Origin of the sequence: Acinetobacter sp. ANC 4910, assembly GCF_004331035.1 — a bacterium.
In the GTDB taxonomy this organism is placed as follows: domain Bacteria; phylum Pseudomonadota; class Gammaproteobacteria; order Pseudomonadales; family Moraxellaceae; genus Acinetobacter.
In genome coordinates this window covers 1-47,065 of the sequence record NZ_SJNT01000019.1, presented here as the reverse complement: position 1 = coordinate 47,065, position 47,065 = coordinate 1, and the positions used below count along the sequence as shown (strand labels likewise).

Here is a 47,065-nt window from a genome sequence, read left to right as displayed (position 1 = left end):
ATGATCAAACTCTTCAGTTTAAAATCAGTAGCACCTATAAGGGTGCCAATCTTGGCTCATCAATTTTCTGACAAATATTTCTCAAATAAACTTCGAGTAATTTCTACCATCAATCAATGAAAATAATTTCGATCAATCAATCAGTAAAAATCCACACAAGTTGTTCTTCATAATCTCTTAATGATCTTTCCAACACCTCGTCAGTGCTAGAAGCTGGACTTCGATAAACTTAACAACTCAGCGCTTCGCGCTTCGTTCGTTTCCGTCTATCTCGTCGGTATGGGGTGCATTCTATACGGTTTTATTACGAGTGCAAGCACTTTTAACTGGCTGTTTTATCGGGTGTTGTATTTTTATGCACTGTTTTGGTTCGTTGTTGCACAGAATGCAAGGTAAACTATTCATTATAAAGCAGAAATATGAATAAAATATTTCTGCTACTTTTTTTAATGATTTAGTAACGCTTGCTTACTTAATGTTCACGCTGAGAATTTTCACTGGTTGTTTCGGTACATCTTGGTGCATACCGTAGCTGGCAGTCGGTACTTTGATAATTTTATCAACCACATCCATCCCCTTCGTCACCTTACCAAAAACCGCATAGCCTGCATTCATAGATCCTTTATTTAAAAAGTCATTGTCCACGACATTAATAAAGAATTGGCTGGTGGCTGAGTTTGGGTTATTCGTGCGTGCCATTGCCAGAGTGCCACGCGTATTCTTTAAACCATTTGAAGATTCGTTCTTAATAGGTGCTTTGGTTTGCTTTTCGACCATGTTGGCATCCATTCCTCCACCCTGAATCATGAAACCTGGAATGACACGGTGAAAAATAGTTCCGTTATAGAAATTTGCTTTTGCGTAGTCTTCAAAGTTTTTGGCTGAAACTGGTGCTTTATCATTAAAGAGCTCAATTTCAATATTTCCCATTGATGTTTTCATTTCCACCAGTGTATTGGCTGCATAGGTACACACACTGAATGTAGCAGCAGTCAATAACGCGAGGCTCTGTTTTAACATGTTGGGGGTTCCTGTAATGCTGTTTTATGGTTGGTTATATTTAGCACAACTCTTTAGATTCAGATACTTTTAAACCTTTTATTTACAGTATTTGGACTATGGCCTTAGATTTATATATTGATATTCAATAATTTATAAAACTTAAATTTTGTTTAGGGCTTTAACTGTGTTTATCCCAAAATTTTCGGAATTTCTTACTCATTTCGATATAGTTCTTCTTTGCAGTACGCGATAAGCCTGCCATGTTAATGAAACCATGGGTCATGCTTGGAAAATCGTGATATGCCACGGTAACACCATGATGCCGTAACTTATGTGCATAAATCTGTGCCTCATCATGTAGTACATCATGACCTGCCGTGACAACAAAGGCGGACGCCAATTTTCTTAAACTGCCATAAGTTGGGGAAATAATTGGATCATCCAAAGCGACTTGATGTTGCGTCGCATAATGTGCGGTCACACGATCTACATCCTCCCCGGTTAATACCAGACCATCTTTATAAGCAAAAAATGAAGGATGACGGCTTTTAAAGTCTAATGCTGGATAAATTAGAAACTGGACTTGCGGTGCATAGGCTTTACCTATACTGCGCTGTGCAACCACTGCACTTAAATTGCCACCGGCACTGTCACCTGCAACCGCTATGCGATTTTTTAAAATTTTGAGTTGTTTTCGATTTTGATACACCCAAGCCAAGGCATCTTCGCAGCTCTGTACAATTTGATAAGGCGAGGCTTCTGGTGCCAAAGGATAATCAATACTGAGTACTTGGACATTGGCATGTACAGCCAATAGTCGACACACTTCATCATAACTATCGATACTGCCAACGACAAAACCTCCTCCATGATAGAACACCAACATCGGGAGTTTTTTATTTGGTGCAGGATGATAGTGACGCGCAAAAATAGTTCCACTTTGCAAAGGTAAACGTAAATCTTCGACCTGTTTAATGGCTGTCGATTTTGCTGTAATAAGCTGACTTTGTAATTCAAAGGCTTTACGGGAGTGTTGTGCATCGGCCGAAATAAAGCCTGTTTTGTTCTGTTTGTATTGAACTGCCACTAGACATTTAATAAAGGAGTCTAATTCTGGGTAGTGATAAGGATAGGCTAAGGCCTTGACGATATTTTCCTGTACAAAATTAGGCAACTTATCCAGTAGTCGCGCTGCTATAGCTTGATTTTGTTCCATCACTTTTTGTATTGATACGCCCATAAACGACTTATTCCTTGTTGTTTTATCTTTCGGTCAAACTTTACTGAACAAGTTCAACCTTAAATTATGGCTTTTGCAACAAAGCTAATCTGCTTTAAGCATATTGTCATTAACACTATGACTGCAAGTTTAAGTCAAAATCATCAATACAAAAGTTGAGTGCTTTAACACATACTTAATTAATAAGAACATCAATTGATTCAGACAGTACACCTCATTCAAGTACTGTCTTTACTCTATATGCCGTTTTCAACTCAACAACATGATGCGTTATTGTTGAATAGATTGCGGTTGATTTTGTATTTGCTCGCTTGATGCCTGAGGGGCATTCGAGTTTACAGATCCATCGACTTGTGTCGCAATTGCGTCTTGTCCTTGTACTGCAACCTCTGCTCCTGTCGAGATTTGAGCTGTTTCAGTCGCTTGTACAGGGTCTTTAGATGCACAACCCACTGCAAGCACTGAAATAGCTAACATAGAAATCGTCAATAGTCCGACTTTTTTCATACTTTGTTCCTTTTCAAATAAAAAATACAAAACCAATCTTTAGTTTTGCAAGGGCCATCATTCATGTTTTTTCAATGCCTTGCACACATGTATGGTGAGCGTTTTTTATTTGTTGGTTGCATTCTGCAATCTTTTATTAAGCTTATTTTGAAGCATCATTTTTTCTATATAGAGTAAAAAAGTGAATTAAGTGATTATTTTTAATCGTATAAATTACATCGTTGCAGCTCAACATACCTCAGAAAGCAGGTTTTCTTAAAAAAATATCGAAATAAAACTGCTTACTGTTGTTGCCAAGTCTCTACAGAACCTTCAACTCATCACGTTTCTGCTGTGCTCAACCTATACAATGTAGCAATTCTGAGCAATTTTATTCAAAAAAAGCTTATTCGGCAGTTAAATAAGCTTTAAAAACAGATTTTTAAAATATCTATAAACCACGATGAGCATGATGCTGGTGATCCATGCTCAAAACATTTGCCCAAATCGTGAAAGATTGAATTCTGCTCATCATGATCATTTCTATGCAAATGATCATTAAGGCCACTTCATCTCGCCCTTGACCACTTTGGCTCCCAACTCCAAGCTGCTTGACTCGCCTAAAGTAGGATACTGTGTTTGCATGATTCCGATTAGCTCGGCTGAGTTTTTGCTGGCTTTCGCCGCTTTCTCATATTGCTTTAAATAGTCTATCGAGAAATTCACGGCATCGAGACCTTCAGCCGCGCCAGCTTTCATATGTGCAGGAACCACAACAGCAGGGTTTAATGCCTGAATACTTTCCAGCGTCCGTACAACAGCTGCACGATCTTTAGATGTTGGGGTGTCTGCCATCCACAAATGTATACCCGATGAAACAGGAATTCCACCGACTACCGCTTTAGCACTTGGAATCCATAAATAGGTCAGTTCTTTTTGACCTTTAATGTCAATCTCTTCATTTTCAAGCTTTAAAACTTGAGCCGTATATGCTTGCGGAACAATAATTTTGCTTGGTGCGTTGGCTCCCATTTTGGGTCCCCAATACTGAACTTTCAATGCTTGGGTATCTTGAATATGTTTGACCGTTTCAGGAGTAGCAATGATTTTAACCTTCGGAAAATAGTGCTGAAAAACATCTAAACCAAAATAAAAATCTGGATCTCCATAACTCACAAAAATAGTCGTTAAGGTTTTACCGCGATCTAAAATATCTGCGGCGATTCGTAATGCCTCAGATTTAGAAAATTGTGCATTTACCAACATGACGTCTTGATCTCCTTCAATAAGGGTAGATGTCACGCCGAAATGTTCAGGTTTAGCTAAATAAGTGTGAATTTTTAGGTCTTGTGCATAGGCAGTAGAGCTAAGCGCTAAAGCAGTTAAGGCAAAGGCATAAAACTTGGTTTGCATGGTATTCATCTCTTATTTGATTTTGAATACTTTAAATTTCAGTTTCTGACAAATAAACAGCTTAACTTAAGATAAACTGTTGCAATATACGCAACAATAAACATAAATATGGATACCTTAAAAGCCATTCAAGTCTTTGTCTGTATTGCCCAACAAGGCAGTTTGACCAAAGCCGCAGACCAGCTTAATGTTTCACGCGCCATGGTATCTCGCTACCTTGAACATCTGGAAAATCATTTTTCGACCCGATTGTTTCATCGCAATACCCGTAAAATTTCTCTGACATCGACAGGAGAACACGCTCTGCATTATTGCGAGAATATTTTGCAACAACAGCAACTCCTTTTAGAAATGACTCATGATCAACAACAGATTGGTACCATTCGACTGACGACAGGGCTTTTTTTACTGCAAAATGGCTTGGCAGAATGCATTAAGCAATTTAGACAGCAGTTTCCATTTGTACAATTCGATATTGTGATTACAGAAGACACTCTCGATTTAATTGATGCTCAAATCGATTTAGCCTTTCGGATTAGTCCTAAAATAGCTGAAGGTTTAATTGCCCGCCCGCTCTTTCCGATTAACTCTGTTTTATGTGCACATCCCGATTATTTGGCACAAGCACCCGAGATTCAACATCCTGAACAGTTGTTACAACATACGTGCCTGACCCATCACAGCATGCATTCGGTTTGGACGCTGAACGCACCCAATCAACACCCTCAAAACTATAGCTTACATAGTGTGATCCAAAGCAATGATGCCTATGCGTTATTAGAAATGTGCAAACAGGCACAGGGCATTGCCATGCTCCCCTACGCACTGGTACAAGCCGAATTGAAGCAACGCACCTTATACCCCATTCTTGCAGACTATGACTTACCTAACATGCAACTGTCTGTGGTGTACTCCTCGCGGCGACATTTAAGTAAAAAAACACAAGAATTTATTGCATTTGTAATTCAGCACTTCAATTTGTCTTAAAAAAACAGAAATAGTGCAAATTTAATCAAGCATGCAACTTGAATTTTGCGTTCCTGCCCCGACCTCTTTTACTAATCATGAATTTCATAACTCATGACAGTTCAGAATTAACCAGTGAACACTGACGCCAAAGGACTGTACATGTTTAAGAACCCTTTTAAACGGAGTAAATCAATGACAACTGAGCAAAACGAACAGGCTCAAGACCTTCAACAAGAGCAAGCTGAGTCACAAACAGCGCAAACTCAAGCTGAAACCGAGCAAACAAACGTTTCAGTTGAAGATTTACAAGCGCAAATCGGCAAACTTGAAGAAAGCTTGAAATTAGAAAAAGCCCGTACAGCAAATGCCGTTTATGAAGCACAAAAAAGTGTTGAGCGCATTCAACGTGAATCTGAAAAACACAAAGAGACGGTTTTGGAAAAGTTCGCTAAAGAACTCCTCGATGTTGTGGACAATTTAGAACGTGCCATTCAAGCCGCAGGTGAAGAAGAAAGCCCTGTACTTGAAGGTGTAAGACTGACTTTGAAATCTTTACTGACCACCCTCGAGAAATTTGGTGTGGTTGAGGCAGATACAAAAAATGGCTTCAATGCAGATTTACACCAAGCGGTTGGGATTGATCCAAATGCCAAAACTAACGAAATTGGTACCGTTTTACAGAAAGGTTACACCTTAAATGGTCGTTTACTTCGCCCTGCTATGGTGATGGTAGGCGCATAAACCCTATAAATACGAGAGTTTGTGAAAAATTTTCAGAAAAATAACTTGAAAAATTTTGAACGGCTCTCATATCGGATAACAAGCAAAAACATTGCACAAGAATTTTTGAGGAATAGATCTAATGGCTAAAATCATTGGTATTGACTTAGGTACAACCAACTCATGCGTTGCTGTACTTGAAGGCGACAAAGTTAAAGTAATCGAGAACGCTGAAGGCGCTCGTACAACTCCATCGATCATTGCATATAAAGATGGCGAGATCTTGGTGGGTCAATCTGCTAAGCGTCAGGCAGTAACGAATCCTAAAAATACATTATTCGCTATTAAGCGTTTAATTGGTCGTCGTTATGAAGACCAAGCGGTACAAAAAGACATCGGTCTTGTACCTTACAAAATCATCAAAGCAGACAACGGTGATGCTTGGGTTGAAGTAAACGACAAGAAATTAGCACCTCAACAAATCTCTGCTGAAATCTTGAAAAAGATGAAGAAAACTGCAGAAGACTATTTAGGTGAAACAGTAACTGAAGCCGTGATTACGGTGCCTGCTTACTTTAACGATGCCCAACGTCAAGCAACTAAAGATGCGGGTAAAATCGCTGGCTTAGACGTTAAACGTATCATTAACGAACCAACTGCTGCTGCACTTGCGTTCGGTATGGACAAGAAAGAAGGCGATCGTAAAATTGCGGTTTACGACTTAGGTGGTGGTACTTTTGACGTATCAATCATTGAAATCGCAGACCTTGATGGCGACCAACAAATCGAAGTGTTATCAACCAATGGTGATACTTTCCTAGGTGGTGAAGACTTTGATAACGCGTTAATTGAATTCTTGGTTGAAGAATTTAAGAAAGAACAAAGTGTGAACTTGAAAAATGATCCACTTGCGTTACAACGTTTGAAAGAAGCTGCTGAGAAAGCGAAAATCGAGCTTTCTTCATCAAATGCAACTGAAATTAACCTTCCATACATCACTGCTGATGCGACTGGTCCTAAACACTTAGTGATCAACGTAACACGTGCAAAACTTGAAGGTTTAGTGGCTGATTTAGTAGCGCGTACCATTGAGCCTTGCCGTATTGCGCTTAAAGATGCGGGTCTTTCGACTTCTGACATCTCTGACGTAATCTTGGTGGGTGGTCAATCACGTATGCCAATGGTTCAACAAAAAGTTCAAGAGTTCTTTGGCAAAGAGCCACGTAAAGACGTGAATCCTGACGAAGCTGTTGCAATTGGTGCTGCGATTCAAGGTGCAGTATTGTCTGGTGACAAAACTGACGTACTTCTTCTTGACGTTACTCCGCTTACACTTGGTATCGAAACCATGGGTGGCGTGTTAACCGCAATTATTGAGAAAAACACCACGATTCCTGCGAAGAAATCACAAGTGTTCTCTACTGCTGCGGACAACCAACCTGCTGTAGACATTTCTGTTTACCAAGGTGAACGTAAGATGGCTCAACAAAACAAATTGTTGGGTAACTTCCAATTAGGTGACATTCCTCCTGCTCCACGCGGTGTGCCACAAATTGAAGTATCTTTCGACATCAATGCGGATGGTATCTTGAAAGTATCTGCGAAAGATAAGAGCACGGGTAAAGAGCAATCGATCCAGATTAAAGCAAACTCAGGTTTGTCTGATGCTGAAATCGAAGCAATGATTAAAGATGCTGAAGCGAATGCTGAAGAAGATCGTAAGTTTGAAGAGCTTGCAAAAGCGCGTAACGAAGCTGATGCATTAATTTCAAGCTCGAACAAAGCAGTTAAAGATCTTGGTGATAAAGTTACTGAAGATGAAAAAACAGCTGTAAGTACTGCGGTTTCTGAACTTGAAGCTTCGACTAAAGAAAATGATGTTGAAGATATCAAAGCGAAAACTGAAGCTTTACAAAACATCTTAATGCCAATCACCCAACGTGCTTATGAACAAGCGCAAGGTGCTGGCGGCGCAGAAGGTTTTGATCCAAATGCATTCCAAGGTGGCGATGCGGGTCAACAACAAAAAGCGGACGATGGCGTTGTAGATGCTGAGTTCACAGAAGTAAAAGATGACAAAAAATAATTTGTCTGATTAAAAAAACCGCGCGTAAGCGCGGTTTTTTTTTGCTTGAACCATATTTCCATAACACTCACTTTTCGCTACATTAAGCACAAATGAAAAAGAAAAATGATTTATGCATCGACTTGGGTTAATTCTGTTCTTCTTGACTATCCTTTGGCTCAGCTACCAAAGCCATGCACACTATCAATTACGTTATAACACTTGGTCTGATCGAGTATTCCATCCTTTTGACCAACGGTTACGCTTTAGAATTGGTAATATTGATCCGCGTTTTGGTCTCACTCAAGCTCAGGTCATACAACTGAGTCAGGAAGCCCTAGAAATCTGGCACCAAGGTACACAACAAACGCTGTTTGTTTATGATCCAAATGCCAAACTCAGTATAGAGTTAATCTATGATCAACGTCAGCAAGATGCAGATGCCTTAAAGCAAACCCAACAAAAACTAGATCATGGCAAGAATCAAAACAATCGCTCTTCAGATAATATTGAACGGGCCAGAACTCAGCTAGATTTAACCCAACATCGTTTAGAACAACAAAAACAACAATTGGAAGCTGAATATCGCTATTTACAGAGCCAACAAGCTCAGGTGCAGTCCGCACAACAGCAACAAAATTTACGTGACCAACTCATCCAACTACAATACAGAATTGCACAGTTCGAACAAGAAGCGGCTTATTTTCAGCAACAGAATCATTCATTTAATCAACAAGTCGATCAACACAATATGGGTATCGCACAACTGAATCAACAAATTTTACAAGCCCAACAACGCTTCCCTGCACGCGAATTCCATAAAGGCGTGTTTATGGGAAATAAAATTGAAATCTACCAATTTGATGGAAATGATGATCTTAGACTGACCATCGCACATGAATTAGGCCATGCGCTAGGATTGGCGCATCATAATGACCCACAAGCCCTGATGTATCCTATTTTAGGCGAACAAGAATTACAGCATTTTAAACTCAAAGCGGCGGATTTACAGTTGTTGGCTTCTCGAGAATAACTTCCAAGAAATTCCTTAAATTTTATAAGGCTTTTACTTCGATTTGCTCAACACGAAATCGAATTTCATGTTATTGTGATAGAACCATCCACACAGCAAACTGAGCGGAGAACAATGTGAGTTACTATCATATTCTCATTGAAGTGAATGATCATATCAGCACACTTGAACAGACACGTGATCTGGAATTGTTTGATATTATTGAAATTCAGCCTTATCTCCACTCTATTATTCTGCCGTATTTCAATGAGCAAGAAATTGAACTGGAAGATGAAAATATTGAATATCAGGATATTTTGCATTTAGAAATCAAGCAGACATTACTGCCAATTGAGCACTTGATTGAAGAAGAACAACGACTTTTACCAAGTGATACAGATGTCACCATCACTGCACATGAAATTTTTAATAATCGAGATTTAAGTCAGGATGTGACCACTGTTATTTTTGATATTCTAGACGCGGTAAAATTAGATCCGATCGAAGTCGAATAAAACACCTGAAATGCGATGACGGTCCACCTGCACCGTCATCTTTCTATGTTTTACTTCATCATCAATTTGGCATTTTCGTTACGAAATACAGCTAAAGTTTGTTGTCCTGCACGCCCAGTTGCATTTAAACCAAGACGAATTTGTTCATCACGAATGGCTTGTCGGGTTTTATCACCAATCAAACCATCCACTTGACCAATGTCATAACCACGGTTCAGTAAATATTGCTGAATTTCACGACGCTCTGCACGCGACGTGCCTGCATCGTTAGTGGGCCAACTTTGTTGAAAATGACCCTTACCCTGTAAACGATCTGATAAATGCACAATCGCTAAAGCATAACTTTCAGCTGCGTTATAACTATAAATAGCATCAAAGTTCTTAAAAACTAGGAATTTAGGTCCGTTTTCTCCGGCTGGAGCCATTAATCCTGCGGGAGTGCTTTCAGATAAATTGCCTTGAATTAAAGTACCACCATCTGCACGCGTCACCCCTTGATTGATCCAATAAGATAAACTTTTCTTATTACGACGTCCTTCACCAGAAATAGAAAGATTTGCGGGTATCATGACCTCAAAGCCCCACGGCATACCTGTTTGCCAACCACGCTTGGTCAAAAAATTGGCAGTCGAGGCCAAGGCATCGGAAGTGCTTGATACCAAATCGCGACGACCATCACCATCAAAATCTACCGCCAACTCTTCATAGGTCGAAGGCATAAACTGGGTATGACCGAATGCCCCAGCCCACGAACCGCGTAATTGTTCTTCCTTTAAATCACCACGCTGTAAAATACGCATAGTGGCAAAAAACTCACCCCGGAAATAACTTTGACGGCGACCTTCACAACTTAAGGTCCCTAAAGCTTGTAATAAAGGATAACTGCCCGAAATATTGCCAAAATTACTCTCAACACCCCAAACTGCCACGACCGTTTCGACAGGCACACCATAAGTTTGGGCAACGCGATTCAGAACCTCTCGATGCTGGGCTAATTTTTGTCGCCCCATTTCAACCCGTTCGTTATCGACCAGACCCGACAAATAATCCCAAATTGGAGTCGAAAATTCAGGTTGATAATTTAACTTATCAATCACGCTATAATCTGGCGTTAAATTTTGGGTATAACGATCATAAGTTGAAGCGCTGACACCAGCATTCAGGGCTTGACTACGTAAATTTGACAAACAACCCTGGAAATTATTCTCGGCGCTGTAACCATTTTGGTTTGTTAAGTTATTGTTATAAGTCGAAACAGCGGTTGGTTGACCATTAATAATCAGTTCCGCATGGGATGGTGCCGCAACCCAAAAAATGGATCCAAAAATAAAATAATTAATTCGTTTCATCATCACTTTCGTTTTAAATTCAAATTATGTGCTTACCTTAACACTCCAGTACAAAATTGACAGACAAGAAACGTAAAATTTGAATTCATTTTCTTGGTTTTAAATTCATATTTCATGTTTAAATTTAAAAATAGTTATCCACACCCACATCAAACCTCAATTTAAATTCAAATCCCATGTTTTAAATTTAAAACTCGAGTTTTGAATTTAAAACAGTTATCCATAATGGCATTTTTTAAATTCAAAGCCCACAAACCACTGTTCAAAGCAACTTAACGCGAATCATTAAACCCAATACAGTGTTTTGAATTCAAAAGTCCCTATTTAAATTCATATACACATGCTTTTAAATTTTAAAAAATGAATTTAAAAACTCAACTGACTTTTAAATTCATATTATTTGTCCTCAATCGACTATTTAAATTCAAAAACAAATTCTAAAAATTGAATTTAAAACCCAAAATCCGTTTTAAATTCAAATAATTTATCCACAGTTGATGCTTTATTCTTTATTTAAATTCAAACTTTTCACAAAACCCAAGTTTTAAATTCAAAATATTTTTCTATTTTCTTATTCTTCAACAATCCAAATGCACCATTTAGAGCTTATTTTTCATTCATTCAATACACAACAAAAAGCTAAAATTTACGATAAAAGGCACTGCCTAAATGCAAGGTCGCGTAGCATGCCTGAGTTCTAGACATAAAAAAAGCGATCCACAGAGTGATCGCTTTTTTGCTAAACAGTTTAGGATTTAAATGGTCATATCTTCGCTTAATGCTAAAGGTACAGGCAAAATTTTCGCCAATTGACGGCATAAACTGGTCAATTGACTGCTGTCATTCGGCATTAAAGTGATGTGACCGATCTTACGACCCGCACGTTCTGTTTTGTTATACAAATGCAGATGTGCGCCATTTAACGCCAAAACCTGCTCAGATTTTGGATATTGACCAATGATATTGATCATCACAGTAGGGCGTACCACTTCGGTTGAACCCAAAGGTAAGCCTGCAACCGCACGAATATGATTTTCAAATTGCGAACAAACCGCACCTTCAATTGACCAATGACCTGAGTTGTGCACGCGCGGTGCCATCTCATTGGCAAATAGACCTTGCTCCGTCACGAACAATTCCAGTGTTAACACACCGACATAATTCAAGTGATTCAACAAACGCGTAATGTAATCTTGTGCCGCTGGCTGTAAATCCGCGCTGTTTGGTGCAGGAACAATCGAATGCGATAAAATCCCGTGATGATGATGATTTTCAGCCAAAGGCCAAGTTTTTACTTCACCATCCTGACCACGTACCGCAATAATCGAAACTTCACGCGAGAACGTCACAAAACTTTCTGCAATCAAGCTTTTTGCTGGACCCAATTCAGACCAAGCCTGCTCAATTTGATCTTCGCTACGCAATACAAACTGACCTTTACCATCATAACCGCCAGTGGCTGTTTTCAGTACCAATGGTAAGCCCAGTGTCGTAACGGCTTGCTGTAAACTCGCTAAAGAATCAACCGCTTGATACGGCGCGACAGGAATCTGCAATTGATCGAATAAGGCTTTTTCCATTAAACGGTTTTGTGCAGTCGCTAATGCTTGGCGTGGCGGGTGAAGGGCTTTGCTTTGCGTCAAAAGATCGACATCAGCCAGTGGCGTATTTTCAAATTCCAGACTAAAAACGTCTGCGCTTTGAATAAACTGTTGCAGACCTTGTTCAGTCTGACTTGAAATCACCTGACCTAAAGCTGCGGAAGGGCAGTCTGTATCTGCTTCATAGAAGGTACATTGAATATTGAGTGGCAAAGCAGCTTGCGCCATCATACGACCCAATTGACCACCACCAAAAATACCGATGGTTTTGTTCATAACCTGTGTCCCGTTTTAAGCTTGACCCGGAATATTGTTGCTTGCCACTTTTTCTGTTTGAGCAGCACGGAAGTTTGCGACATTTTCGGCAATCTCTGGACGTGTCAAACCAAGAATTTGCGCCGCCATAATGGCCGCATTGGTTGCACCTGCTGGACCAATTGCCAAAGTACCTACCGCAATACCTGCTGGCATTTGTACAATTGAAAGTAGGGAATCAACACCATTTAAAATAGAAGATTTTACAGGTACACCCAAGACTGGTAAGTCAGTTTTTGCCGCGCACATACCTGGTAAATGTGCTGCGCCGCCTGCGCCTGCAATAATCACTTGAATACCACGATCACGCGCAGTTTCAGCATATTCAAATAAACGATCTGGAGTACGGTGTGCAGAAACCACTTCAGCTTCAAATGGGACACCAAGTTGCTTAAGCATATTGGCAGTGTGTTCGAGAGTCGCCCAATCAGATTGAGAACCCATGATAATTCCTACGAGGGGTTGAGCGTCTTGTGCTGCGGCCGCATTCATTGCTAATGTTCCAGAGACTAGAGTGAAAGAGGATAAATCTCGACGAGAGCCAAGCTTTAAATGGTTCAGAAGCCCCATATTATAGACTGATTTTTCATCTCTCCAAAATTTAAGCAGGGCTAGAGCGAGATATTTTTAGTTTTTTTTCGATAAAAATAAGGAAATGATTCCATTGATGAAAAAATAAGCCGTTATAAGTGTTATTTTGGCCGTTTTACAATGAACAGGTTGCAGCAAGCTTTTTCTCATCTCAAAAATCCAGTCACCACAACCATATTCTTATTAAAACTGTTATTGACTTCTAAATACGAAATACACACAACCCAATAAACAACATCCAGCCCAGAGATAGTCTAATTTAAAGGGCTGTTTAAACAGATAAATCATAAATGGCACAAAAACCAATAAAGTCATGACTTCTTGGGTAATTTTCATTTGCCCTACAGACCAACCATCCTGTGCCAAGAGGCGTGTGGCAGGAATCATAAAGGCATATTCTAATAGCGCAATTAACCAGCCAAATAATATCGCTTGCCACAAGGGTGCGCCATGTAAAAATTTTAGATGTCCGTACCAAGCTAAAGTCATAAAACAATTGGATATTACTAACAATGCAAACGGGATCAGCATGGGATTCATCATTACACTACATTCACAATTAAGACCTAAAATAGGCTCAAAAGTATAAGCCAAAGTGCTCTTTTTAGGGAATTTTATCGACTTTAATCTGGGCTCAATCTGTTGTAAATGAACTGTCTAAATTGATACAAGAAAAACTATCTTTTCGCTAAGAGCCTTGATATCGTTGCTGTCAAATCGAATCAATTCTGACAACAACACCAATTACGAAGTGCTGTGTCAAAAAGCAGTGGAGTTAAAGATCAATGCATCTGCATATTTTGGGTATTTGCGGCACCTTTATGGGTTCATTGGCGTTATTAGCGCGAGATTTAGGACATAAGGTGACAGGTTCAGATCTGAACGTTTATCCGCCCATGTCCACCCAACTGGAAAATGCAGGCATTACTTTAATGCAAGGCTATGATCGTAGCCATTTACAACCACATCCCGATTTAGTCATTGTCGGCAATGCCATGAAACGCGGAATTGACGCAGTTGAATATATGCTCAATGAGGGTTTACCTTACATTTCAGGACCACAATTCCTTGCAGATCACGTCTTACAAGGTAAACATGTCCTCGGCGTTGCTGGGACTCATGGTAAAACCACCACCACCACCATGTTGGCATGGGTACTGGATCAGGCAGGCTTAGAACCTGGGTTTTTAATTGGCGGTGTGCCTTTAGGTTTCTCTGAAAGTGCACGTTTAGGTGGCGGAAAATATTTCTGTGTTGAAGCGGATGAATACGATTCAGCATTTTTCGACAAACGTTCCAAGTTTGTGCATTACCATCCAAAAACTGCAATTTTAAACAACCTTGAATTTGACCATGCCGACATTTTTGATGATTTGGCTGCCATTCAAAAACAATTTCATCATTTAGTTCGTACCATTCCAAGTGAAGGTCGCATTATTGCCCCAATTACTGAAAGCAATATTGATGAAGTATTAGAAATGGGCTGTTGGACACCTGTAGTGCGTACTTCTTTAGATACACATCCTGAAGCGGAATTGTATGCAGAACAACTTTCGGCAGATGGCTCGCACTTTAAAGTATTGCAGCACGGCGTAGTCAAAGGCGAAGTGAAATGGAACATGACTGGGCAGCATTCTGTAGCAAATGCCTTAGCCACCATTGCTGCGGCTGAACACGTGGGTGTAAGCATTGAAACTGCCTGTGAAGCACTGTCTAACTTTGGTGGTGTAAAGCGTCGTATGGAGTTATTGGGTACCGTTCGTGGCGTCGAAGTCTATGATGACTTTGCCCATCACCCAACAGCAATTGACACCACACTTGAAGGTGCACGTAAGCGTTTAGGTGAGCGTAAACTGTGGGCGATTATTGAACCGCGTTCAAACACCATGCGTATGGGCAGCCATAAAGATGGACTGGCATATTCAGCACGTTTGGCAGATGAAGTGATTTGGTATCAACCTGAAGGGTTAGACTGGGATTTACAACCTGTGATTGATGCAGCATCCAACAAAGCGATTGTAGCGCGTTCCCTTGAAGATATTATTCAAACTGTGGTGAACGAAGCAGGTGAGGGCGACGCGGTGGTGATTATGTCCAACGGTGGGTTTGGTGGTTTACATCAAAAATTGATCAGCGCTTTAAACGCCTAAATTTGTGCATTTAAAAGCCCGCTACGGCGGGCTTTTTTATACACTGACCCAATTAAAAAGCGGACATCGTGCCCGTATATTCAAAGTCTTTTAGTTTTGTCCAACCTTGCACTGCGTCACCCAAACGCTTGCTCATATACATGATCGAAACCCATTGTTCTTTGCCATCATCATACGTGCTATACGCGGTAATAAAGTCATTTTTAAGAATGAACAGATCCTTGATTTTACAGGTATCACTTGGTGCAGAATGAAAATAGACACGTGATGGGGCAATCACTTTCATGCCCCAACGGGGAATCATATGGACTTCTCTTTGTTCTGCCTTTTCCTCAAGTTTTGCACAGTCTTCAGCAAATACTAAAGGGGAGAGCAAACTACATAGGGCAAGAGATAAAAGCTTCTTCATTTACCTCAATTTAACCATCTTAAACACTGCTCAGGCAAAACAGCTGTATTGTTCTCATTAGATTGTACTCTTTAGAACGAAACAAAATGCTATGACTGTATTAAGCCGCCACATCCAACAAACTTTGATCTCGTTTAAACATCACATCGACATAAGCGCAGACAGGTACAATTTTTAACTGTTGTTCGCGTGCGTATTCGACCAAGACATCCAACAACTGACGTGCCACACCTTGACCACGTAAACAATCATCTACCCAAGTATGGTCGGCCACAATGGTAGATGCATCACGCCAAACATAGGTGATTTCAGCAATACGTTGCCCCGCCACATCATTCAGAAAAAACTCACCTTTTTCAGCATTATTATGGTGTTGGAATTGCATACTCGGTTTTCCTCTATACAGATGAACTACAGTTAACATGCCATAAGCCCTGTAGAAAAAACACCCACTTGTTAAACCGCATCGACCAAAGTTTAAAATCTGGTTACACCTTATGCAGGAAATCCCTAGTTCAAGGGATGAAGCTCATGCCCATTTATTTCTATGCTAAACAGATAGCACACACAGGAGTGGCGGCATGTTAATTTATTTTGTATTAATGCTCTGTGGCTCATTATTGGCAAAAATTTTAATGCAATACGACAGCGTAGTTCCATTTAAGCCTTAAAATTTACGTCTTCGTTATTCGGCATTGATTAAACGCATAGATCAACAGGTTTGGTTTAGGTTGATCATATTTGCTTTATATTTGCACTTTTGTAGAAAATATGCGATTCTTGCCGCATCATTTGGACTCAGTCCAATACAGAATTTGAACAAGGGGAGTAGCCTCCTCCAGACGTCATCCACAACTTATTGGGATGACGTGTCAGAATATCGTCATTACACTTTGCAAAAAGTCGGTATCTGAGCATTACCTAGGGTAATGTAGGCAAGACCTTGATCATGTTGACACAGATGTTTATTTCATCTGGCAACAGGTCAAGGTTTTTTTGTGGCCAATTGCCAGATGTGGAGGATTTTTATGGAATCTATCGGCAATTTATGGCTGTATTTGGTCTTCTTCGGCATTGTCATTATCATGCTGTTGATCGACTTTCTCGGATTTAAACAAAAACAAGGGCAACCCGTTGCCATTAAAACTGCTGCTTACTGGAGCGTTGCTTGGGTCAGTGTCGCGATGTTATTCGCAGGTGGCCTCTGGTTGTATTTACAACAAACCGTGGGGGTTGCAATTGCCAACCAAAAAACCATGGAATATATCGCGGGTTATTTACTGGAAAAATCCCTCGCAATTGATAATGTCTTTGTTTGGCTCATGATTTTTGCAGCCTTTGCGATTCCACCTGCATTACAACGTAAAATTTTGCTTTACGGCGTACTTGGTGCAATTGTACTGCGGACCATCTTTATTTTTATTGGTGCATGGTTTGTTCAAGAGTTCTCTTGGATTTTATATCTGTTCGGCGCGTTCTTGGTTTACACAGGCTTCAAGTTCCTGAAAGGACAAGATGATGATCCCGACATCGAGGATATGGCTATATTGAAATGGTTGCGTAAACATTTGCGTATCACGCCACAACTGCAAGGGGACAAGTTCTTTGTTCGTCAGAATGGCGTATTGTGGTTTACACCGTTATTTTTAGTCCTGATTCTGGTTGAAGCTTCAGATGTGATTTTTGCAGTAGATTCAATTCCTGCGATCTTTGCTGTCACCAGTGATCCGTTTATTGTGTTAACAGCAAACCTGATGGCCATTTTAGGTCTGCGTGCCATGTTCTTCTTGCTCTCTGGCGCTGCGTCGAAGATGCATTACCTGCCGTATGGTCTCGGGATCATCCTGTTGTTTATTGGTTTTAAAATGTTGATGCTAGATGTATTCCACATGCCAATTTGGATTTCATTAGGCTTTATTGTAGTTGTGTTAGCGATTACAGCTTGGCTCTCCATTCGCCATAATAAAAAGCAAGAAAATCCATCGGCTTAAACTTGATGAATTGATCTTAGGAAGACAGATTGAGTCCGCTTAATCTGTCTTTTCTACTTCTGTAGCACTCAAAATTGAAACTGATCGTTAACCGAAGGTCATTTGGAGCACTGCGGCAAAAAGGCGTAATCCTGCATACAGGGTAAAAGCTCTCTCGACTGACCAATCCACAATTCCAACAGAACCTTAACCTAAATTCCGCATATAAGCATCTGTATCTAACTCAGGTCAGATCCATCACACCGCTGTTCTTTATAGTGTTTGGCAAAGATTTTGCTTGATCAGAATGAAAGATCAATAAGAGCATAACACATGAATAGCATTCCAACTTTTAATCCGATTGCCATGCCATACCACAGTCAATTTGACGCACAGGACTGGGAAATTTTGGCGCAATATTGGTATCCCGTGGCACGTGTCGAGGATGTGAGTACACAACCGCAACGAGTCACCTTATTAGATGTAAACATGGCACTTTACCAAACGGCATCAGGGGAAATTCATCTGGTTCGTGATGTATGCCCACATCGCGGTGTACCCTTATCTAAAGGCTGGGTAGAAGGGGAGGAAATTATTTGTCCTTATCATGGTTTACACTACAACAGCGCAGGCAAATGTACCAAAATTCCGGCACAACCCGATCTGAAAAAAATTTCAGACCGTTTTACCCTGACACAGTTCCCTGTAATTATACGCTATGGCTTAATTTGGACCAGCCTACATGCACGAGATGTCACACAAACCAATATTCCTGTTCTGGATACATGGGACACAGCCGAACATCAATCCATCTTACCGCCTTATGTTGATATTGCAGGTTCTAGCGGTCGACAACTGGAAGGTTTTATTGATGTCGCCCATTTTGCTTGGGTGCATCACCATGCTTTTGCCGACCGAGATAATCCTGTGGTACCAAAGTATCATACGCAACGTACCGATTACGGCTTAAAAACCATCTATATTAGTAATGTCAGCAACTATCCGCATGGTCTGCAACACCTTGCACCTGCTGATTTTTTATGGACCCGTACCTTTGACGTTTACCCACCATTTTCAGCCATTCTCAGCATTGATTTCCCCAACGACGGTGTCTTAAAAATTCTCAATGCCTGCTGTCCAGTGTCCCATAATCAAACTCGGCTGTTTGCACCCTTAACCCGCAATTTTGACCAAACAGGTGACTTAGCCTCGGTTTATGCCTTTAATGCCCAAATTTTTGCGGAAGATCAAGACATGGTCGAATCCCAAAAGCCAGAGGAGCTCCCGTTGGATTTAATGATGGAAGCCCATTTTGAAGCAGACCGTTCATCTACAACATATCGCCGTATTTTAGCCGAATGGGGACTTAGTCAACGTTATACAGTCTAGCCAATCATTTTCAGGTACAATCAACCGAAAAAAGTAAAAGTTGTAGGGTTTTCCATGTCTTCATTGTTGCAGACCACTGTCGTTCGCGGTCGTTTTTTAGATATTCAAAATTTAGTTGCTCAAGCTGCGGACATCGCAGAGCAGGTCCGTTATCTAGCAGATGGCGTGCTGATCAGTGAAGCAGGAAAAATTAAATGGTTTGGCCCTTGGCAAGATGCAGCCGAACATCTACCAGAAGGCGTTGCAATTCAACATTATCCTGAAAAGTTCATTGTGCCTGGTTTTATTGACACCCATATTCATTTCCCGCAAACGGAAATGGTCGGTGCTTATGGTGAACAACTGTTGGAATGGCTGAATACCTATACTTTTCCAACCGAAATGCAGTTTCAAGACCCTGCATATGCCGCAAAAATTGCCGAATTCTTTGTGCAAGAACTGTTAAAAAATGGCACCACCACCGCCTTAGTATTCTGTACCGTCCATCCAGAATCAGTGGATGCTTTATTTGAAGCTGCTCAACGCCACCAGATGCGTCTGATTGCAGGTAAAGTGATGATGGACCGTCATGCACCTGATGCCTTATGTGACACGCCTGAACGTGCTTATACAGAATCAAAGGCCCTCATTGAAAAATGGCACGGGCAGGGGCGTGCACTGTATGCCATCACGCCACGTTTTGCCCCCACTTCGACACCTGAACAATTACAACTGGCAGGGCAACTCAAGGCCGAATATCCAGATGTCTACGTACATACCCATTTAAGTGAAAATAAAAATGAAATTGCATGGGTCAAAGAATTATTCCCTACACAACAAGGTTATCTCGATGTTTATCATCATTATGGTCTCACAGGATCGCGTTCGGTCTTTGCCCACTGTGTGCATTTAGAAGACCATGAATGGGATTGTATGCATACCACTGATTCTGCGATTGCATTCTGTCCAACCTCAAACCTGTTCCTCGGTAGTGGCTTGTTTCCATTGAAAAAGACGTGGGAAAAACAAGTCAAAGTCGGTTTAGGCACAGACATTGGTGCAGGAACTTCCTTCAACCAACTACAGACGCTAAATGAAGCCTATAAGGTACAGCAATTACAAGGCGATAAACTGTCTGCTTTTGAATCGCTTTATCATGCTACCCTAGGAGGTGCCAAAGCATTGAGCCTTGAACAGCAATTAGGTAACTTTAATGTGGGTAAAGAAGCCGATTTTATTGTGCTCGACCTGCAAGCCACAGCCTTACAAGCATTGCGTCAGCAACGGGCCAAAAGTATTGAAGATGCCTTGTTTGCCCTGATGACCATGGGTGATGACCGTAATATCCATGCGACCTATATTTATGGTCAGCTGGCCTATGCACAATCCCAATAAGCCTATCGTTACTCCCATCTCCAAACGGAAACTGTGCTTCTTCTTGCTCGGTTGCACAGTTTTACTACGGCGTGATAGTCATGCTGCGAACAAAAAACAAGCAACAAAAGATGCATCTCGATAGAAGATGTATTAAAATAAACGCATATTTTGAGGTGTTGCAGGTCAACGCCTTTTTTATTTTTGATTTTTAGGTATCTGCCCATGACCGTTCAAATGAGCGTAATGATTTCAGCTGAAGAGATCCAAGCGAAAGTACAAGCGCTTGGTGCTAAAATTAATGCCCACTATGCCCAAAGTGATAAAGAACTTGTCTTAATTGGCTTATTACGTGGTTCCGTTATTTTTATGGCTGATTTATGCCGAACAATTGAAAAACCTCACGAACTCGACTTTATGACGGTTTCAAGCTATGGCAAATCAACTGTTTCGAGCCGTGATGTACGCATTCTAAAAGACTTAGACGGCGAAATTCGTGGTAAAGATGTCCTTGTTGTTGAAGATATTATTGACTCTGGGCATACCTTAAGCAAAGTGCTTGAAATTTTAGAAACACGTGAACCCAACTCAATTGAATTGTGTACGCTCGTGAGCAAACCATCACGCCGTGAAATTGATTTAGACGTAAAATTCTTGGGCTTTGAAGTCGAAGATAAGTTTATTGTCGGCTATGGTCTCGACTACGATCAAAAGTATCGTCATATTCCTTTTATTGGTGAAATTGGTCTCTAAGCTTAGCGTCTAAATCCACTGTATATAGCCTTCTATTCCCCGTGTTGTATTGGTTTTAGAAGGCTTTTTTATGTCTTTTTTACGGTAAATCTCTCACACAAAAACACCACAGTTCTTTGCAGATCTGCTGTTTAATTCAAGTCTTTTTTCTCCAAAATAATAAACATAAGCAAAATCATTGATTCAAAATAAGAACAAGGAGAATACTCATGTGGTCACTCATTGTTGCAATTGTTGTTGGTTTTATTGCAGGTCTGATTGCCCGTGCACTACATCCTGGCGATGACAAGGCAGGCTTTTTGGTCACAACACTATTAGGGATTGCAGGTTCTTTACTGGCAACTTATGGTGGACGCATGCTCGGTCTGTATGCCGATAATGTAGCAGCAGGCTTTATTGCCTCTGTGATTGGCGCAATTATTGTTTTGTTTATCTATAATCTTATTATGAAAAAATCCCGCACTTAATTTTTTACACAAAAAAGCCTTTTCACGTGAACCATGAAAAGGCTTTTTTAAAATTAATTTCTATCTCATTACAAACCTAACTCTTTCCAGATGAGTTCAATTTGTTCAGCAGGGAAGCCACCCGCCGCTTTAAAGCCATTCGAGAAAATTAGCGTAGGTGTACCATTTACGCCAAGAGATTGACCTAATTTCAAATTACGTTCAATTGGATTGGCACAGCTTTTATTACCCGCAGGAGCAATCCCTTTAGCAATCAGGTTTTCCCAAGCATAACTCTGATCTTTTTCACAATATACCGCTTTAGACGGCGCAACAGATTGCGGTTTAATTGGATAAATAAAGGTATAAATGGTCACGTTGTCCAGTTTTTTTAATTCAGCCTCAAGTTGCTTGCAATACGGGCAATTTGGGTCAGAAAAGATCGCCAGTTGGCGTTTGCCATTACCTCGCACGGTTTTCACCGCATCTTGTAGTGGCAATTTTTTCCAATCAATCGAGTTCTGTTTTAAAATCAAATCTTTGGTCAAGTTGTGCTGATCTTTCAATCGAATCATCGATCCCACTAAAATATGTTGTGCATTTTCTCCAACATAAACCACTTGACCGTCCATAGAGCCACTATAGATACCTGACATTTCAGTACTTTGAATATTCTCAATTTTCAAATCTGGATGTTGTTTGGCTAGATTGGTTTTTACAGTCTCGACACTCGCAAAACTAGACCAAGAAATGAAACTCGCCAGCATCGCAACCATTGTTCTTTTCAACATGAATTCTGCTCGTTCACGTAAGTTATAAAAGTGAATCAGTTTAATCCGAATTATGGTGATGATTGATAATTTTTATCAGGTATTTGGTAAAACAAATACCTGAATGTTTCACGTGGAACTACGCCTTAAACCGATAAAGGATTAATCTCTACCGAGACATGCACAATTTCTTCATGAATCGACAATGCCTCACGCACTTCATCCGCACTGATGGATGAGTGACTACTGAGTGCCAAAATACAGGCAAACTTACCTTTAGCCACCTTCCAGACATGTAAGTCTGTCACTTCAACAACCACAGGCAGATCCTGAATCACCTCTCGGATTTCCTCCACCACAGGATGGTTCATTTCCGCATCTAATAATGTTTTCGCCGTATCCCGCATCAGACCCAAAGCCCACCGCGCCACTAAGATTGCCCCCAAAATCCCTAAGAAGGCATCCAGAAACGACCACCCCATATATTTTCCAGCAAACAAAGCAACGATTGCAAAAACCGACGTCACCGCATCAGCAACCACATGTAAAAAAGCAGCTTTTTGATTGAGATCGTGTTCATGCTGATGCGTATGAGTCGATTCTTCGTGATGGTGATGGTGATGGTGATGGTGACCATCATGTAAAAGCCATGCACAAATCAAGTTTACCACCAAGCCTAAAATCGCAATTGGTATTGCTTCATTATATTGAATATCAACAGGATGAATCAGTCGTTCCACCGAGTAGAAAGCCATAAAAATAGCCACCACCAACAGCAAAATTGCACTGCTATATCCCGCTAAAATTTCAATTTTCCACGTACCAAAGCTAAAACGGTGATCCTGAGCATAATGACGTGCCGCACGATAGGCAAAATAAGCCAAACCCAATGCCAACATATGCGAACTCATGTGCCAGCCATCGGCAAGTAATGCCATAGAATTAAAAATCCAGCCGCCAATCACTTCTAATAGCATCATGACTGCCGTTAAAATAGTCGCAATTAAGATTCGTTTTTGTGCCAAAGGATTCCCTTCATCAAATTGATGACTATGGCTTCTGTGCATGATCGAATGTTGCATAATGTTCTCACCAATATACTCCCCTGTAGTATATTTATTTTTTGGAGGAAAGTGTGGGCCATTTATATGAAGATCAGAAAATTAAGAATCGCGTAAAGCGTTTGCAAGGGCAAATTCAAGCAATCGACCAAGCCCTCATGCAACCTGAAAGCTCCTGTATTGAGGTATTACAGCAAGTGGCGGCGGTAAAGGGGGCAGTCAATGGTCTGATGAATGAACTGATTGAAGCCCATCTGCGCCATCATGTTCTAAAACCTCAGAGTGAATTTGATGAAGCTGAACTTGCCGAATTTTTAAAGTTATTAAAACGCTACGGTTAGTGATTGTTTAAGCATCAATTTCGGCTTAAGCTGTCAAAACTCTTTATTTTTACTGTGCTTTTCCGACAGTTTTTTGTGATGCTTTATGACGGTTCAACATCCTTGGCGTTCATTTATGATGATCAGCCTTGCCTTATGCATGGGTACCATTGGTACAGCGCTCGCAAGTCCACTGTATCCGATTTATCAAGCATTATGGCATTTGCTGCCTAGCCAAATTACCTACATTTTTGTTGCCTATATGTTTGGCTGTTTAGCAACGCTGCTCTTTTTCGGCCGCGCCAGTAACAGCTTTGGTTTTTTGCGCACGCTGCAAGTTGGCCTAGTATTTGTCATTCTAGGATTAGGGCTTTCTGCTTTTGCCAGTAGCGCCGTTTGGCTCGGCCTAGGGCGTTTTATTATTGGGATTGCTTCAGGGCTGATTAGTACTTCCGCCATGTTAGGTCTCATGCTGACCATTCCGGACAGTCATAAATCTCATGCCCCACAATTAAGCTCAATTATTACCGTCATCGGTTTTGCTTTAGGGCCATTGATTGGCGGTGTGATTGCTCAATTTGCTGCATTTCCATTGCTCACTCCCTATCTGCCGATTATTGCAGGCGCGGTCCTCTGTTTAATCGGATTATTTCGCTTAAAATCCCCAACTTTTCAAGCTCAAGCATTTTCAATTGCACCACATTTAGAGCTTCCTGCCGCCCAGACCCGAACTCATTTTTTTATTGCAGGCTTAACCGCTTTTTGTGCCTTTGGTGCATTTAGTCTGTTTGCTTCGCTGTCTGCGTCCTTTGTCAAAGACCTGATTCCATGGCATGGTCCTCTGGTCAGTGGCATCGCGATTTCCAGCATTCTGTTTATTTCAGCAATCGTCCAGTTTTTTGCCAAATCGTTACCCGCTGCACGTAGCTTAAATTATGGTTTGATCCTGCTGATGGGCAGTTGTCTACTCTTAGCCATTTGTATGCAAACCCAATCAAGTCTATTGTTTTTTATCAGTGATATTGGCGTGGGCTTGGGACATGGTCTAGGCATTATGGGATCATTTGGTCTGATTCATCAAATGACAGATTCACACAATCGTGCCGCAGTGATCTCGACCTATTTGTTTATAGGATATTTAGGCACGATCGTGCCGATTATTGCGGTAGGTTACAGTGCAGATCTATGGGGGTTAAATCTGGCAGTGAGCGGTTTTGGTATTGGTATGGCACTACTATGTTTCACTTTATTGTTCTTGCAGAAGAAAAATAACCTTCAAATTTAAAGCTGCTTTGAATAATTTTTTTACTATTTCAGCAAGCATGCCTTAACACAACGCCAAGTATTTCGCAAAATGCCTGCTTAATATACATCATTATGATGTGCTCAAAATCAATCGGCAATTAACCGAAAACCATCAAAGCGATCACTCTGGTACTGAATTCCCCCCAATGCAACTCAACATCTTCTTTTATTGTTGTTTTTTATTAGGCACAAGGACTATCCGATACTGATAACCAATAATCCCTATTTCAAGATCATGTGATTTGTTATGATTGTAGTACAAAGAGTGAATTAATGATGACAACATATTGAATACTCGCCCGACTAGCATGATTAAATAAACACCATTAAATACTGAATAAAAAACGTTATTTTCATGCCTTCTTCCATTGTAGAGTCAATATGTCCTATCACTTATAGCCAACACGAGGAGGACAATATTTATGCAATCTCGTGTAAATCAAACAATCCAAATGCACTATACATGTAGCGATTTGGGAAACGTCATACTGACAGCACTGGAAAAAGCTGGCAAGAACATCAACAACCTAACGCCCGAAGATCTGGCACCGATTGATGAGTTTCATATCAGAGGACGTACAGCTACTCTCGAACTTGCCCGTGCTGCTGGACTTGATGCCACAAAACATGTACTAGATGTCGGTAGCGGTATTGGTGGGACTTCGCGTTGTCTTGCAAAAGAATTCGGCTGTCACGTCACAGGTATTGACCTCACGGAAGAATACTGTCGTGCTGCAAGAATGCTCTCGACCAAGATTGGTCTTGCACACCAAGTTGACTATCACCAAGGTGATGCAACCCAACTGCCATTTCCCGATCAGACCTTCGATGTTGTCTGGACTGAGCATGTGGCAATGAATATCTTGGATAAAGCTGGTCTTTATAAGGAGATGTACCGCGTACTGAAGTCAGGTGGCACACTGGCAATTTATGATGTTCTTGCGGGTCCATCGGGCCCAGTCCTTTTTCCTGTACCATGGGCACGTACACCAAATACCAGCTTTCTGGTACAGCCAAATGAGCTACGTCAGCTACTCCAAGAAGCTGGTTTTACAATCACTGACTGGTTAGACACAACCGAAAGTGCACGGACATGGTTTGTGTCTCTGGCCGAGAAAATACAAAAGGAAGGCTTACCCCCCCTTGGATTTCACATACTACTAGGGGCTGATTTTAAAGCCATGGCGCAAAATCAAGGAAAAAACTTGCAAGAGGGGCGGATTGTGCTGGCACAAATCATTGCGAAAAAATGACTTTGTGAGATTAAAACACTTTCGTGCTATTACAGCTCAATTTGATAAGCTTGCACGAAACGATCCCTCTTTGATTTAACTTGCATGTCGATTTGGTACAAAGCCAAATGAAGGCACATCCTAAACAATAAAAAGCATTCAGGAATGCTTTTTATTTTATAAATAGAATTTATTGAAGCTTATTGAGCAACACTTAAACTTTAAATTACTTTCCAATACAGAATGAGCCGAAAATTTTCCCAAGCAAATCATCCGCACTAAATTCACCTGTAATTTCACTTAAAGCATTTTGTGCAAGACGTAACGACTCGGCAACCAATTCACCTGCATGAAATACCACCAACTGCTCATGGGCTTCTGAAAGATAGTGCTGTGTGCGCTTCATTGCATCTAAATGACGTGTTCGCGCAATAAAGGTGTCTTCCTCTGGCTGAAAGCCAGCATGCGCTGTAATCGCCTCTATGAGTGATAGAACGCCTGTTTCCTGTTTGGCTGACACTGTAATATGCCTGAAACCTTGAAAATCACCAATTTCAGCTGTTGCATTGGTTAAATCACATTTATTCCCAATCAACATTAAGCGTTTCGGTTCAAGATGATGTTCAAAGTATTCACGTGCCAATTGCAATGGGTCTTCACCTTGACTCAAGTCATAGACCAATAACAATAAATCAGCTTGTTCAATTTCTTTAATCGCACGGCGAATACCTTCTTTTTCCACCACATCGCCTGTTTCACGCAATCCTGCGGTATCGGTCAATGTTATTGGCAAACCATTCAGGCTAATCTTTTCATGCAACACATCACGGGTAGTGCCTGCTATATCCGTCACAATCGCACGTTCAATACCCGCCAAAGCATTAAGCAAAGAAGATTTACCCGCATTCGGCTTACCTGCAATTACCACCTGTAAACCTTCACGTAGCAATTGTCCTTGACGGGCAGATTTCTGCACCGCAGCCACGGAATGCTGCACGTCTTCCAATAAAGTTAAAATCTTGCCATCAGCCAAGAAGTCAATTTCTTCTTCAGGAAAGTCAATTGCCGCTTCCACATGCAAACGCAAATGAATCAACTTTTCTAGCACCGTATTCACTTTATGTGAAAAGGCACCTTGCAAAGAACGTACAGCTGATCGAGCTGCAGCCTGCGAAGTCGCATCAATCAAATCGGCAATCGCTTCCGCTTGCACCAAATCCAGTTTGCCATTTTCAAAAGCACGCATGGAAAACTCGCCTGCTTTGGCAGCGGTTGCACCCAATTCCAAACACCGGGCAAGCAAGGCATTTTGGATTACAGGTCCACCATGCCCCTGTAATTCAACCACATCTTCACCCGTAAACGAGTTCGGGTTGGGAAAACAAATCACCAAGCCTTCATCCAATACTTCTTGCACATCATCCAAAAACTGACGAAAACCCGCCATCCGTGCTTTGGGTAAAGCTTTTTGGCATAACTGTTCTGCAATCGCATAAGCTTGCGGACCAGAAAGACGAATTACCCCCACACCACCACGTCCTGGCGGAGTAGCAATCGCTGCGATAGTGGTTTGATGCTGCATACAATTCACCTGACTTAAGTCCTAATCTAACCCAAAGAAAAATCCGCCTAAGATTACCATCTTAAGCGGATTTAATCAGCTAGTTGCTGTGAGAAGCTGCGTTATGCAGCGTCTGACGAGCTACGTGCTTTAGCGACTGATTTATTAATAAACCATTGCTGTGTAATCGTAATCGTATTGTTCACAATCCAGTACAGCACTAGACCTGCTGGGAAGAACAACATGAATACCGTGAACATAATTGGCATAATGCGGAACACTTTCGCCTGCATTGGATCGGCAGGTTGAGGGTTCAACATTTGCTGAATGAACATGGTCGCACCCATCAATAATGGCAGGATAAACCAAGGATCCATTGCTGATAAGTCTTGAATCCAGAGCATCCAAGGCGCATGGCGCAATTCCACACTTTCCATCAATACCCAATACAAAGCCAAGAAGATTGGCATTTGGAGTAATAACGGTAAACAACCTGAAAGTGGGTTGACTTGCTCACGCTTGTACAATGCCATCATTTCTTGAGAGAAGCGCATACGGTCTTCACCGAATTCTTCTTTCATTCGCTGCATTTCTGGCGCAATTACACGCATTTTCGCCATCGAGCGATAACTCTTAGACGACAACGGCCACAAAATGAGTTTAACCAATACAGTCAGTAAAATAATTGACCAGCCCCAGTTCCCCACCAAATTATGGAAGAATTGCAAGCCAAGGAACAATAATTTCGCGATTGGCCATAACCAACCATAATCAACGGTCTGATTTAAACCTACAGCCAAGTCTTTCAATTCAGATTGAATTTTAGGACCTGAATAGAACGTCGCGTCAACTTCCGCCACTGTACCTGCAGGCACATTAATGGTTGGTGAAGTAAAACTGAGGATGTTCATGTCATCACTCGATTTACGCGACTCTAATTTAGCGCTATAAGCTTGACCATTCGCCTGAGTCAACTTCAACTCGCCTGGAATCCAAGCACTAACGAAGTAATGCTGAACCATTGCAACCCAGCCGCCTTTTGCTTCAACATTTAACTTTTCGTCGTTAAAGTTGGCAAATTTAAGCTTGTTGTAATGTTCTTCAGGCGTACCCCATGCACCACCCAAGAAGGTGCCCAAGGTGAAAATACCCTGATCCGATTTACCAGGATCTTCCGAATTATCACGTTTGAGCTGACCAAACATCTGGCCTTGCCAGTTTTGACCACTGCGGTTGACCACTTTGTGATTGACCACAACTGGATATTCGCCTTGAGTGAACGTGAAAGTTTTAATAATTTCTACGCCGTCAGCCGTTTTAAAGACCATCGGAACAGAAAGTACTTGAACTGACTTGCCGTTTTTATCTTTCGCTGCTTTTGCATCAGCTAAAGTATATGCAGATTTCTCAATTTCATAGACAGGACGACCATTACGACCACTGTCAGGTCCATTTAGACCAATTAAACCAGATTGTGCAACATACGTACGTTTGGCATCGCTTTCCAGCATAACAAACGGTTCATCGCTATCTTTGTTTTTATCATGATTGAGTAATTCAACACGAACAATATCGCCACCTTTAGGATTAATCCAAAGATGATAAAGGTCAGTTTGAACTGAAATAAGCTGTTGACTTGCTGCCGCAGTCGATTCTGTAGTTTGCTGAGCAGTACTATTTGCTTGTGGCACATCAGGAGCAGCCGTAGCTGTCTGTCCATTTGGCAAGTCGGCAGACACTTCATGTGAAACTACTGCAGCAGCTTGCGGCTGCTGTTGTACTTCATTATGACCATAGTCCTTTTGCCATGCCAAAATAAGCAAATATGCGACGACAAACATGGCTCCTAGAATTGCAATCCTGGCCCATTGTTGCATATCTATTACCCCAAAAAGTTAGAGTGATTTTGATTCCATAAACATCCACGAAAGGGTACAGCAACGAGATGCATTTGAGAATCGATTTGCTGAAATGAAATAAAACGAATTGCTTTTGCAGGAACAGGATCATAACCCGAGCCGCCCCATGGATGACATCGACAAATACGATTTGCAGCCAACCAAACACCCCGTACAGCTCCATGTGTATGGATTGCTTCCAATGAATATTGAGAACATGTAGGTAGATACCGACAACGTGGTCCTAACATAGGACTAATTGCGATCTGATAGAATCGAATAAACCAATGCAACACACGTACCATTGGCCTTCTCTACTTCTGTGGGGAGGGAGCTATTTTTGAATGCTTTTTAGCAATGCGTTGCAGCTTTTGCCAAGCAAATTGTAATTGCTGATGCAATTCTGAATTGGCGACTGTTTCTATACCAACTTTAGGCATAACAACAATATCCAAGGCATCCAGTTGCATTTGATGCAGGCGAAAACTTTCGCGAGCAAGTCGTTTTACTCGATTTCTTTCATGCGCACGGCGCACTTTTTTCTTAGCAACAACAATGCCCAAACGACTGTTAGGCTGTTTGGAAGGTGTCGCAAGAAATAAGAAATGGGGTTGGTGCACTTTAAAAAGCGCACCATCAAACACAACTTTATAATCGGCAGCACAACGAAGACGCCGCTCTGCGCCGAAGTCATAAAGTGTCATAACACCCAAAATCGTCTAAGCACTAACAAATTAAACAGTTAAGCTGTGACGACCTTTTGCACGACGGCGAGCTAATACTTGACGACCAGCTTTAGTAGCCATACGAGCACGGAAACCATGAACGCGCTTACGCTTTAATTCAGATGGTTGGAATGTACGTTTCATATCGAAACTCCAAAAAATGATCTTTCTATAAAGGTCCGCGATTTTAGTGTTCATTGCTTGAGCTGTCAATCAAAAACACCTATTCGGACCAAATAAACTTGTAATCAATAAAACTTAACGTGGAAAGTCTGAATTGAGTCTTTCTCTGAGTTAAAAACTATTCACATCATAATAAGTTGTTAAATAATAGAAAATAAGTTATAAACAGTATTATTCACAAATTTATCCACACCAAAATAAATACACAATGATTTAAATTTAAATTCATTCGTGTATCTAAGTTATCCACATCAAAAGCGATCCTTATAAATAAATTCAAATTTTAAAATTTAAATTTATTCTTATTAGGGAGCGTTTTTTCTGTGGAAAACCTATTTTTCACATATAAAAACAAGAGTTAACATTGTGGATATGTATGTTTTTAAGAGTTTAAGGAATTGTGGATAACTTGGTGTGTTTTTTTATCCACAGTCTGTGGGTGTTTTTATCCACACATGGTTTTGAATTTAAATTTAGATTGTTTATTTCTTTTTTGAGCAACTTTTGCAGAATTCTTCATGACAGATGTGGATAACTTGGTTAGAATGGCGACCCGCTTCGGCGGACAATGGTGTTTTTAAATTTAAAAATGGATGAATAGGGGTTTCACATGCTTTGGACAGACTGCTTAACTCGCTTGCGACAAGAGCTATCTGGAAATGTTTTTACAATGTGGATTCGCCCTTTAGTTGCTGAAGAGTTAGAAGACACTTTGCGACTATATGCGCCTAATCCATATTGGACGCGCTATATTCAGGAACATCATTTAGAACTGATTACCATTTTGGCGGAACAATTGTCTGAAGGACGAGTGCGTCGTGTAGAAATTATGGTAGATTCGCGTCCAGGTGCGATTTTATCTCCAAGTGAACAACCTGCGACAACAACTGCGGCATTAGAAACTTCTGCACCCGTTGTAAAGGTAAAAAAAGAGAAAGAGGATTCGCCGTTAAAAAATAAAAAGCGATTGCTAAATCCCTTATTTACTTTTTCGCTATTTGTTGAAGGCCGTTCCAACCAAATGGCTGCTGAAACTTGCCGTAAAGTGTTGACTCAATTGGGAGCTTCTCAGCATAACCCTTTGTTTTTATATGGTCCGACAGGTTTAGGTAAAACTCACTTAATGCAAGCGGTAGGAAATGCTTTATTACAAGCCAAACCTAATGCACGTGTGATGTATATGACCGCTGAAAGCTTTGTTCAGGATTTTGTCAGCTCCTTACAACAAGGCAAGGTGGAAGAATTTAAGAAAAACTGTCGCTCTCTAGACTTACTTCTGGTGGATGATATTCATTTATTGGCGGGTAAAGAAGCGAGCTTGGTTGAGTTCTTCTATACGTTTAACGCTTTATTGGATGAATCGAAGCAAATTATCTTAACTTCGGACCGTTATCCTAAAGAATTGACAGAATTAGATGCCCGTTTGGTGTCACGTTTTTCTTGGGGTTTATCAGTTGGTGTGGAGCCGCCTGATATTGAAACGCGAATTGAGATTTTATTAAAGAAAGCCCAAAGTAGTGGTGTAGACTTACCGCGCAACTGTGCGTTATTTATTGCACAACAAGTGGTTGCCAATGTCCGTGAGTTAGAAGGCGCACTGAATAAAGTGGTCGCTATTTCACGTTTCAAAGGGACTTCAATTGACCTTGATGTGGTTCGAGAATCGCTTAAAGATGTTTTAGCAATTCGTGCTCGAACCATCAGTACGGAAAATATTCAACGGGTGGTGAGTGAATATTTCCGCATTCCGCTGAAAGAATTAATCGGCCCTAAACGAACGCGTATTTATGCACGTCCGCGTCAATTGGCGATGGGTTTGGCACGTGAACTGACAGGCGATAGTTTTCCTGAAATTGGGATGGCATTTGGTGGTCGTGACCATAGTACGGTTATGCATGCGTGTGAAAAAGTGCAAAGCTTAAGAGAGGGTGATCCTATCTTTAATGAGGATTACAAAAACTTGCAACGCCTGCTGCAAAGTTAATCGATCTTGGTCAAATTCTATTCTTGCAATGCGGTATATTCTGCCGCATAGTACACTGCTAAAAATTAATTAATTTATTTTTCATCTTCAGTTTTTTCGAGGAATGCATCGTGCGTTTAAAAATCGCCAAAGAAAGTTTACTTAATGTTCTTTCACATGTGGTAGGAGCCGTGGAGCGTCGCCACACTTTAAACATTTTATCGAATGTTAAAGTACAGGTGAGTCAAAATGCTTTGGCGATTACAGGTTCAGATTTAGAAGTTGAATTGGTTGCAAGTACCAATTTAATGGAAGGCGCTTGTTTACAAGCGGGTGAAACCACAGTTCCTGCACGTAAACTGATGGATATCTGTAAATCTTTACCCAGTTCTGCATTAATTGATATTCAAATTACCGAAGATCAGCGCTGTATCCTTAAATCGGGCAACAGTCGATTTGTATTGGGGACTTTGCCTGCCGAAGATTATCCATTGTTAAATACGGAAAATACACAAGGTACACAGATTGCGGTGACGCAGCGTGAATTAAAGCGTTTATTTGAAAAAACGGCCTTTGCTATGGCAGTTCAGGATGTGCGTTTTTATTTAACGGGGACCCTGTTAGAAATTGATGAAAATCAATTGCGTGCAGTAACTACAGATGGTCACCGTTTGGCATTATGTGAAACATTGGCCTCTTCAAATACACAACAATTGATTCAAGCGATTGTACCGCGTAAAGCTGTTGGTGAATTACAGCGCTTGCTGAGTATTGAAGATGAGCAATTGTCATTATTGATTGGTCGTGAATTGCTGAATGTGACCATCAATACCCCAAGCCGTGATAAAGAGCAGGGAACCATTAAAGTGCGTTTTACCACGAAACTTATTGATGGAAAATTCCCTGACTATCGCCGTGTGATTCCACGTGGTGGCGATAAAAACGTGTTGATTGCACATGATGTGTTTAAGCAGTCTTTACAGCGCGTTTCTATTTTAAGTAATGAAAAACTGCGTGGCGTATTCTTGAATTTCAGTGCAGATACTTTGCAATTGCGTGCCAATAACCCTGAACAAGATGAAGCGATTGAGGATTTAGCAATCCAGTACAACGATGCACCATTAGAAATGTCATTTAATGCACAGTATTTACTTGATGTGCTTGGTGTTTTGGATGGTGATGATGTTTCGATGACCATGAGTGAAGCCAATCAATCGGTATTGGTGCATGATCCTGCACATGCAGATCAGACCTATGTTGTCATGCCAATGCGTGTGTAATCGCTAGATTTATTATGCAGATTACGCGTTTAAACATCGAACGTGTTCGTAATTTAAAAACGGTTGCCCTCTCTGAGTTGCAGCCGTTTAACGTCTTTTATGGTGCGAATGGTTCGGGAAAAACCTCTATTTTGGAGGCGATTCATTTGCTGGCGACAGGTCGTTCCTTTCGTACCCATATTCCTAAACACTATATTCTGCATGATGCCCAGAGTGCTGTCGTTTTTGCCCAATCTTCCAGTGAAAAAATTGGAATGCAAAAACACGTCAGTGGTGAGCAGGTCATGAAAGTGAATGGGGATCATATTGCCACGCAAGGTCAGTTAGCAAAACTATTGCCTTTGCAGCATATTGATCCGCAAAGTACCGATATTATTGATCATGGTGCCAAACCAAGACGACAGTTGCTCGATTGGTTGATGTTTCACGTGGAACCTGAGTTCTATCATGCTTGGCAGTTTTATTCACGCGCCTTAAAACAACGCAATAGTCTATTAAAATCGCGGCGTAATTTAAGTCTAGAAAGCCTAGAACCGTGGAATAAAATGTTGGGTGAGTATGGTGAAATTTTACATTCACAGCGGGTTGCGATTGTGGAACAGTGGAATGTATTTTTTCAGCAAGATTTGCAGTATCTGTTGCCCAATTTAAGTGTTGAACTAGAATATGTTGCTGGCTTTCATACAGAACATGGATTGCTGCATGACCTGTGCAGTCAGCACCAAAAAGATCTCGATCGAAGATATACTGAATATGGTCCACATCGGGCCGATTTACGCCTGAAAACCCCAATGGGGGAGGCCGATATTGTGCTGTCACGTGGACAGAAAAAGCTGTTGATTATGGCGCTAAAACTCTCACAGATTGCAATGCTACATGCCTGTAATAAGGAAACTGTGGTATTATTAGATGATCTGACAGCAGAATTAGATTTAGCCGCACAACAACGTTTAATTGAGCGATTAAGCCAACTTGGTAGTCAAGTTTTTATTACCACTTTAGAGCATGAATCTGTGCAAAAACATTTACATGACTTGTCTATTTCCCACCAATTGTTCCACGTGGAAAATGGTCGAGTAGCATGTGTTGTGCAATGATTTCCCATCTTTGGATAGACCGATTTTTCACTAGGGAGTAACCATGAGTTCAGAAGACCAATCTGTCACTCAAACAGAACAAAGCAACGAAAAGGCTTATGATTCCTCTAGCATCAAAGTGTTGCGTGGTTTGGATGCCGTTCGTAAGCGCCCAGGTATGTATATTGGCGATACTGATGATGGTTCAGGTTTGCATCACATGGTATTCGAAGTGGTGGATAACGCCATTGATGAAGCTTTAGCAGGTCATTGTGATGAAATCTTGGTGACGATTCATGAAGATGAGTCAGTCAGTGTTTCTGATAACGGTCGTGGTATTCCAACCGATATTCACCCTGAAGAAGGGGTTTCTGCCGCAGAAGTTATTCTAACTATTCTGCATGCAGGCGGTAAATTTGACGATAATAGTTATAAAGTCTCAGGTGGTTTGCACGGAGTAGGTGTTTCCGTTGTAAATGCCTTGTCGAGCAAACTCGAATTAATCATTCATCGTGCAGGGCATATTCATCAACAAGAATATCGTCATGGTGATCCGCAGTATCCACTCAAAGTGATTGGTAATACAGAAACTACAGGGACGATTGTACGTTTTTGGCCAAGTTCGGACACCTTTAGCCAAACGATTTTTAGTGTCGATATTTTGGCACGTCGCTTACGTGAATTGTCTTTCCTGAATGCAGGTGTGCGTATTGTTCTGCGTGATGAGCGGATTAATTTAGAACATGTATATGACTATGAAGGTGGTTTGTCTGAGTTTGTTAAATATATTAATCAGGGCAAAAACCATCTGAATGAAATTTTCCACTTTACTACCCAAGCTGAAAATGGCATTGGGGTAGAAGTGGCTTTGCAATGGAATGACACTTATCAAGAAAATGTCCGTTGCTTTACCAACAATATTCCGCAAAAAGATGGTGGTACACATTTAGCAGGCTTCCGTGCAGCGTTGACCCGTGGCTTAAACAGCTATATGGAAAATGAGAGTTTGTTGAAAAAAGAAAAAGTGGCAGTCACGGGGGATGATGCTCGTGAAGGTTTAACCGCCATTATTTCGGTTAAAGTGCCAGATCCGAAGTTTTCTTCGCAAACCAAAGAAAAATTGGTATCAAGTGAAGTGAAATCGGCGGTAGAACAAGCAATGAACAAGGCATTCTCTGAATACTTGCTTGAGAACCCTACTGCGGCAAAATCAATTGCAGGCAAAATTATTGATGCGGCACGTGCACGTGATGCTGCGCGTAAAGCCCGTGAAATGACCCGTCGTAAAAGTGCCTTAGATATTGCGGGTTTGCCAGGTAAATTGGCAGACTGTCAGGAAAAAGATCCTGCAATGTCTGAATTATATCTGGTCGAGGGTGATTCTGCGGGTGGTTCGGCGAAACAAGGTCGTAACCGTAAAATGCAGGCGATTTTACCGTTGAAAGGTAAAATTCTCAACGTGGAACGTGCGCGCTTTGACAAGATGATTTCTTCTCAGGAAGTCGGCACGCTGATCACGGCTTTGGGCTGTGGTATTGGTCGCGAAGAATATAATCCTGATAAGTTGCGTTATCATAAAATTATTATCATGACCGATGCCGACGTCGATGGTTCACATATTCGGACCTTATTGTTGACCTTCTTCTTCCGTCAAATGCCAGAATTGGTGGAGCGTGGCCATATTTATATTGCCCAACCACCGTTGTATAAGTTGAAAAAAGGTAAGCAAGAGCAATACATTAAAGATAATGAAGCTTTGGAAACTTTCCTGATTTCAAATGCCATTGATGATTTGGCTTTGCATATCAGTGCTGAAGCGCCTGCGATTCGTGGTGAAGCTTTAGCCAAAGTAATTGCCGATTATCAAACCTCACAGAAGAGTTTACAGCGTTTAACCCAGCGTTATCCTGCAAGCTTATTGGATGGTTTGATCTCGATGGATGCTTATAAGTTTGATCATTCACAAGATTTGGCTTATGTACAACAGTGGGGTGAGCAATTGCGTGCCGCTGTGGAAAAAACGCAGCCGAGCTTACGTCCAGAATTGACGCTTGAAGCCTTCGATAAAGAGTTGGCTGATGGTCAAAAGGCGGTGGTGTATTTCCCACGCATCACGATTTATGTGCATAACCTCCCACACAGCTATTTACTAGATGCAGGCTTACTGTCTTCGGGTGAATATGTACGTTTGTTGAAAAACTCGAAGAGCTGGTTTAGCCTGCTTGAAGAGGGTGCATATTTGGAAAAAGGCGAGCGTAAGATTGTGGTCAACACTTTCCACCAAGTGTGGCAGCATATTTTACAAGACTCGCGCCGCGGCATGATGATCCAACGTTATAAAGGTTTGGGTGAGATGAATGCGGAGCAGTTGTGGGAAACCACTATGGATCCTGATAATCGTAATATGTTGCAAGTGACCATTGATGATGTGATTGAGGCCGATCGTATGTTCTCTTGCTTGATGGGGGATGATGTGGAACCACGTCGTGCCTTTATTGAAGAGAATGCCTTAAATGCAGATATTGATGCCTAACAGCATGTCATTTTAAAAGCAGCCTACGGGCTGCTTTTTTATTACATGGACTTTGTTGTTTTTTAGTGATGGTTATTAAACTGTCGTATTGTTCTGGCATGCTGACTAAAAATAACTGAGTGAAAAGCATATGGATTTAAGTTTGGAACAGTGTCGTGATCATTGGCTCAATGCTTTTTATACGGGACAAGTTCAAGAGCTGATGTTATACGAACATGCAGAATTCAAAGTAGTATATGAAGCACAGGCTAAGGTTGAAAGTAATCTGAGTCGTTATGCATGTATTCAGCATGCGGTCCAAAATGGTGTTTGGAAACCACGTCATTTAGACATTCAAACTGAAATGTTTGAGTTTAACTCTACACAAACTGAATGCCGAATTTTGTTGTATTTGGTGCAGCCTGAACAGATGGTTCAAGAAACATGGCACTATTTGTCTGATGCATGGCAAATCACAGAGCTTCGCTTTTTAAAAATAAAATGATCGAATTACTTCAGCAATTTAATTTTCAGCATAAAAAAAGCAGGTCAAGTGACCTGCTTTTGGCTAGATTGGGATCAGTCGGTAAAAGTTACTTTCGCAATGGCTTTTTTACCGGCTTGAACAATCACCGTGATATTTTCTTTGACGGAGAAGCCAGCATCGACCACATTCCAATCGACTTTAACGGCTCCACGTGAAACAGCATCTTTGGCAGCAGCCGCATTTTTGGTTAAACCCGCAGCGCGTACAATCGAGGCAATAAACATTTCACCACCAAACTCGGCACGTGAAATCGTGATTTCAGGTGTCCCTTCTGGTAATTCACCTTCAGTAATGATGTTCCCTGCACCTTTATGTGCATTGGCAGCAGCTTCCGCGCCGTGGAAACGCTCAACCAATTCAAGTGCCAGAATCTTCTTCACTTCTTGTGGATTACGACCATCTTCGACTTCTTTGAGCAAGACTTTGATTTCTTCAATCGATTTAAAACTCAGAAGATCAAAATAACGTTCAATCAAAGCATCTGGCATGGAAAGCACTTTTTGGTACATTGCGCCAGGCGTATCAAATACCCCAATGTAATTGCCTAAAGATTTAGACATTTTGTTGACGCCGTCTAAACCTTCAAGAATTGGCACCGTAATACAGACCTGTGCTTCTTGGTTATAACGACCTTGCAGCGTACGTCCCATCAATAAGTTAAAGGTTTGATCCGTACCACCGAGTTCTACATCTGCCTCAAGTGCAATAGAGTCATAGCCTTGAACCAATGGATACAAGAACTCATGAATCGCAATCGGTTGCTGATTGTTATAACGCTTGGTGAAATCATCACGTTCTAACATTCGGGCAACCGTTTGCTGTGAAGCCAACTGAATTAAATCAGCTGCAGTTTTGGTGGCAAACCATTCCGAGTTAAAACGCACTTTGGTTTTATTTGGATCAAGAATTTTAAACACTTGTTCTTGATAAGTCTTAGCATTTTCCAGTACTTGTTCACGTGACAACGGTGGGCGAGTCGCACTTTTACCTGTTGGGTCACCGATCATCGCGGTATAGTCACCAATCAAAAACGTGACATCATGACCTAAGTCTTGGAAAGTTTTTAGTTTATTAATTAAAACGGTATGACCTAAGTGTAAGTCAGGTGCAGTCGGGTCGAAGCCCGCTTTAATTTTTAGAGGACGATTCTCTTTGAGTTTCTTTAACAGATCCTCTTCAGAGATAATTTCATGAGTGCCTCGTTGAATGAGGGCAAGTTGTTCTTCAGCCGGCAGGAAATTTGACATCACAAAACCCAAACACATCAGTTATTCAATTTGTGCGATATACTAACACTTTTTCAGCACATTGCAGGCTTTAGAATAATCATGACAGCAATCTATATTGGGGTAATGACTGGCACCAGCATGGATGGGGTAGATATTGTAGCCGCTTCATTCGACCCATTGCAGTTGCATGCCACGCTCACTTTAGCGTTTGACCCCGATTTACGAAATGAACTCATGGCACTTACTTTGCCTGATGATAACGAAATTGATCGTATGGGCAAGGCAGATGTGGCTTTGGCAAAAATGATTGGTGAAGGCATCAATACACTGATTGAACAGCATCAGCTCGACCGCAGCCAAATTAAAGCCATTGGTTCGCATGGGCAGACCATTCGTCATCGTCCTGAGCATGGTTTTACTTTGCAAATTGGCGATCCCAATATCATTACTGAAATCACTCAAATCCCTGTAGTCTCTGATTTCCGCCGTCGTGATATGGCGGCAGGTGGGCAGGGTGCACCCTTGGTACCAGCTTTTCATCAGGCCTTATTTCAGCATGAAAGTATTCACCGTGTGATTCTGAATTTAGGTGGCATTGCCAATGTCAGTCTTTTACCTGCGGGTGCACCAGAGCTGGTTTCGGGTTTTGATACTGGACCTGCCAATATTCTGATGGATGCATGGTGCCATCGTTATACAGGACAACCGTATGATGAAAATGGTAACTGGGCCGCTTATGGTCAGCCAATTCGCAGTTTGTTAGAGCGTTTACAGGCGCATGACTTTTTTGCCAAAGAGCCGCCTAAAAGTACGGGGCGTGAAGATTTTAATTTGGATTGGTTGGATGACCAGATCATGGATTGGCGCAATGATGAGCTGGCGTATGATGAATTGGAAGATAACCCTGAAAATATCCAAGCCACCTTATTAAAACTGACTACACGCGCCATTAAAAAAGCCATCTATCGTTCAGGTATGGACACGGGCGAGGTCTATGTCTGTGGTGGTGGAGCGTATAATTCACAACTTTTGGAACAATTACGCTGGCGTTTACGCAAGCACCAATGGACGGTGCAAAGTACCGCAGATTTGGGTTTAAGTCCGACTTGGGTTGAAGCCACAGCTTTTGCTTGGTTAGCGAAGCGTTTTGTTGAGCATTTAAGTGGTAATTTACCTGCGGTGACTGGCGCTGAAGGTTATCGTATTCTAGGCAGCATAACTGCAGTTTAAATGTCGAGAAGACATCGATAAAAAAACCTCCTGAATTTGGAGGTTTTTTTTACATCTGTGATCAACTTAAATCGAGAAAGATGAGCCACAGCCACAGGTCGTGGTTGCATTTGGATTTTGTACAATAAAGCGTGAACCTTCTAGACCTTCAACATAATCAACCACAGAACCGATTAAATATTGATAGCTAAGAGAGTCGACCAACATTTTCACATCACCATTGATGAATTCGGCATCATCTTCATTCATATTGTCGGCAAAGTTAAAGCCATAAGAAAAGCCTGAACAACCCCCGCCTGTTACATAGACACGTAACATTAAATCTTGGTTGCCTTCACTATCGCGCAATTGGCGTACTTTATTTGCAGCACTGTCGGTCAACACAAGCGTTGGAGCTGTCATGATGGATTCCTCTGTTCGGTTCATGGGTCTTTTAAAAATGAAAAAGACCATATCTCTAGTATAGCATACTCAATATATGGTCAATATTTGAAGATTAAAAGTCAAATCAGAGTAATTTTATCAAGATTATTTGTAGTTTTCATCTTGCAAACCACATTCAAAATTTTTGGCATCTTCTTTACAGCGGAACTGCCAGAGCAGTTTCATCATCCGTTTGTCATACACCCCTTGCTGAGTCAAATTAATTCGCGCATCACGCATCATTTTTTGATAGCCAGGTTTATCGGGGGCAGGCACGTCCATCCAGTATTTGCTTGGAATGTCGGCTTTCATTTTACCTAAAATGCCAAAAGCACGTGGAAGTTGTGATTTGACCCATTCACGCGATTGCTGACCATAGCCTTTAGGGAAACGGTCGGGACGAATAATGATATTGCCTGTGACTTGTAAAATTGGGTAATTCACAATCGCCCCTTTGCTGCCCAAACCTTTATGTAATTCTAGTGCTTTAAACGCAGCGGCAGGCGCCCCAATAATATCAACCTGACCATTGTTAAATTTGCTGCCAAAATTGGTGACATCGGAACTAACGGCTTGGGCGCCAACTTGTTGCACCATGATTTTTTGCGCTTGATCATAGTCCAACACAGCAATCTTTTTGCCTGCGGCTTTAGCAACAGTATTGATACTACGATCATTCACCAGCAGATAGGCATCTCCGACAGGAATGACGCCTGCAATTTCATATTTGCCTTTCACCATATATTTGCTAAAAGTAGGATTGGCTAAACCTTGCATGACTTTAACGGCTAATTTTAGATTGGGAATAGCTCCAATGGCATCCAGTGAGCCAGTAAAATCATTAAATTGACGCCCTCGCATGCCAGTCACACTAATGCCATCACATTTTCCCGCCTTAAAATCTTCGGCAATCACCGCCTCGTTCTGAGCCACTCGTAGTTCAATATCGGCGCCCCAATTTTTAGCTGCCAATTGATAATCTTTCATTAGGGCATAGACATCGCCACTTTTACCAACGAAATCAAATACACACACCACTTGTTTGGCTTGAACAAAACTGGTGCTTACAGATAGCCCAAGCCCCATCAAAAGTTGCATTGATGATCGTTTCATCATGTGAATTGTCCTTATTCCATTCTTTTTGTATTGTTGGAATGATGTTTTTCATCATTTTAAGCGGTAAAGACAAGCGTTTACCTGAGCTTAAGATTAGCGGGTTTTTATCCTTGAACATTGGCACTTTAGACAAAAACTTAAATAAAAAAGCCTAGAATAATCTAGGCCTTAGTTATTGATTTATGGTTTATTCACCCGCCATAGAACATTCGAAATTGGCTTTATCGACAGAGCAACGTGCCTTTTTCAAGACACTCATCATGCCTGAATCATAAATGCCTTGCTTGGTGAGATCGATACGGCCATCACGTAACATTTTCTGGTATTTAATTTTATCATCTGCAGTTAAATTCATGCGGTATTTGGCAGGGATACCCGCTTCAAGACGATTAATCATCGAGAAGCTTTTCGGCAAATTCTTCACAAACCAATCTCGGGATTTTTGTCCAAAACCGGCAGGGAATTGCTCAGGGCGAATCACAAAATCGGCAGTGACTTGTAGTACAGGAAAGTTAAACATTGCACCATTGCTGCCTAAGCCTTTATAAATTTCGAGAGGTTTATACGCATAGGCAGGGGCACCCACCATGTCGACTTGACCATTATTAAATTTAGCCACGAAATTTGAAACATCCGAAATGACTGCTTGGGCACCAACACGCTGCACCATGATTTTTTGTGCTTGGTCATAGCCCAAGACTGCAAATTTTTTCCCCGCAGCCTTTTCGATGGAATTGATACTTTTATCACGGACAAAAATAAAGGCAGAACCAAGGGGTGCAATACCTGCTACTTCATATTTTTTGCCGCTCAATGTGGTGACCATTTTATTGGCATTACGCTGGTCTAAGGCAAAGCTAATGGCTTTTTGTGCAATGGCATTGCTTGGCGCACCGCCTAAGGCATCAATTGAACCTGCAAATTTATTGTATTGGCGTGCGCGCATTGCAGTCATAAAAACGCCGTCACATTTACTTGCTTTAAAGTCGTTATCTGCGACAGCTTCATCTTGTCGTGGAATCAGGTTGATTTCTGCACCCCAGCTTTTTGCTGCTAATGCCCACTCTTGCGCCATTTGATAAGATTCACCTGACTTACCAAGCAAATCGAAAACACAGATATCCACTTTGGCTGCTTGTGCAGTCGTAGAGAGACCAACAGCAGTAATGGCAGCTAAACCGAACATGACTTTTTTCATTGTGTTCATCCTTTTCAGATTGGTTATTGTTCTAAGTGTCCTTACACGCAGACAATATTAAGCAAGTTTTGCATTTCGAAATAGAGTATTTACTCCATTTTTAAATAAAAAAATGACATTCTCTGCAAAATTGCTGTCAAATTGTCCAATCCGAAAGGGTGTTTCGATTAAAATCAGTCAATTAAATCAAGATTTTGGGGTAGAAAAATTATCATCCGATTATTCTCCACCTAAGGAGCATTCAAAATTGGTACGCTCAACGGTACATCTGGCTTTTTTCAGCACCGTCATCATGGTGGGGTCATAGATGCCTTGTTGCGTCAGATCCATTCGTGCGTCACGCAACAATTTTTGATATTTTTCTTTGTCTTCTTTAGCCAGTTCCATGCGATATTTGCTTGGAATGGTGGCTTCTACGCGCTGTACCATGGCAAAATTTTTAGGTAGTTGGCGGACAAACCATTGCCGAGATTGGGCTGCAAAATCCTCTGGAAATTGTTCTGGTCGAATAATCAGGTCTGCCGTGACATTCAATACTGGAAAATTGACCATGGCGCCGTTATTGCCTAGCCCTTTATAAATCTCAAGTGGTTTAAAGGCATACGCCGGTGCGGGCACGACATCGACTTCATTCTGATTAAATTTTTTCACAAAATTGGAAATTTCAGACATCACAGGAACAGCATTAACGCGTTTCACCATAATTTTTTGAGCCTGATCAAATTCCATCACTGCAATTTTTTTACCATTGAGTTTTTCAACGCTATTGACTGATTTATCCCGTACAAATAAATAGGCTGGGCCAATCTGACCAATCCCTGCAACTTCATAGGTCTCTTTACCTGATTTGGTGATGAGGCGCTTCTGATTTCGTTTGTCCAAAACATAAATAATGGCTTTCTGTGCAATCGCGTTATTGGGTACTCCACCCAACGCATCAATTGAACCCGCAAATTTATTATAATTACGGGCACGCATAGAGGTCATATAAAAACCGTCACATTTTCCAGTTTTGAAGTCTTGGTCTAATTTGGCTTCATCTTTATAAGCGGTTAGGTCTATATTGGCACCCCAGTTTTTACTGACCAATGCCCATTCTTCAAGAAACTTATAAGATTCCCCTGACTTGCCAAGCAAATCGAAAACGCAAACATTAATATTTGCATGCGCTAAATTGGACAAATTGAATAGTGTTGCTGTAGACAAGACAAGAAAGGCTTTTTTCATTATTTCACCTCAATTTTTTGATTTTTCAGGAACAAATTTATATAAACATGTTTTTTTTGGACAAAATAGAGTTTTTACTCTATTTCCGACCAGTAACATTTCCGTGTATCTGTGGTTGGTACTTTTTCTTTTCTAAGCGACTTCCTTTAGAATAGCGCTAACTTTTTATCTGCCAGTGTTTGTGATGATCCAATTAGACCAACTTTCGATTCGTCGTGGTGGACGCGTACTCTTCCAAAAAGCCTCGATGCAATTGCATCCAGGTTGGAAAATTGGTTTAACTGGCGTAAATGGCGCTGGTAAATCAACCTTATTTTCTGCGCTCTTGGGGGGGATGGAATCTGACGGGGGATCTTTAACCCGTCCTGCGGTGTGGACCGTTGCCCATATGGCACAAGAAATCAAAGCTTTAGACATGAAAGCCATTGATTTTGTTTTATCAGGCGACGAAGAATATTGGGACATTCAGAACAAACTGGACCATCCAGAAAGCTTAAGTGATGATGAACTTGGCCATTTATATGGACGCTTTGATGAAATTCATGGTTATTCAGCCGCGGCTAAAGCATCACAACTCATGGCCGGTTTAGGTTTCTTTGAACATCAATCACAACTTGATGTTTCAAGTTTTTCGGGCGGTTGGCGTATGCGTTTGAACCTTGCGCGTACCCTCATGAGTCGTTCAGATTTATTATTACTTGATGAACCAACCAACCATTTAGACTTAGATGCAATTCTGTGGTTAGAAGATTGGTTGAAAGCCTACGAAGGAACTTTAGTTCTTATTTCGCATGACCGTGATTTCTTAGATGCCATTACCGACCATATTTTACATATCGAAAATCAAGAACTCATTTTATATACAGGTAACTACTCGACTTTCGAACGGACCCGTAGTGAGCGTTTAGCACAACAGCAACAAGCTTACGAAAAGCAATTAGAAACACGCGCACATTTGCAAAAATATATTGACCGTTTTAAAGCACAAGCCACCAAAGCCAAACAAGCGCAAAGCCGAATTAAACAATTGGAACGTATGCAGGAACTTTCTGCTGCCCATGTTGATACGCCGTTTACCTTTAGTTTCCGTGAACCATCGAAAATGAGTTCACCTTTACTGGAACTTGAAACTGCCGATATTGGTTACGGTGACAAACTAATTGTGACCAATGTTAATTTGCAAATTACCCCGACCAGTCGAATTGGTTTGTTGGGAATGAATGGCGCAGGTAAATCAACCTTGATTAAATCACTGGTTGGCGACTTAAAACTATTAAAAGGGACGCGTAAAGATTCTGAACTGCTGAATATTGGTTATTTTGCTCAGCATCAAATGGATGCTTTGGATGGTAACGCCAGCCCAATGTTGCAATTGGCGCGTATTGCCGACAAAAAAATTAGTGAAGCAAGTTTACGTTCTTTCTTGGGCAGCTTTGGTTTCAGTGGCGAACGTATGGACACGCCAAGTGAAAGTTTCTCTGGCGGTGAACGGGCGCGTTTGGCTTTAGCACTCATTGTATGGCAACGTCCAAACGTATTAATTCTGGACGAACCCACCAACCATTTAGACTTAGATATGCGTCATGCACTGACAATGGCACTGCAAGACTTTGAAGGTGCAGTGGTTCTGGTTTCGCATGAACGCCAACTCATTGCTTCCGTCTGTGATGAGTTGATCTTGGTTCATGCGGGGCAAAGTCGTGAATTTGATGGCGACTTGACGGCTTATGCTGAATGGTTACGTCAAGCACGTATCGACATGATGAAGAATGGTCAACAACCATCGGCTCCAGTTCAATCGCAAGTTGAAGTGAAACCCACTATTTCTAAACTGGACAAAGAGGCTCAACGTAAAGAAGCCGCACGTCAACGTGAACTCAGTCGTCCAATTCGTAAAAATATTGAAAAAAATGAAGTTCAGATTGCCAAAGTTCAGCCACGCTTAGCAGAAATTGAAGTTTTATTGGGTGATCCTACGCTATATGAAGCAAACCGTAAGGACGATTTGCTGAAATTGATGGATGAACAAAATCAGTTGAAAGCAAAATTAGAGCAAATTGAAGAAGAAATGCTAACCTTGATGATGGAATTAGAAGCGTTGGAAAGCGCATTTTAATTCTTTAAATGACAAAATAGAAAAAGCACAACGTTAATGTTGTGCTTTTTCTACATATAAGTACTCACAGCAAAAGCAAAAAACACATGAAATGAAAATAAATATGCGATTTACGTTTGAAAATGATTAAAAAATGAATGAAAAACTAGTTTTTTGCATTGTTTTGTTGAAAAAATCAACACACGTGCAAAATAATTTAAAAAGGGTATTGCAAGGGATTAGAAATGCTGTAGAATGCACATCCATCGGCGGTGATGTTGATTAAAACTTGTTGAGAAACAAGGATTTAGCCCAAGCGGTAGAATCTAGAAGTCTTGAATAAGTTTAAAAATAATTAACAAAACC

Annotated in this window: 43 protein-coding genes; 21 read left to right on the top strand and 22 right to left on the bottom strand. The window is 41.1% G+C overall.

Translation table 11 applies throughout. The features are described from left to right. Nucleotides 1-468 precede the first annotated feature (468 nt). The 4 genes from E0H82_RS15730 to E0H82_RS15715 form a co-directional block, all read right to left on the bottom strand. Nucleotides 469-1,020 (bottom strand): peptidylprolyl isomerase, encoded by a 552-nt coding sequence (locus E0H82_RS15730; RefSeq protein ID WP_131265659.1) that lies wholly within the window; start codon nt 1,018-1,020, stop codon nt 469-471. A gap of 160 nt (nt 1,021-1,180) precedes the next feature. Continuing rightward, on the bottom strand, nt 1,181-2,242 hold the full coding sequence (locus tag E0H82_RS15725) for an alpha/beta hydrolase (RefSeq protein WP_131265658.1): 1,062 nt from the start codon (nt 2,240-2,242) through the stop codon (nt 1,181-1,183). A 270-nt stretch (nt 2,243-2,512) separates the two neighbouring features. Next, nucleotides 2,513-2,749, bottom strand: a complete 237-nt coding sequence (locus E0H82_RS15720; RefSeq protein ID WP_131265657.1) for a hypothetical protein — start codon at nt 2,747-2,749, stop codon at nt 2,513-2,515. 537 nt (nt 2,750-3,286) lie between these two features. Then, entirely contained in the window at nt 3,287-4,141 is an 855-nt protein-coding gene (locus E0H82_RS15715; protein ID WP_131265656.1) for an MBL fold metallo-hydrolase, read from the bottom strand. Between the two features lie 108 nt (nt 4,142-4,249). Between E0H82_RS15715 and E0H82_RS15710 the strand changes: the two genes are divergently transcribed. From E0H82_RS15710 to E0H82_RS15690, 5 genes are all read left to right on the top strand, one after another. Continuing rightward, the gene (locus E0H82_RS15710) at nt 4,250-5,128 is read left to right on the top strand and encodes a LysR family transcriptional regulator (RefSeq protein ID WP_131265655.1); all 879 of its coding nucleotides are present in this window, start codon (nt 4,250-4,252) and stop codon (nt 5,126-5,128) included. 174 nt (nt 5,129-5,302) lie between these two features. Continuing rightward, nucleotides 5,303-5,851 (top strand): nucleotide exchange factor GrpE, encoded by a 549-nt coding sequence (grpE, locus tag E0H82_RS15705; RefSeq protein WP_131265654.1) that lies wholly within the window; start codon nt 5,303-5,305, stop codon nt 5,849-5,851. 121 nt (nt 5,852-5,972) lie between these two features. Next, nucleotides 5,973-7,916 carry a molecular chaperone DnaK gene (gene dnaK, locus E0H82_RS15700; protein ID WP_131265653.1) on the top strand — a complete coding sequence of 648 codons (1,944 nt, stop codon included), beginning with the start codon at nt 5,973-5,975 and terminating at the stop codon, nt 7,914-7,916. Between the two features lie 112 nt (nt 7,917-8,028). Further along, nucleotides 8,029-8,928: a matrixin family metalloprotease gene (locus tag E0H82_RS15695; protein WP_131265652.1), complete on the top strand. Its 900-nt coding sequence runs from the start codon at nt 8,029-8,031 to the stop codon at nt 8,926-8,928. Nucleotides 8,929-9,044: 116 nt separating this feature from the next. Next, complete coding sequence (locus tag E0H82_RS15690; RefSeq protein WP_131265651.1) at nt 9,045-9,422, top strand: hypothetical protein; 378 nt, start codon at nt 9,045-9,047, stop codon at nt 9,420-9,422. 50 nt (nt 9,423-9,472) lie between these two features. Here E0H82_RS15690 and E0H82_RS15685 read toward each other — a convergent pair whose 3' ends face one another. The 4 genes from E0H82_RS15685 to E0H82_RS15670 all read right to left on the bottom strand — a co-directional run bounded on the left by E0H82_RS15685 (nt 9,473) and on the right by E0H82_RS15670 (nt 13,809). Further along, a complete protein-coding gene (locus E0H82_RS15685) occupies nt 9,473-10,771 on the bottom strand; it encodes a lytic murein transglycosylase (protein WP_131265650.1) in 1,299 nt (432 codons plus the stop codon). Between the two features lie 755 nt (nt 10,772-11,526). Continuing rightward, a complete protein-coding gene (locus tag E0H82_RS15680) occupies nt 11,527-12,648 on the bottom strand; it encodes a 5-(carboxyamino)imidazole ribonucleotide synthase (RefSeq protein WP_131265649.1) in 1,122 nt (373 codons plus the stop codon). Nucleotides 12,649-12,663: 15 nt separating this feature from the next. Continuing rightward, a complete protein-coding gene (gene purE / locus E0H82_RS15675) occupies nt 12,664-13,179 on the bottom strand; it encodes a 5-(carboxyamino)imidazole ribonucleotide mutase (protein WP_026441188.1) in 516 nt (171 codons plus the stop codon). 291 nt (nt 13,180-13,470) lie between these two features. Next, nucleotides 13,471-13,809: a DMT family protein gene (locus E0H82_RS15670; RefSeq protein WP_131265648.1), complete on the bottom strand. Its 339-nt coding sequence runs from the start codon at nt 13,807-13,809 to the stop codon at nt 13,471-13,473. 254 nt (nt 13,810-14,063) lie between these two features. Here E0H82_RS15670 and mpl point away from each other — a divergent pair, with 254 nt between their 5' ends. Next, nucleotides 14,064-15,428, top strand: a complete 1,365-nt coding sequence (gene mpl / locus E0H82_RS15665; protein WP_131265647.1) for a UDP-N-acetylmuramate:L-alanyl-gamma-D-glutamyl-meso-diaminopimelate ligase — start codon at nt 14,064-14,066, stop codon at nt 15,426-15,428. Nucleotides 15,429-15,480: 52 nt separating this feature from the next. Here mpl and E0H82_RS15660 read toward each other — a convergent pair whose 3' ends face one another. Continuing rightward, on the bottom strand, nt 15,481-15,837 hold the full coding sequence (locus E0H82_RS15660; protein ID WP_131265646.1) for a hypothetical protein: 357 nt from the start codon (nt 15,835-15,837) through the stop codon (nt 15,481-15,483). Nucleotides 15,838-15,937: 100 nt separating this feature from the next. Beyond that, a complete protein-coding gene (locus tag E0H82_RS15655) occupies nt 15,938-16,222 on the bottom strand; it encodes a GNAT family N-acetyltransferase (RefSeq protein WP_131265645.1) in 285 nt (94 codons plus the stop codon). Nucleotides 16,223-16,865: 643 nt separating this feature from the next. Here E0H82_RS15655 and E0H82_RS15650 point away from each other — a divergent pair. The 5 genes from E0H82_RS15650 to E0H82_RS15630 all read left to right on the top strand — a co-directional run bounded on the left by E0H82_RS15650 (nt 16,866) and on the right by E0H82_RS15630 (nt 21,769). Continuing rightward, nucleotides 16,866-17,828 carry a TerC family protein gene (locus E0H82_RS15650; RefSeq protein ID WP_131265644.1) on the top strand — a complete coding sequence of 321 codons (963 nt, stop codon included), beginning with the start codon at nt 16,866-16,868 and terminating at the stop codon, nt 17,826-17,828. Nucleotides 17,829-18,140: 312 nt separating this feature from the next. Next, entirely contained in the window at nt 18,141-19,196 is a 1,056-nt protein-coding gene (locus tag E0H82_RS15645) for an aromatic ring-hydroxylating oxygenase subunit alpha (protein ID WP_131265643.1), read from the top strand. A 54-nt stretch (nt 19,197-19,250) separates the two neighbouring features. Beyond that, the gene (guaD, locus tag E0H82_RS15640; RefSeq protein ID WP_131265642.1) at nt 19,251-20,570 is read left to right on the top strand and encodes a guanine deaminase; all 1,320 of its coding nucleotides are present in this window, start codon (nt 19,251-19,253) and stop codon (nt 20,568-20,570) included. A 204-nt stretch (nt 20,571-20,774) separates the two neighbouring features. Then, entirely contained in the window at nt 20,775-21,302 is a 528-nt protein-coding gene (hpt, locus tag E0H82_RS15635; RefSeq protein ID WP_116762939.1) for a hypoxanthine phosphoribosyltransferase, read from the top strand. A 209-nt stretch (nt 21,303-21,511) separates the two neighbouring features. Then, the gene (locus E0H82_RS15630; protein WP_131265641.1) at nt 21,512-21,769 is read left to right on the top strand and encodes a GlsB/YeaQ/YmgE family stress response membrane protein; all 258 of its coding nucleotides are present in this window, start codon (nt 21,512-21,514) and stop codon (nt 21,767-21,769) included. Nucleotides 21,770-21,837: 68 nt separating this feature from the next. Here E0H82_RS15630 and E0H82_RS15625 read toward each other — a convergent pair whose 3' ends face one another. Continuing rightward, nucleotides 21,838-22,539 carry a DsbC family protein gene (locus E0H82_RS15625; protein WP_131265640.1) on the bottom strand — a complete coding sequence of 234 codons (702 nt, stop codon included), beginning with the start codon at nt 22,537-22,539 and terminating at the stop codon, nt 21,838-21,840. 125 nt (nt 22,540-22,664) lie between these two features. Then, the gene (dmeF, locus tag E0H82_RS15620) at nt 22,665-23,615 is read right to left on the bottom strand and encodes a CDF family Co(II)/Ni(II) efflux transporter DmeF (protein ID WP_131265639.1); all 951 of its coding nucleotides are present in this window, start codon (nt 23,613-23,615) and stop codon (nt 22,665-22,667) included. Between the two features lie 38 nt (nt 23,616-23,653). Here dmeF and E0H82_RS15615 point away from each other — a divergent pair, with 38 nt between their 5' ends. The 3 genes from E0H82_RS15615 (at nt 23,654) to E0H82_RS15605 (ending at nt 26,457) form a co-directional block, all read left to right on the top strand. After that, entirely contained in the window at nt 23,654-23,920 is a 267-nt protein-coding gene (locus tag E0H82_RS15615; protein ID WP_131265638.1) for a metal/formaldehyde-sensitive transcriptional repressor, read from the top strand. Between the two features lie 118 nt (nt 23,921-24,038). Further along, entirely contained in the window at nt 24,039-25,184 is a 1,146-nt protein-coding gene (locus tag E0H82_RS15610) for an MFS transporter (RefSeq protein WP_131265660.1), read from the top strand. Nucleotides 25,185-25,626: 442 nt separating this feature from the next. Further along, nucleotides 25,627-26,457: a class I SAM-dependent methyltransferase gene (locus E0H82_RS15605; RefSeq protein ID WP_131265637.1), complete on the top strand. Its 831-nt coding sequence runs from the start codon at nt 25,627-25,629 to the stop codon at nt 26,455-26,457. Nucleotides 26,458-26,662: 205 nt separating this feature from the next. Here the strand turns inward: E0H82_RS15605 and mnmE are convergent, their stop codons facing one another. The 5 genes from mnmE to rpmH all read right to left on the bottom strand — a co-directional run bounded on the left by mnmE (nt 26,663) and on the right by rpmH (nt 30,764). Beyond that, the gene (gene mnmE / locus E0H82_RS15600; protein WP_131265636.1) at nt 26,663-28,018 is read right to left on the bottom strand and encodes a tRNA uridine-5-carboxymethylaminomethyl(34) synthesis GTPase MnmE; all 1,356 of its coding nucleotides are present in this window, start codon (nt 28,016-28,018) and stop codon (nt 26,663-26,665) included. 101 nt (nt 28,019-28,119) lie between these two features. Beyond that, complete coding sequence (gene yidC / locus E0H82_RS15595) at nt 28,120-29,874, bottom strand: membrane protein insertase YidC (protein ID WP_131265635.1); 1,755 nt, start codon at nt 29,872-29,874, stop codon at nt 28,120-28,122. Between the two features lie 5 nt (nt 29,875-29,879). Further along, nucleotides 29,880-30,200, bottom strand: a complete 321-nt coding sequence (gene yidD / locus E0H82_RS15590; protein ID WP_116762925.1) for a membrane protein insertion efficiency factor YidD — start codon at nt 30,198-30,200, stop codon at nt 29,880-29,882. Between the two features lie 9 nt (nt 30,201-30,209). Then, nucleotides 30,210-30,599 carry a ribonuclease P protein component gene (gene rnpA / locus E0H82_RS15585; protein ID WP_131265634.1) on the bottom strand — a complete coding sequence of 130 codons (390 nt, stop codon included), beginning with the start codon at nt 30,597-30,599 and terminating at the stop codon, nt 30,210-30,212. Nucleotides 30,600-30,629: 30 nt separating this feature from the next. Beyond that, a complete protein-coding gene (rpmH, locus tag E0H82_RS15580) occupies nt 30,630-30,764 on the bottom strand; it encodes a 50S ribosomal protein L34 (protein WP_000831329.1) in 135 nt (44 codons plus the stop codon). A 649-nt stretch (nt 30,765-31,413) separates the two neighbouring features. On the opposite strand from rpmH, the gene dnaA reads away from it, so the two are divergent. The 5 genes from dnaA (at nt 31,414) to E0H82_RS15555 (ending at nt 38,139) form a co-directional block, all read left to right on the top strand. Further along, entirely contained in the window at nt 31,414-32,787 is a 1,374-nt protein-coding gene (gene dnaA / locus E0H82_RS15575) for a chromosomal replication initiator protein DnaA (RefSeq protein ID WP_131265633.1), read from the top strand. 110 nt (nt 32,788-32,897) lie between these two features. Beyond that, nucleotides 32,898-34,046, top strand: a complete 1,149-nt coding sequence (gene dnaN / locus E0H82_RS15570) for a DNA polymerase III subunit beta (protein ID WP_131265632.1) — start codon at nt 32,898-32,900, stop codon at nt 34,044-34,046. Nucleotides 34,047-34,060: 14 nt separating this feature from the next. Continuing rightward, nucleotides 34,061-35,143 (top strand): DNA replication/repair protein RecF, encoded by a 1,083-nt coding sequence (gene recF, locus E0H82_RS15565; protein ID WP_131265631.1) that lies wholly within the window; start codon nt 34,061-34,063, stop codon nt 35,141-35,143. Nucleotides 35,144-35,186: 43 nt separating this feature from the next. Next, nucleotides 35,187-37,655, top strand: a complete 2,469-nt coding sequence (gene gyrB, locus E0H82_RS15560) for a DNA topoisomerase (ATP-hydrolyzing) subunit B (RefSeq protein WP_131265630.1) — start codon at nt 35,187-35,189, stop codon at nt 37,653-37,655. 130 nt (nt 37,656-37,785) lie between these two features. Next, nucleotides 37,786-38,139: a hypothetical protein gene (locus E0H82_RS15555; protein ID WP_131265629.1), complete on the top strand. Its 354-nt coding sequence runs from the start codon at nt 37,786-37,788 to the stop codon at nt 38,137-38,139. 74 nt (nt 38,140-38,213) lie between these two features. Here the strand turns inward: E0H82_RS15555 and tyrS are convergent, their stop codons facing one another. Beyond that, on the bottom strand, nt 38,214-39,446 hold the full coding sequence (tyrS, locus tag E0H82_RS15550; RefSeq protein WP_131265628.1) for a tyrosine--tRNA ligase: 1,233 nt from the start codon (nt 39,444-39,446) through the stop codon (nt 38,214-38,216). 63 nt (nt 39,447-39,509) lie between these two features. Between tyrS and E0H82_RS15545 the strand changes: the two genes are divergently transcribed. Continuing rightward, a complete protein-coding gene (locus E0H82_RS15545; RefSeq protein WP_131265627.1) occupies nt 39,510-40,640 on the top strand; it encodes an anhydro-N-acetylmuramic acid kinase in 1,131 nt (376 codons plus the stop codon). Nucleotides 40,641-40,706: 66 nt separating this feature from the next. On the opposite strand, the gene erpA is transcribed toward E0H82_RS15545, so the two are convergent. From erpA to E0H82_RS15525, 4 genes are all read right to left on the bottom strand, one after another. Then, nucleotides 40,707-41,042 (bottom strand): iron-sulfur cluster insertion protein ErpA, encoded by a 336-nt coding sequence (gene erpA / locus E0H82_RS15540; RefSeq protein WP_131265626.1) that lies wholly within the window; start codon nt 41,040-41,042, stop codon nt 40,707-40,709. Nucleotides 41,043-41,168: 126 nt separating this feature from the next. Continuing rightward, complete coding sequence (locus tag E0H82_RS15535; RefSeq protein ID WP_171458307.1) at nt 41,169-42,161, bottom strand: putative solute-binding protein; 993 nt, start codon at nt 42,159-42,161, stop codon at nt 41,169-41,171. 205 nt (nt 42,162-42,366) lie between these two features. Beyond that, complete coding sequence (locus tag E0H82_RS15530) at nt 42,367-43,377, bottom strand: putative solute-binding protein (protein WP_131265624.1); 1,011 nt, start codon at nt 43,375-43,377, stop codon at nt 42,367-42,369. A 219-nt stretch (nt 43,378-43,596) separates the two neighbouring features. Beyond that, on the bottom strand, nt 43,597-44,604 hold the full coding sequence (locus E0H82_RS15525; RefSeq protein ID WP_131265623.1) for a putative solute-binding protein: 1,008 nt from the start codon (nt 44,602-44,604) through the stop codon (nt 43,597-43,599). Between the two features lie 184 nt (nt 44,605-44,788). Between E0H82_RS15525 and E0H82_RS15520 the strand changes: the two genes are divergently transcribed. Next, on the top strand, nt 44,789-46,720 hold the full coding sequence (locus E0H82_RS15520; protein ID WP_131265622.1) for an ATP-binding cassette domain-containing protein: 1,932 nt from the start codon (nt 44,789-44,791) through the stop codon (nt 46,718-46,720). Nucleotides 46,721-47,065: the final 345 nt, after the last annotated feature.

Excerpts from the sequence above, each read along its gene's own strand:
- E0H82_RS15730 (WP_131265659.1), bottom strand. The coding sequence starts at position 1,020 with ATGTTAAAACAGAGCCTCGCGTTATTGACTGCTGCTACATTCAGTGTG.
- E0H82_RS15725 (WP_131265658.1), bottom strand. The coding sequence starts at position 2,242 with ATGGGCGTATCAATACAAAAAGTGATGGAACAAAATCAAGCTATAGCA.
- E0H82_RS15720 (WP_131265657.1), bottom strand. The coding sequence starts at position 2,749 with ATGAAAAAAGTCGGACTATTGACGATTTCTATGTTAGCTATTTCAGTG.
- E0H82_RS15715 (WP_131265656.1), bottom strand. The coding sequence starts at position 4,141 with ATGCAAACCAAGTTTTATGCCTTTGCCTTAACTGCTTTAGCGCTTAGC.
- E0H82_RS15710 (WP_131265655.1), top strand. The coding sequence starts at position 4,250 with ATGGATACCTTAAAAGCCATTCAAGTCTTTGTCTGTATTGCCCAACAA.
- grpE (WP_131265654.1), top strand. The coding sequence starts at position 5,303 with ATGACAACTGAGCAAAACGAACAGGCTCAAGACCTTCAACAAGAGCAA.
- dnaK (WP_131265653.1), top strand. The coding sequence starts at position 5,973 with ATGGCTAAAATCATTGGTATTGACTTAGGTACAACCAACTCATGCGTT.
- E0H82_RS15695 (WP_131265652.1), top strand. The coding sequence starts at position 8,029 with ATGCATCGACTTGGGTTAATTCTGTTCTTCTTGACTATCCTTTGGCTC.
- E0H82_RS15685 (WP_131265650.1), bottom strand. The coding sequence starts at position 10,771 with ATGAAACGAATTAATTATTTTATTTTTGGATCCATTTTTTGGGTTGCG.
- E0H82_RS15680 (WP_131265649.1), bottom strand. The coding sequence starts at position 12,648 with ATGAACAAAACCATCGGTATTTTTGGTGGTGGTCAATTGGGTCGTATG.
- purE (WP_026441188.1), bottom strand. The coding sequence starts at position 13,179 with ATGAATGCGGCCGCAGCACAAGACGCTCAACCCCTCGTAGGAATTATC.
- E0H82_RS15670 (WP_131265648.1), bottom strand. The coding sequence starts at position 13,809 with ATGCTGATCCCGTTTGCATTGTTAGTAATATCCAATTGTTTTATGACT.
- mpl (WP_131265647.1), top strand. The coding sequence starts at position 14,064 with ATGCATCTGCATATTTTGGGTATTTGCGGCACCTTTATGGGTTCATTG.
- E0H82_RS15660 (WP_131265646.1), bottom strand. The coding sequence starts at position 15,837 with ATGAAGAAGCTTTTATCTCTTGCCCTATGTAGTTTGCTCTCCCCTTTA.
- E0H82_RS15655 (WP_131265645.1), bottom strand. The coding sequence starts at position 16,222 with ATGCAATTCCAACACCATAATAATGCTGAAAAAGGTGAGTTTTTTCTG.
- E0H82_RS15650 (WP_131265644.1), top strand. The coding sequence starts at position 16,866 with ATGGAATCTATCGGCAATTTATGGCTGTATTTGGTCTTCTTCGGCATT.
- E0H82_RS15645 (WP_131265643.1), top strand. The coding sequence starts at position 18,141 with ATGAATAGCATTCCAACTTTTAATCCGATTGCCATGCCATACCACAGT.
- guaD (WP_131265642.1), top strand. The coding sequence starts at position 19,251 with ATGTCTTCATTGTTGCAGACCACTGTCGTTCGCGGTCGTTTTTTAGAT.
- hpt (WP_116762939.1), top strand. The coding sequence starts at position 20,775 with ATGACCGTTCAAATGAGCGTAATGATTTCAGCTGAAGAGATCCAAGCG.
- E0H82_RS15630 (WP_131265641.1), top strand. The coding sequence starts at position 21,512 with ATGTGGTCACTCATTGTTGCAATTGTTGTTGGTTTTATTGCAGGTCTG.
- E0H82_RS15625 (WP_131265640.1), bottom strand. The coding sequence starts at position 22,539 with ATGTTGAAAAGAACAATGGTTGCGATGCTGGCGAGTTTCATTTCTTGG.
- E0H82_RS15610 (WP_131265660.1), top strand. The coding sequence starts at position 24,039 with ATGATCAGCCTTGCCTTATGCATGGGTACCATTGGTACAGCGCTCGCA.
- E0H82_RS15605 (WP_131265637.1), top strand. The coding sequence starts at position 25,627 with ATGCAATCTCGTGTAAATCAAACAATCCAAATGCACTATACATGTAGC.
- mnmE (WP_131265636.1), bottom strand. The coding sequence starts at position 28,018 with ATGCAGCATCAAACCACTATCGCAGCGATTGCTACTCCGCCAGGACGT.
- yidC (WP_131265635.1), bottom strand. The coding sequence starts at position 29,874 with ATGCAACAATGGGCCAGGATTGCAATTCTAGGAGCCATGTTTGTCGTC.
- yidD (WP_116762925.1), bottom strand. The coding sequence starts at position 30,200 with ATGGTACGTGTGTTGCATTGGTTTATTCGATTCTATCAGATCGCAATT.
- rnpA (WP_131265634.1), bottom strand. The coding sequence starts at position 30,599 with ATGACACTTTATGACTTCGGCGCAGAGCGGCGTCTTCGTTGTGCTGCC.
- rpmH (WP_000831329.1), bottom strand. The coding sequence starts at position 30,764 with ATGAAACGTACATTCCAACCATCTGAATTAAAGCGTAAGCGCGTTCAT.
- dnaA (WP_131265633.1), top strand. The coding sequence starts at position 31,414 with ATGCTTTGGACAGACTGCTTAACTCGCTTGCGACAAGAGCTATCTGGA.
- recF (WP_131265631.1), top strand. The coding sequence starts at position 34,061 with ATGCAGATTACGCGTTTAAACATCGAACGTGTTCGTAATTTAAAAACG.
- gyrB (WP_131265630.1), top strand. The coding sequence starts at position 35,187 with ATGAGTTCAGAAGACCAATCTGTCACTCAAACAGAACAAAGCAACGAA.
- E0H82_RS15555 (WP_131265629.1), top strand. The coding sequence starts at position 37,786 with ATGGATTTAAGTTTGGAACAGTGTCGTGATCATTGGCTCAATGCTTTT.
- tyrS (WP_131265628.1), bottom strand. The coding sequence starts at position 39,446 with ATGTGTTTGGGTTTTGTGATGTCAAATTTCCTGCCGGCTGAAGAACAA.
- E0H82_RS15545 (WP_131265627.1), top strand. The coding sequence starts at position 39,510 with ATGACAGCAATCTATATTGGGGTAATGACTGGCACCAGCATGGATGGG.
- erpA (WP_131265626.1), bottom strand. The coding sequence starts at position 41,042 with ATGACAGCTCCAACGCTTGTGTTGACCGACAGTGCTGCAAATAAAGTA.
- E0H82_RS15535 (WP_171458307.1), bottom strand. The coding sequence starts at position 42,161 with ATGCAACTTTTGATGGGGCTTGGGCTATCTGTAAGCACCAGTTTTGTT.
- E0H82_RS15530 (WP_131265624.1), bottom strand. The coding sequence starts at position 43,377 with ATGAAAAAAGTCATGTTCGGTTTAGCTGCCATTACTGCTGTTGGTCTC.
- E0H82_RS15525 (WP_131265623.1), bottom strand. The coding sequence starts at position 44,604 with ATGAAAAAAGCCTTTCTTGTCTTGTCTACAGCAACACTATTCAATTTG.
- E0H82_RS15520 (WP_131265622.1), top strand. The coding sequence starts at position 44,789 with ATGATCCAATTAGACCAACTTTCGATTCGTCGTGGTGGACGCGTACTC.